The organism is Thermococcus sp., from assembly GCF_027023865.1.
Lineage (GTDB): Archaea > Methanobacteriota_B > Thermococci > Thermococcales > Thermococcaceae > Thermococcus.
On sequence record NZ_JALVUC010000014.1, the window covers coordinates 56,143 to 96,777 of the forward strand.

General features: G+C 52.5%; 51 protein-coding genes and 1 tRNA gene. 32 read left to right on the forward strand and 20 right to left on the reverse strand.

Going from position 1 to position 40,635, the window contains the following annotated elements:
• Window positions 1-4 precede the first annotated feature (4 nt).
• The 5 genes from hjc (at window position 5) to MV421_RS04410 (ending at window position 4,583) form a co-directional block, all read left to right on the forward strand.
• Window positions 5-406, forward strand: a complete 402-nt coding sequence (gene hjc, locus MV421_RS04390; RefSeq protein WP_297420410.1) for a Holliday junction resolvase Hjc — start codon at window positions 5-7, stop codon at window positions 404-406.
• The gene (locus MV421_RS04395) at window positions 396-1,958 is read left to right on the forward strand and encodes a hypothetical protein (RefSeq protein ID WP_297503840.1); all 1,563 of its coding nucleotides are present in this window, start codon (window positions 396-398) and stop codon (window positions 1,956-1,958) included. The genes hjc and MV421_RS04395 overlap by 11 nt, the downstream gene beginning before the upstream one ends.
• An 89-nt stretch (window positions 1,959-2,047) precedes the next feature.
• Window positions 2,048-3,088, forward strand: a complete 1,041-nt coding sequence (locus tag MV421_RS04400; RefSeq protein WP_297420405.1) for a M42 family metallopeptidase — start codon at window positions 2,048-2,050, stop codon at window positions 3,086-3,088.
• A 138-nt stretch (window positions 3,089-3,226) separates the two neighbouring features.
• Entirely contained in the window at window positions 3,227-3,763 is a 537-nt protein-coding gene (cyaB, locus tag MV421_RS04405; protein ID WP_297517916.1) for a class IV adenylate cyclase, read from the forward strand.
• 1 nt (window position 3,764) lies between these two features.
• A complete protein-coding gene (locus MV421_RS04410) occupies window positions 3,765-4,583 on the forward strand; it encodes a hypothetical protein (RefSeq protein WP_297517918.1) in 819 nt (272 codons plus the stop codon).
• Here MV421_RS04410 and MV421_RS04415 read toward each other — a convergent pair.
• Together MV421_RS04415 and MV421_RS04420 are read right to left on the reverse strand one after the other, a co-directional pair.
• Entirely contained in the window at window positions 4,522-5,397 is an 876-nt protein-coding gene (locus tag MV421_RS04415; RefSeq protein ID WP_297503833.1) for an energy-coupling factor ABC transporter ATP-binding protein, read from the reverse strand. The two genes, MV421_RS04410 and MV421_RS04415, sit on opposite strands and share 62 nt — an antisense overlap.
• Entirely contained in the window at window positions 5,394-6,875 is a 1,482-nt protein-coding gene (locus MV421_RS04420; RefSeq protein WP_297420391.1) for a TrkH family potassium uptake protein, read from the reverse strand. The genes MV421_RS04415 and MV421_RS04420 overlap by 4 nt, the downstream gene beginning before the upstream one ends.
• A 94-nt stretch (window positions 6,876-6,969) precedes the next feature.
• On the opposite strand from MV421_RS04420, the gene map reads away from it, so the two are divergent.
• Complete coding sequence (gene map, locus MV421_RS04425; RefSeq protein WP_297420388.1) at window positions 6,970-7,857, forward strand: type II methionyl aminopeptidase; 888 nt, start codon at window positions 6,970-6,972, stop codon at window positions 7,855-7,857.
• 103 nt (window positions 7,858-7,960) lie between these two features.
• Here the strand turns inward: map and MV421_RS04430 are convergent.
• Window positions 7,961-8,046, reverse strand: a tRNA-Ser gene (locus tag MV421_RS04430).
• 136 nt (window positions 8,047-8,182) lie between these two features.
• Here MV421_RS04430 and MV421_RS04435 point away from each other — a divergent pair.
• The gene (locus tag MV421_RS04435) at window positions 8,183-9,358 is read left to right on the forward strand and encodes a CBS domain-containing protein (protein WP_297420384.1); all 1,176 of its coding nucleotides are present in this window, start codon (window positions 8,183-8,185) and stop codon (window positions 9,356-9,358) included.
• On the opposite strand, the gene MV421_RS04440 is transcribed toward MV421_RS04435, so the two are convergent.
• The 3 genes from MV421_RS04440 to MV421_RS04450 are packed head-to-tail and all read right to left on the reverse strand — an operon-like array spanning window position 9,351 to window position 12,525.
• Window positions 9,351-10,463, reverse strand: coding sequence for a DUF835 domain-containing protein (locus MV421_RS04440; protein ID WP_297503829.1), 1,113 nt, complete (start codon window positions 10,461-10,463; stop codon window positions 9,351-9,353). The genes MV421_RS04435 and MV421_RS04440 overlap by 8 nt on opposite strands.
• Window positions 10,460-11,716, reverse strand: coding sequence for a bifunctional sugar-1-phosphate nucleotidylyltransferase/acetyltransferase (gene glmU / locus MV421_RS04445; RefSeq protein ID WP_297420365.1), 1,257 nt, complete (start codon window positions 11,714-11,716; stop codon window positions 10,460-10,462). Before glmU ends, MV421_RS04440 begins: the two co-directional genes overlap by 4 nt.
• The gene (locus MV421_RS04450; RefSeq protein WP_297503826.1) at window positions 11,713-12,525 is read right to left on the reverse strand and encodes an undecaprenyl-diphosphate phosphatase; all 813 of its coding nucleotides are present in this window, start codon (window positions 12,523-12,525) and stop codon (window positions 11,713-11,715) included. The genes glmU and MV421_RS04450 overlap by 4 nt, the downstream gene beginning before the upstream one ends.
• A gap of 55 nt (window positions 12,526-12,580) precedes the next feature.
• Here MV421_RS04450 and MV421_RS04455 point away from each other — a divergent pair, with 55 nt between their 5' ends.
• The 3 genes from MV421_RS04455 (at window position 12,581) to MV421_RS04465 (ending at window position 14,793) form a co-directional block, all read left to right on the forward strand.
• Window positions 12,581-13,387, forward strand: coding sequence for an MBL fold metallo-hydrolase (locus tag MV421_RS04455; RefSeq protein ID WP_297517940.1), 807 nt, complete (start codon window positions 12,581-12,583; stop codon window positions 13,385-13,387).
• A gap of 57 nt (window positions 13,388-13,444) precedes the next feature.
• Window positions 13,445-13,645, forward strand: a complete 201-nt coding sequence (locus MV421_RS04460; RefSeq protein ID WP_297420359.1) for a hypothetical protein — start codon at window positions 13,445-13,447, stop codon at window positions 13,643-13,645.
• 68 nt (window positions 13,646-13,713) lie between these two features.
• Window positions 13,714-14,793 (forward strand): NOG1 family protein, encoded by a 1,080-nt coding sequence (locus MV421_RS04465; protein ID WP_297420356.1) that lies wholly within the window; start codon window positions 13,714-13,716, stop codon window positions 14,791-14,793.
• A 209-nt stretch (window positions 14,794-15,002) separates the two neighbouring features.
• Here MV421_RS04465 and MV421_RS04470 read toward each other — a convergent pair whose 3' ends face one another.
• Window positions 15,003-15,395: a 30S ribosomal protein S8e gene (locus MV421_RS04470; RefSeq protein WP_297420353.1), complete on the reverse strand. Its 393-nt coding sequence runs from the start codon at window positions 15,393-15,395 to the stop codon at window positions 15,003-15,005.
• A gap of 125 nt (window positions 15,396-15,520) precedes the next feature.
• Between MV421_RS04470 and MV421_RS04475 the strand changes: the two genes are divergently transcribed.
• Complete coding sequence (locus MV421_RS04475; RefSeq protein WP_297420350.1) at window positions 15,521-16,408, forward strand: hypothetical protein; 888 nt, start codon at window positions 15,521-15,523, stop codon at window positions 16,406-16,408.
• Between the two features lie 4 nt (window positions 16,409-16,412).
• On the opposite strand, the gene pyrG is transcribed toward MV421_RS04475, so the two are convergent.
• The 3 genes from pyrG to MV421_RS04490 all read right to left on the reverse strand — a co-directional run bounded on the left by pyrG (window position 16,413) and on the right by MV421_RS04490 (window position 18,783).
• Window positions 16,413-18,014 (reverse strand): glutamine hydrolyzing CTP synthase, encoded by a 1,602-nt coding sequence (pyrG, locus tag MV421_RS04480; RefSeq protein ID WP_297420376.1) that lies wholly within the window; start codon window positions 18,012-18,014, stop codon window positions 16,413-16,415.
• A gap of 90 nt (window positions 18,015-18,104) precedes the next feature.
• A complete protein-coding gene (locus tag MV421_RS04485) occupies window positions 18,105-18,485 on the reverse strand; it encodes a DUF555 domain-containing protein (RefSeq protein ID WP_297420348.1) in 381 nt (126 codons plus the stop codon).
• Between the two features lie 10 nt (window positions 18,486-18,495).
• Window positions 18,496-18,783 carry a DUF357 domain-containing protein gene (locus MV421_RS04490; RefSeq protein ID WP_297420345.1) on the reverse strand — a complete coding sequence of 96 codons (288 nt, stop codon included), beginning with the start codon at window positions 18,781-18,783 and terminating at the stop codon, window positions 18,496-18,498.
• A gap of 232 nt (window positions 18,784-19,015) precedes the next feature.
• On the opposite strand from MV421_RS04490, the gene MV421_RS04495 reads away from it, so the two are divergent.
• The 16 genes from MV421_RS04495 to MV421_RS04570 all read left to right on the forward strand — a co-directional run bounded on the left by MV421_RS04495 (window position 19,016) and on the right by MV421_RS04570 (window position 27,790).
• Window positions 19,016-19,276, forward strand: a complete 261-nt coding sequence (locus MV421_RS04495) for a 50S ribosomal protein L37ae (RefSeq protein ID WP_297420373.1) — start codon at window positions 19,016-19,018, stop codon at window positions 19,274-19,276.
• 26 nt (window positions 19,277-19,302) lie between these two features.
• Window positions 19,303-19,452: a DNA-directed RNA polymerase subunit P gene (locus MV421_RS04500; RefSeq protein ID WP_297420343.1), complete on the forward strand. Its 150-nt coding sequence runs from the start codon at window positions 19,303-19,305 to the stop codon at window positions 19,450-19,452.
• A gap of 53 nt (window positions 19,453-19,505) precedes the next feature.
• Window positions 19,506-20,138: a ribosomal biogenesis protein gene (locus MV421_RS04505; protein WP_297420370.1), complete on the forward strand. Its 633-nt coding sequence runs from the start codon at window positions 19,506-19,508 to the stop codon at window positions 20,136-20,138.
• The gene (gene pcc1 / locus MV421_RS04510; protein WP_297420341.1) at window positions 20,090-20,359 is read left to right on the forward strand and encodes a KEOPS complex subunit Pcc1; all 270 of its coding nucleotides are present in this window, start codon (window positions 20,090-20,092) and stop codon (window positions 20,357-20,359) included. The genes MV421_RS04505 and pcc1 overlap by 49 nt, the downstream gene beginning before the upstream one ends.
• Window positions 20,360-20,426: 67 nt before the next feature.
• Window positions 20,427-20,780 (forward strand): prefoldin subunit beta, encoded by a 354-nt coding sequence (locus tag MV421_RS04515; protein ID WP_297420338.1) that lies wholly within the window; start codon window positions 20,427-20,429, stop codon window positions 20,778-20,780.
• Window positions 20,781-20,819: 39 nt separating this feature from the next.
• Window positions 20,820-21,140: a DUF3194 domain-containing protein gene (locus MV421_RS04520; RefSeq protein ID WP_297420335.1), complete on the forward strand. Its 321-nt coding sequence runs from the start codon at window positions 20,820-20,822 to the stop codon at window positions 21,138-21,140.
• Window positions 21,130-22,113: a bifunctional oligoribonuclease/PAP phosphatase NrnA gene (locus MV421_RS04525; RefSeq protein WP_297503823.1), complete on the forward strand. Its 984-nt coding sequence runs from the start codon at window positions 21,130-21,132 to the stop codon at window positions 22,111-22,113. Before MV421_RS04520 ends, MV421_RS04525 begins: the two co-directional genes overlap by 11 nt.
• Before the next feature lies 1 nt (window position 22,114).
• Window positions 22,115-22,453 carry a hypothetical protein gene (locus MV421_RS04530; protein WP_297503820.1) on the forward strand — a complete coding sequence of 113 codons (339 nt, stop codon included), beginning with the start codon at window positions 22,115-22,117 and terminating at the stop codon, window positions 22,451-22,453.
• 43 nt (window positions 22,454-22,496) lie between these two features.
• Window positions 22,497-23,681: a tetratricopeptide repeat protein gene (locus tag MV421_RS04535; protein WP_297503818.1), complete on the forward strand. Its 1,185-nt coding sequence runs from the start codon at window positions 22,497-22,499 to the stop codon at window positions 23,679-23,681.
• Window positions 23,587-24,264: a tRNA-binding protein gene (locus tag MV421_RS04540; RefSeq protein ID WP_297420324.1), complete on the forward strand. Its 678-nt coding sequence runs from the start codon at window positions 23,587-23,589 to the stop codon at window positions 24,262-24,264. Before MV421_RS04535 ends, MV421_RS04540 begins: the two co-directional genes overlap by 95 nt.
• Window positions 24,265-24,456: 192 nt before the next feature.
• A complete protein-coding gene (locus MV421_RS04545) occupies window positions 24,457-24,825 on the forward strand; it encodes a hypothetical protein (protein ID WP_297517921.1) in 369 nt (122 codons plus the stop codon).
• Window positions 24,806-25,540 (forward strand): hypothetical protein, encoded by a 735-nt coding sequence (locus MV421_RS04550; RefSeq protein WP_297517923.1) that lies wholly within the window; start codon window positions 24,806-24,808, stop codon window positions 25,538-25,540. The genes MV421_RS04545 and MV421_RS04550 overlap by 20 nt, the downstream gene beginning before the upstream one ends.
• Before the next feature lie 408 nt (window positions 25,541-25,948).
• Window positions 25,949-26,143 (forward strand): hypothetical protein, encoded by a 195-nt coding sequence (locus tag MV421_RS04555; protein ID WP_297503374.1) that lies wholly within the window; start codon window positions 25,949-25,951, stop codon window positions 26,141-26,143.
• A 99-nt stretch (window positions 26,144-26,242) separates the two neighbouring features.
• Window positions 26,243-26,590, forward strand: coding sequence for a hypothetical protein (locus MV421_RS04560; RefSeq protein ID WP_297503376.1), 348 nt, complete (start codon window positions 26,243-26,245; stop codon window positions 26,588-26,590).
• Between the two features lie 248 nt (window positions 26,591-26,838).
• Window positions 26,839-27,561 carry a hypothetical protein gene (locus MV421_RS04565; protein WP_297503378.1) on the forward strand — a complete coding sequence of 241 codons (723 nt, stop codon included), beginning with the start codon at window positions 26,839-26,841 and terminating at the stop codon, window positions 27,559-27,561.
• A gap of 40 nt (window positions 27,562-27,601) precedes the next feature.
• The gene (locus tag MV421_RS04570) at window positions 27,602-27,790 is read left to right on the forward strand and encodes a hypothetical protein (protein WP_297517927.1); all 189 of its coding nucleotides are present in this window, start codon (window positions 27,602-27,604) and stop codon (window positions 27,788-27,790) included.
• Window positions 27,791-27,830: 40 nt separating this feature from the next.
• On the opposite strand, the gene MV421_RS04575 is transcribed toward MV421_RS04570, so the two are convergent.
• Window positions 27,831-29,687 carry an aldehyde ferredoxin oxidoreductase family protein gene (locus MV421_RS04575; protein ID WP_297503730.1) on the reverse strand — a complete coding sequence of 619 codons (1,857 nt, stop codon included), beginning with the start codon at window positions 29,685-29,687 and terminating at the stop codon, window positions 27,831-27,833.
• The gene (locus tag MV421_RS04580; protein WP_297503732.1) at window positions 29,687-30,514 is read right to left on the reverse strand and encodes an aldo/keto reductase; all 828 of its coding nucleotides are present in this window, start codon (window positions 30,512-30,514) and stop codon (window positions 29,687-29,689) included. The genes MV421_RS04575 and MV421_RS04580 overlap by 1 nt, the downstream gene beginning before the upstream one ends.
• A 109-nt stretch (window positions 30,515-30,623) precedes the next feature.
• Between MV421_RS04580 and MV421_RS04585 the strand changes: the two genes are divergently transcribed.
• Window positions 30,624-31,217, forward strand: coding sequence for an adenosylcobinamide amidohydrolase (locus MV421_RS04585; protein ID WP_297503734.1), 594 nt, complete (start codon window positions 30,624-30,626; stop codon window positions 31,215-31,217).
• On the opposite strand, the gene cobT is transcribed toward MV421_RS04585, so the two are convergent.
• On the reverse strand, window positions 31,214-32,224 hold the full coding sequence (cobT, locus tag MV421_RS04590; RefSeq protein WP_297421206.1) for a nicotinate mononucleotide-dependent phosphoribosyltransferase CobT: 1,011 nt from the start codon (window positions 32,222-32,224) through the stop codon (window positions 31,214-31,216). The genes MV421_RS04585 and cobT overlap by 4 nt on opposite strands.
• 69 nt (window positions 32,225-32,293) lie before the next feature.
• On the opposite strand from cobT, the gene MV421_RS04595 reads away from it, so the two are divergent.
• Window positions 32,294-33,745 (forward strand): cobyric acid synthase, encoded by a 1,452-nt coding sequence (locus tag MV421_RS04595; RefSeq protein ID WP_297421202.1) that lies wholly within the window; start codon window positions 32,294-32,296, stop codon window positions 33,743-33,745.
• Between the two features lie 220 nt (window positions 33,746-33,965).
• Here MV421_RS04595 and MV421_RS04600 read toward each other — a convergent pair whose 3' ends face one another.
• Genes MV421_RS04600 through MV421_RS04625 form a run of 6 tightly spaced genes read right to left on the reverse strand, consistent with a single transcriptional unit; the run spans window position 33,966 to window position 36,875 of the window.
• Window positions 33,966-34,337 carry a hypothetical protein gene (locus tag MV421_RS04600; RefSeq protein ID WP_297503736.1) on the reverse strand — a complete coding sequence of 124 codons (372 nt, stop codon included), beginning with the start codon at window positions 34,335-34,337 and terminating at the stop codon, window positions 33,966-33,968.
• Window positions 34,338-34,383: 46 nt separating this feature from the next.
• The gene (locus tag MV421_RS04605) at window positions 34,384-34,596 is read right to left on the reverse strand and encodes a hypothetical protein (RefSeq protein ID WP_297503738.1); all 213 of its coding nucleotides are present in this window, start codon (window positions 34,594-34,596) and stop codon (window positions 34,384-34,386) included.
• Window positions 34,593-35,132 (reverse strand): NTP transferase domain-containing protein, encoded by a 540-nt coding sequence (locus MV421_RS04610; RefSeq protein WP_297418978.1) that lies wholly within the window; start codon window positions 35,130-35,132, stop codon window positions 34,593-34,595. The genes MV421_RS04605 and MV421_RS04610 overlap by 4 nt, the downstream gene beginning before the upstream one ends.
• The gene (cobS, locus tag MV421_RS04615) at window positions 35,129-35,824 is read right to left on the reverse strand and encodes an adenosylcobinamide-GDP ribazoletransferase (protein ID WP_297517931.1); all 696 of its coding nucleotides are present in this window, start codon (window positions 35,822-35,824) and stop codon (window positions 35,129-35,131) included. Before cobS ends, MV421_RS04610 begins: the two co-directional genes overlap by 4 nt.
• Window positions 35,821-36,237 carry an alpha-ribazole phosphatase CobZ gene (cobZ, locus tag MV421_RS04620; protein WP_297418974.1) on the reverse strand — a complete coding sequence of 139 codons (417 nt, stop codon included), beginning with the start codon at window positions 36,235-36,237 and terminating at the stop codon, window positions 35,821-35,823. The genes cobS and cobZ overlap by 4 nt, the downstream gene beginning before the upstream one ends.
• Entirely contained in the window at window positions 36,234-36,875 is a 642-nt protein-coding gene (locus MV421_RS04625) for an ATP pyrophosphatase (RefSeq protein WP_297418972.1), read from the reverse strand. The genes cobZ and MV421_RS04625 overlap by 4 nt, the downstream gene beginning before the upstream one ends.
• 74 nt (window positions 36,876-36,949) lie before the next feature.
• On the opposite strand from MV421_RS04625, the gene cbiB reads away from it, so the two are divergent.
• Window positions 36,950-37,834: an adenosylcobinamide-phosphate synthase CbiB gene (cbiB, locus tag MV421_RS04630; protein WP_297418969.1), complete on the forward strand. Its 885-nt coding sequence runs from the start codon at window positions 36,950-36,952 to the stop codon at window positions 37,832-37,834.
• Window positions 37,819-38,796 (forward strand): aminotransferase class I/II-fold pyridoxal phosphate-dependent enzyme, encoded by a 978-nt coding sequence (locus tag MV421_RS04635; protein ID WP_297418965.1) that lies wholly within the window; start codon window positions 37,819-37,821, stop codon window positions 38,794-38,796. Before cbiB ends, MV421_RS04635 begins: the two co-directional genes overlap by 16 nt.
• A 5-nt stretch (window positions 38,797-38,801) precedes the next feature.
• Here the strand turns inward: MV421_RS04635 and MV421_RS04640 are convergent, their stop codons facing one another.
• Complete coding sequence (locus MV421_RS04640) at window positions 38,802-40,040, reverse strand: 2,3-bisphosphoglycerate-independent phosphoglycerate mutase (protein ID WP_297418982.1); 1,239 nt, start codon at window positions 40,038-40,040, stop codon at window positions 38,802-38,804.
• A gap of 185 nt (window positions 40,041-40,225) precedes the next feature.
• Between MV421_RS04640 and MV421_RS04645 the strand changes: the two genes are divergently transcribed.
• On the forward strand, window positions 40,226-40,381 hold the full coding sequence (locus MV421_RS04645) for a hypothetical protein (RefSeq protein ID WP_297418962.1): 156 nt from the start codon (window positions 40,226-40,228) through the stop codon (window positions 40,379-40,381).
• Window positions 40,382-40,635: the final 254 nt, after the last annotated feature.

Sequence of the window (40,635 nt, forward strand, 5' to 3'; positions counted from 1 at the left end):
AGCAATGAGGTACAGAACCGGTGCAAGCGCGGAAAGAGAACTGATAAAGATGCTTGAGAATACCGGCTTTGCCGTCGTCCGCTCGGCTGGGAGCAAGAAGGTTGACATAATCGCAGGAAACGGGAAGGTCTTCCTCTGTATAGAGGTTAAGAGCACCCACGATGAGAGGCTGTACTTCAGCGAGGAGGACTACGAGAAGCTTGTCTCCTTCTCCAAACGCTTTGGAGGGAAGGCTGTAATAGCGGTCAAGTTCATAAACCGAGGCTGGCGCTTCTTCTACCCTGAGAGCCTCCAGAAGAGGGGCAAAAACTATAAGCTCGATGTTCAAACAAAGGATTATCTGACCTTTGATGAAATCACGGAAAAGCAGAGTTCCCTCATAGGGGTGATAAAGCGTGAAACGTAGGGTTTATCTAATACTCCTTATTACAGCGATATCCTTGCTTGCTTCAGCCGTCAGCGCTTCGGAGAATGCAGTCTTCTCCATAGAGCCCCTAAACAACAACTTCACGGCCCTCCCAGGGGATACCATAGTTGTTCCATTCAGGCTGGTTAACCTTGGGAATGAAACCCTTGAGAACATTACTGTTTACCTAACAGGTCCCGCTGGGGCTTTCCTCTATCAGAGCACCCTCGTTTCAGACCCGATTCCTCCAGGGGGTGACTACAACGGCACCCTAACCCTCAAGGTTCTGAACACTGCCCTCGGTGAGTATAAGCTCCTCCTCGTGGCCCGCCACAACAGCACTTACAGCCAGGCCCCCGTTTTTGTGAAGGTGAAGATGATAACGGACTATTCCTTATCCATAGACTGCGAGGAGCGTTACCTGATTGGGAAGCCCATCACGGTGAAGCTCGGGATAGCTTCCGAGTCGAATGGAATTCTAAGTGGTAGTGTTGGCTACTACGTTCTCGGGCCGTCTGGGACAGTTTTCAACAGAACCACGGTAACCTTTGTAAAGCCCAACCAAATCTGGACACAGCGGATCCTCTTGCGCAATCTCCCTGTTGGAGATTATGAGGTGTACCTCTGGGCCAACTTCAGCGGGGCCTATAAAGAAGCCTGGAAGACGTTTGAGGTCTACAGGCGGCACCTTGGATACAGGGTGGGCTTCAAGGACGGTGAGATAAGCGTCTTCGTATATAACAAAACCGGCTCGGGGGTGGGTGGCATCCCCGTCACCATCGGCAACACCACGCTGACAACGGGCGACGATGGGAGGCTGAACGTTCCCGTTTCGGAGCCCGGGACATACGTAGTAACCCTTGACCTCGATGGGAAGATAGTCCGCATTCCTGTTGAAGTGAGGGGGCTGAGGCTTTCCTACGAGCAGAACGGGAGCAGACTCATCATTGAAGTTCTTGATTCAGCCGGTTTTCCTGTTCCTAACGTCACAGTAGAGGCGGTTGGGGCACTCGGCAGGGACTACTCAGTTACTAACTCCTCCGGAATGGCGTTGATAAACTTGAAGAAAACCGGCTACGGTATAGTCATCCTAAACGCAGAGAACAGCAATTACCTCGGTGTATCCGCTACTGCCAAGACGATCCAACCGCCAAGCCTCTCACCGACCGAAACGAGCACTACCCCCCCAACAACCCCGTCCCCAACAATAACCCCACCCATCAACACCACGACCGTTCCGGAGGAGCCGCCAGGGGGCCATGGGACACTTGCCGTTATACTCCTCATCTCGGGGATCCTCTTCGCGGGTACATCCTACCTCGCGTTCTTCAGGCCGCTGGTTCAGGAGGAGACCATAGATCGCCACTACTTCGTCAAGGTTAAGGCACCGAGGCTTAAGGGCCTCGAGAACTTCCGCTTTGAGAGGCAGATGAGCGCCCTTGAGGTGAGGGCGACTAAAGGAGAGGCGAAGGTTGAAGACGGTGCGGTGATCTGGGAGGTGGAGCACCTCGAACCCGGTGAGGAGGCTTACCTTCAGGTTCTCCTTGGGTGATCCCCGAGCTTCCGTTTCGTTTCCATTTTCGCAAACCTTATTAAGTCAGCCAAATACATTCAGATGGAAATCTAAAGGAGGCGAAAGCCATGGTTGACATGGAGCTTTTGAGGAAGGTTGTCGAAGCGCCGGGAGTTTCCGGCTACGAGTTCTTGGGAATAAGGGACGTCGTTAAGGAGGAGCTTGAGAAGGTTGTCGATGAGGTCTACGTCGACAGGCTCGGCAACGTCATAGCCCACAAGAAGGGTTCTGGACCGAAGATCATGATAGCGGCCCACATGGACAAGATAGGCGTCATGGTGAACCACATAGACAAGGAGGGCTACCTCCATCTCGTTCCCATCGGCGGCGTTGACCCCAGAACCCTGGTTGCGCAGAAAATCCGCTTCTTCACCGAGAAGGGCGAGCGCTTTGGAGTTGTCGGCCACATACCGCCGCACCTCCAGAAGCCCGAGGACAGGAGCAAGGCCGCGAACTGGGACACCATCGTCGTTGACGTTGGTGCCGACAGCAGGGAAGAAGCTGAGGAGCTCGGCTTCCGCGTTGGAACGGTCGGCGAGTTCGCCCCTGCCTTCGTCCAGCTCAACGAGAACAGGATTGCCACCCCGTACCTCGACGACAGGGTCTGCCTCTACGCCATGATTGAGGCTGCCAAGAGGCTAGAGAACCAAGAGGCCGACATCTACTTTGTTGGTTCAGCCCAGGAGGAGGTTGGACTCCGCGGTGCTCACGTTGCCTCCTACGCAATCAACCCGGAGATAGGCATAGCGATGGACGTCACCTTCGCCAAGCAGGTCGGCGACAAGGGCAAAATCGTTCCGAGGCTCGGTGGCGGGCCGGTCATGGACGCAGTCGGGCCGAACATCAATCCGAAGGTTCGCGCCTTCGCCGATGAGGTTGCCAAGAAGTACGGCATAGAGCTTCAGGTCGAGGCCAGCCCGAGGCCGACCGGAACCGACGCAAACATCATACAGATGGCGAGGGAAGGTGTTGCAACCGCCGTTCTCAGCATACCGATACGCTACATGCACAGTCAGGTCGAGACCGCAGACCTCAGGGACATCGATAAGACAATCGAGTTCGCCAAGCACTTCCTCGAGGAGCTTGGGCCGATGAACCTTACCCCGTGAGGCCTTCTCTTTTCTCCCACCTTTTCGTTCTGCTCCATTAACTTGGAAATCCCCCAAGATCCCTCAAGGAAAAGTTTATTTTACCCCAAAAACTATTATCCCCAGTTAATACCAGCGCATTAAGACGAGGGATCAACCATGATAGAGGTGGAACTCAAAGGCTACGCTGACGAGGATGTCTTCGAAAGGGTCAGGGAGAGATTTGAACTTATAAGGCGGGAGTATCAGGAGGACAAGTACTTTGCCCATCCCTGTAGAGATTTCTCCGAGACGGATGAGGCACTGAGGATACGAAGGAGGAAGTTCGATGGCCATTTTGAGGTTTTTTTGACCTACAAAGGCCCCAAGATTGACCCTACTTCCAAGACACGCCAGGAGGTAGAAGTTCAGATTGAGAACCCCAAGGGCCACGAATGCATACTAACTTCCCTAGGTTTCAGGCCGGTTTTCACGGTCTCAAAGGTCCGCGAGAAGTACTACTACGACAGGGGGATTATCATAGCCCTCGATGAGGTGGAGAACCTCGGCAAGTTCGTTGAGATGGAAAAGTTAGTGGAGGACGGAGAGGAGGTTGAATCCACTGTTGAGGAACTTAGGGAGGTCCTAAAGTCTCTTGGAGTAGAGCGGTTTGAGAGACGCTCTTACCTAGAGCTTCTGCTCGGAGGGAAGGACTGAGATGGGCAAACTCGATGAGTTCTTCAAGCTCAAGGGCGGAGAGGAGAAAAGTAAGTCCGACCTCGAGATACTGGACGAGATAGAAGCGGCCCTGCGTGAGGGCAACCTTGAATACTCTATACTCCAACTTAAGAGCATCAAGAAGGAGCACAACCTCTTCCTTGCCCTTAGAATGATAATACGCGAGCTTACCGCCGGGGTCGAAGATCCCGAGCAGTCCAAGCTCTCTCCGTCGGAGGTCATGCTTGAGGTGAAGGAGATAACGGTCGTGGTGAACACCCTTGTGAACCCGGCCTACCGTTCTATCCTCCTTGCGGATCTGGCGGTTCTCTTTTACCTTCTTGGCGATGATATGAGTGGTGATATGACGCTGAAAGTCGCGGTTAACTTATCACTCAACAACTTCAGTGCGCTGAAGGAGATAGTACGTAACCTCCTGAGCAGGGAGCTTCTGGAGAAGGCCGGCTACGCCCTCAAGCTCATTAAGAACCCCGAGAAGCTCGACATGGTCTTCGGTCAGCTCGCCGTGGTGTTCTACCGGGAGGGTGATGTAGGCAGGGCCATGAGCGTCCTCGAGTACATAAAAAACCCCTTCCACAAGGTAATGGCCCTCTGTGATATAGCCTCCTTCGAGGCCGAGAGGGACAGGGAGGAGGCGGGGAGAATCCTCAATGTGGCCTTCAACCTGGCCGAGAAGATTGATGATCCCAACGCTCGTTTCGAGATCAATATGAAACTCTACGACCTGAAGCATTCAATCAAGGGAGACTCCCTAAGTCTGAGTGATGTTCTTTCAAAGGGGGAAACTCCTCGGGAGTGAGGGAGAGCCCTTTGACCAGGCCGCGTTTTCTAAGCTCGTGCGATACTTCTATGGACGGCGGAATCTTAACCCCGATTCTTCTCAGGGTCTCGACCTCTTCCGCGATTTCCTCAGGCTTCCCCTCGAGGGCAATCGTTCCATCTGCAACGACAAGTATCCTGTCCGCGTTCCGGAAGAGGTATCCAGTGTGGTGCTCCACGAGGATGACGGTTATCCCGTGCTCCCTGTTGAGGAGTGAAATCAATCCCAAGACTTCCCTTTTGCCCCTAGGATCGAGCTGGCTCGTGGGTTCATCCAGGACCAGTATCGACGGCCTCATCGCGAGAACTGCCGCGATTGCGAGCCTCTGCTGCTGACCCCCGCTCAGGTTCGGTGGAAACTCCTTTTCAAGCCCTCTCAACCCCGTCACCTTAAGTGCCCAGCGGACGCGCCTCAGCACCTCATTCCGCTCAATGCCAAGGCTCTCAGGTCCAAATGCAACCTCTTCCTCAACCGTCATGTTGAAGAGTTGGCTCTCGGGGTTCTGGAGGACGAGGCCGACGATGGTTGAAAGCTTTGAGACGGGCGTTTCAAGTGTGTTGAATTCCTCTCCCGTCCAAGGGTCCCTTATGAGAATCGTTCCGTTGAAGTCTCCCTTTATTGAGTTGGGGATTATACCGTTTAAAGTGAGGCAGAGGGTTGATTTTCCCCCTCCGCTTGGGCCTATCACGCCGATCATCTCCCCCTTTCTCACGGAGAAGCTAACGTCGTGGAGGGAGGGCTTCTCCGCCCGGCGGTATGTGAAGCCCAGATTTTCCACCTCGACTACGTTCATTTCCTCTTCACCGCCTTGGGTATAAGGAAGAAGGTGCTTATGATGAAGACCAGCGTTGAGAATATCTCGAGCCTTCCAATCCACATTAGGAGAATGAAAAGTATCTTGAGGTCTGGGGCCATGTGGGCGGAGGTTATACCCACGCTCAGCCCCACGTTGCCCTGTGCGGAAGCAACCTCAAAGAACGAATCCACGAGGCTTCTTCCAGTGCGGAGCATCACGTAAACGGTTCCAAAGAGTAGCAACGCCAGATAGGTCATCGTGAAGCTCATGACCTCTTGAATGTCCCCCTCGCTGAAGATGTAGTCTCCGACCTTACGTTTTATCACCGCACCCCTAGGCAGTATCGCCTGTTGTATCGTCCACTTGAGACTCTCGTACATCAACGTGACGCGGATAAGTTTTATGCCCCCTGCGGTGCTTCCGGCGCCGCCGCCTATGACCATGAGAATCCCGAGGATAAACTTTCCAAGCGCTGGATATTTGTTCAGGTTCGTTATGTCGAAGCCGGTACAGGTTATGGCAGAAACCGAGTGGAAAATAGCCTGCTTGAGGGCATCGCCGAGTCCGTCCCCCGCCTGGTAGAGGCTGTATGCAACGAGGGAAACCGCAGGAACGAGAAAGAAGAACATGTACCTAACCTGAATGTCATCGAAGAAAGGCTTGAGGTGCTTGCTTACGAAGACCCGGTAGTGGACGGTGAAATTAATCGCACCGAGTGTCATTAAGAGTATGGTCACTGCATCGATGGCCGTGCTGTGGTAGTAGCCGATGCTCGCGTCGTGGTCGCTCATACCGCCGGTTCCGAGGCCTGTCATGGCGTTTACAACCGCGTCAAAAAGGGGCATCCCGTTTATGTAGTATAGGTATATCCCAACAAGGGTTAGAACGAAGTATATCTCAAATATCACCTTGGAGGTGTTCACAAGGTTAGGGAGGATCCTCTCGCTCCTCGCCTCAGCCCGGTAGAGCCTAGCCGCGGCGACACCGGGCCTTATAAGGACGGTTAAAGCCACGAGGACTATACCGATTCCACCCAGCCACTGCATCCACGCACGCCAGAACAGGAGCATGTGGGGGTAGCTCGATAGGTGGGTCATGACGGTAAGCCCGGTTCCGGTCCAGGCGCTCATGCTCTCGAAATAGGAGTTGAGAAAGCTCATGTGTGCTATTCCCATGAATGGGACCACGCTCACGAAGGATGCCATCAGCCAGATGAAGGCCGCGGATATCATTGCCTGTCTCAGGTTGACGTCCTCAAGCTTTTCCTGATGCCTCCCGAGCCATGCCCCAAGGAGTATGCTGATGGCTCCTGGGACTGCAAAGTAGGTCACGTATTTTATCTCCTCTGGGTAAACCCATGCAAGTAGAACGGGGATGAAGTAGGCGAGTCCAACTCCTTGGAGGATTGGGCCTATTAGGTTCTTAACGACGAACAGGTCGTCCGAGACGTTTATGTGCTTTCCCAGTTCAAACATGGACCCACCGTAGGCTTAGGGACTGCCGGAAATAAAAGGTTTTCCCGTGGAAAGGTTTAAGGGTTCCCGAAACTTTCACAGAGCGGTGGTATAAGTGGACGAAAGGGAAGCCCTGATAAAGGCGGGAGAGATAGCAAGGCAGATTAAGAGGGAAGTAGTTGACATCATTAAGCCTGGTGCAAAGCTCTACGACATAGCGGAGTTCGTTGAGGGGCGAACTGTGGAACTGGGTGGAAAGCCAGCTTTTCCCTGCAACCTCTCGATAAACGAGCAGGCGGCCCATTATACACCCTACAAGGGCGATGAGAGCGTTCTCCATGAGGGGGACTACCTCAAGCTCGACCTTGGAGTTCATGTTAATGGATACATCGCCGATACGGCCCTAACTTTCCACGTTGGGATGGAGGAAGACGAGCTTATGGAAGCGGCTAGAGAAGCCCTCGAGAACGCGATAGCTACCGTTAAAGCGGGAGTCAAAATCCGTGAGATTGGAAAAGCCATTGAGGAAACCATCCGCGGGAAGGGTTTCAATCCCATAGTGAACCTCAGTGGGCACAAGATAGAGCGCTACAAGCTCCATGCCGGCGTGAGCATACCCAACATCTATCGCCAAGCCGACACCTATGAGCTTAAGGAGGGGGACGTCATAGCGATAGAGCCTTTTGCCACCACGGGGGCTGGACAGGTCATCGAGGTCCCACCAGCATTGATCTTCATGTACGTGCGCGACAGGCCCGTCAGGATGGCTCAGGCGAGAAGGTTACTCATGCACATCAAGAGGGAGTATAAAACACTCCCCTTCGCCTACCGCTGGCTCCAGGACTTCATGTCCGAGGGGCAGTTGAAGCTTGCGCTGGCTCAGCTTGACAGGGTTGGGGTGATATACAGCTATCCAATCCTGAGGGAAGTCCGTGGTGGAATGGTGGCCCAGTTTGAGCACACGATGATAGTTGAGAAGGACGGGGCGTTCGTCACGACCTGAGCTTTTCTTTTTTCGGTTTAATTCCAAAATCTACCAACGCCACTTAGATTTTTGGAAACTGAGAAGATGGGCTGTGGGGTGAAAACCCCAAAGGCTCGGCAGATGGCGCCGGGGCAGGGATTTGAACCCTGGTGCGCAGAGCGCACTGGATCTCGAGTCCAGCGCCTTCCCGAGCTAGGCTACCCCGGCGTGGTTTTGAGTTCCCGCTCCGGTTTTATAAATCTTGCGAAGGGAAAAATTTATTAAGTTTTAGTTATTAAAATCTGCCCGGTTGAAAAGGTTTAAATTATCAGGCACCCTAGTAGGTTGTGAAGGAGGTGACAGCATGGTCGGTATTCTTGTGCAGGAAGTTATGACAGACAGGTTCCAGAAAATCAACGTCGACGCCCCCCTTTCTGAGGCGATTGGAATCTTTGAGAAGGAAGACCCCGACCTGATTCTGGTCTTCGATGGAAAGCTGTACAAGGGGGTTCTGACCCAGGACCTCATCATACGCTCCCACCTCAAGTGGGACCCGACCAAGGCCAAAGTTCGGGATGTTTACAAGCCAGCCCCGGTCGTTAAAGCGACCGAGGACCTGAGCAAGGCCGCCAAGCTCATGATGGAGGTTGACCTTCGCTCAATCCCCGTTGGGGAGAGCAAGGCTGAAATCATCGGTGTCATAAGTGATATAGAACTCCTCAAGAGGGTCGCGGAGGACGACTTTGGTAAGAGGAAAGTCGATGAGTTCATGACGAAGGACGTCATAACCCTTGGACTGGACGATACCGTCGCCAAGGCATTCGCGACCATGCGTGACAACGCTATATCGAGGATTCCGATAGTTGATGGGACCAAGAAGCTTGAGGGTCTGATAACCCTCCATGACCTCATCATAAGGTTCATAAAGCCGCGCTTCAAGGCACAGACCGGCGAAGTGGCCGGAGAGAAGATACCACCCTTCAGCATGCCCCTCCGTGATGTCATGATAAGGGAGGTCATAACCATCCACCCGGGGGAGAGGGTCAAGGAAGCGGTTGCTACCCTCAGGGAGAACGATATAGATGGTCTCATAGTGATTAATGAAGACAACAAGGTTGTCGGCGTTCTTACGGTCAAGGACTTGCTCCTACCAATATCAAGGATGGTCGAGAAGGAGGCCCGCTTCTACCTCCAGCTTGGAGGAGACGCCGAGATACTTAGTGACTTCAGCAGGGAGAGGATAATCGAAGATGTAAAGCGTTTCGTTGACGGTTACGATGACTTGCTTGGCCAGGAGGGCATAATCTACCTCTACATAAGGCGCTTTAACGAGAAATTCCGTGGTGTGCACCTCTACCAGGCCAGGATGCGTGTTGTAACAGACAGGGGGACCCTCGTGGCCACCGGAGAAACATGGGGTGCAATACAGGCTGTCCACGACGCGATAAGGGCCATTGAGAGGCAGCTTCTCCAGAAAGCCGAGCTTGAGAAGGACACCCACTACTACAAGAGGTTTATGGAGAGGATGGGCTTCATCTGAAGCCCCCCTCAAACTCCCTTTCGAGTATCTTCCTCTGCTTCTCGTCCAGGGCTTCCGGGTTCACGACTAGTATCACGCTCCCCCCGGCGCTCGTTATTCTGTCCTTGACATTCAAGAGGAACTTGACCGCGTTCTCGAAGCCGTTCTCCAGCATCAGATACTCGAAGGTGTCGATGTAAACCACATGGTAGCCTTGGCTCACGGCCCTGGCTATGAGGTCCGTCAGGATGTCTATCCTAGTGGGGCTTGTGGCGTACACCGTCGGCGAATCGCTGAGCTTGCCCTCCTTGGCGCGGGTTATCCAGAACACCAAGCTCTCGGGATTGACTCTCTGGGAAAGCTCCATGATGTCCTCCCTAGTGACTATGACCGTTCCGGGCTTGGTGTAAAACTCCCCGAACTTCGAGAGCACATCTGCCTTTGAGCAAAACATGAATGCCCCCGGCTTTACATCAGGCTCTGTCTTGGAGGTGACAGGACTTACGGGGTAAAACACGAACTTGACCGCCCCTGTTGCCGCCGTGAGCCTGAAGAGCGCCCCCAAAAGAAATCCTATCGGCACAAACCAGCCTATGAACCTCGTAACCGGGTAGGTCAAGTTGAGCGCCCCGAGGAGTATTAGGCCCCATGGGAACAGTCTTTCAATCCAGTGCGACGAGACCACATAGTTCAGGAGCACCACACCGAAGTAAATTAAAGACAGCCCCAAGAAGAGCGACGGGATGGAGGAGCGGACAGAGGGGCTCTCAATCAGGTCCGTTGCAAGCAGAAAGAGCCAGACGTAGGCTGTAATAGTTATGGTGGAAATGGAAATCACATGCTTCAGCTTGCTCTCGCCGTATTTGAGGTGAACTGCACCCCAGATGAGGAGTATCGCTATGAAGAAGTTTGGAATTTTGGAGGCCACGGTGTAGGCACAGGGTTTGATTGCTATCCCAAGTGGGCCAAGGATATAGTCCTCGATGTCCATCGCGTCTATGAGAAAAGCTGTCGTGAGCAGTGCCCACCCCTTGTCTCTCGTCTGGTAGGCCTTGTAGAGCACCGCCGTGAGGAGCACCCACCTTGAGGTGAAGTTGAGGTAAGCGATTGCGGTCTCCCACGTCATCTCGGGTGGACCTCCTTCTCCTGCCGGACAACCACGAGACTACCCGGTGGAACATTTCTATCAACTACAACTCCAGGCCCGATGAAGGAGCCGCTTCCTATTTTCCTACCGGGGTAAATGCTCACGTTTATACCCGTTTTTACGTTGTGCCCTATTATGGCCCCAAGCTTGTGCCTGCCGCTGTCCTCAAGCTTTCCTTTGATTTCGACCCTGACGTTGCCCCTGTCATGTCTCAGGTTGGCGGTTATCGTTCCGGCCCCGAGGTTGGAGTTCTCACCGATTATGGAATCACCAACGTAGTTCAGATGCGGCGCGTTTGAGCTGTCCATTATGATGGAGTTCTTCACTTCGACGGCGTTGCCCACGTGGCAGTTATCGCCTATGCTCGTGTACGGCCTTATAAAACAGTTAGGGCCTATCCTCGAGTTCCGTCCTATTTTTACCGGGCCGATTATGTAGGCCCCGCTCCTTATCTCCGTCCCCTCGCCGACTTCAACCGGCGGGATGAGAATGGCACCAGGCTCCACCTCACCCTTGACGTTATGTTTGAGCTTCGTCTTTAGGAGATACTCGTTGAGTTCGAGCATGTTCCAGGGCCTTCCAATGTCGTTCCAGTAGCCATCGTAGGTCGCATAGGTTATCCTCCTTCCAGCCTCTATCATGAGGTTCAGCGTGTCGGTGATCTCATACTCCCCACGCTTGCTCACTGGAGTTCTCTCAATGAACTCAAACACCTCTGATTTGAAGGCGTAGATTCCGAGGTTCGCGTAGCCTGGAACATTACCGGGTTTCTCCAGAACGGCCCTGATGGTGTTCCCTTCCACTTCTATCTTTCCAAGATGGCTTAAATCTCCAAAGTTTTTGACAACGAGCGCTGCATCCGCATTTTCCTTCCTGAAGGCCGATATCAGGGCTTTAACTGCCTCCGCCTCGAAGTATATGTCACCGTTAACCGCTATGAACTCATCGTCAACGTGCTCCTCGGCGGAGCCTATGGCCCTAGCCGTTCCATCACCCGGCTTCTGCTCGACGTAGGTTATGGGCTTTCCATTGAATTCATCGCCCAGGGTTCCTATGAGCCTTTCCATCATGTATCTTGTCACGATTATGAATTCGTCCACAAAGGAGTCGAGGTTTTCCATAACGTACTCGATTATCGGCCTATTCGCGACTTTCAGGACGACCTTGGGTCTGTCATCGGTTAGGGGGCGCAATCTCTCACCCTTACCTGCGGCGAGTATTACTGCCTTCACGCTACCACCTCCAGCAGGTAAACGACTATCGGGACGAGACCCATCAGAGTCAGGAAAGTCCTCCTCCTGAGCTTCTCCCCAGCAAAAAGCAGGGCTTTCATGAACAGAATCGCGGTCACAAATGAGGACAGAAACGCCGTAAACGGAAGGTAAACGGGCATGACGGGCGTCCATTCCCTGAGGAGCAGGAGGCGGAGTATGAGGTATACAGGGGATATCATGAACAGGAGTTCCAGCGCCTTCCTCGGTTTTATGCCTCCCGCTGAGAGAACCAGCAGTACAAGTCCTGTGGCAGAAAGTTCGCCGAACATGGCCAGACCCTGGGCAACACCGGACGAGATTCCATCAAGCAGCGTCGGCTCGTCCTCATCACCCAGTTTCCGGTCCATACCTTCAAGCGGTGCACTCTTACCCCTCCAACACAGGATTCCAACGAGCAGAATGGCGGCACCGATGATGGCACTTACCGCATCCGAGGCCCTAGGGTTGAGGACGTTCCATCCACCCGCGGCTATGGGATAACCAATTGCAAGTGTGAAGAGCGAGGCGTATGCGAAGTACCTCGCCTCCGCACTGAAGTTCTTCCGCAGGGCTTTCTGAGTCCCAACTGCTATAAGGTCGCGGAAGTAGAAAAGAACTGCAAAGATGACCCCTAGGTACGACGGGACAACATAGTCTGTGTAATTCACTATAGCCGTCCCTATGAAGTGCGAGACGGCTGCCCCCTCCGGTCCTATGGGAAGCCATGAAGCCAAGGCTATTATGAAACCCGTAATAGCTGATGAAACGTAATCCGCGGGAACTACCATATTATCACAACAACGGTTTTAACGGCCGGAAACATAAACCTTTCGAGTGATGGCGATGAAGGTAACGGTGGTGTATGAAAACCACGCGGGCTTTAAAAAGGGACTGCTTGGAGGATATGGCTTTTCTGCGCTCGTTGAACACGGCGGGACGAGAGTTCTCGTCGATACCGGAACTGACGGGGAGGTTCTCATGAAGAACATGCGGTTTCTTGGCATTGATCTGGATTCGATAGACTACATTTTCCTGACCCATGGCCACTACGACCACACCGGGGGCCTCAAAACCTTCCTTCAGACCAGGAGCAAACCTGTTCCGGTCGTTGGACACCCCGAGATTTTCAGGCGGAGGATAGCTTTGAAGCCCTATCATCGGAACATTGGGATACCCTTCGGTAGGGACGAGCTTGAAGCACTTGGGGCTGAATTCATTCTCGATGAAAAACCATTCCAGTTTGCCCCGGGTTTCTGGAGTTCGGGCGAGATAAACAGGATAACCTGGGATAGGGCCGTTGGTTACGTCGAGGAGAATGGAGGGTTCGTGAAGGACACTGTCCCTGACGATATCTCCCTCATAGTTGACCTCGGTGACGAGGTTGCCGTAATTACAGGTTGCGGGCACTCCGGCGTTTTAAACATCGCCTGGCACGCTGAGGACCTCCTTGGAAAGCCCGTTAAAGCCCTTATCGGCGGCCTTCACCTCATCGGAGCCAATGAGAGACTGCTCGAAGACGTGGTTGATAATACCTCCGCCGCGACCCTTTACGCGGGCCACTGCACGGGCATAGAATCCTTCGCATACCTGCACGCGGTGCTCGGCGAACGAATGAGACCGCTTCACGTAGGGAAATCATTCGAAGTATAGCGATACTTTTTTATATCTCCGCACCAGTTTAGTTTAAGAAAAGAAGGAGGTGGGAGGATGAACTTCAACAAGGTTCTGAATAGATATGAGGGGCTCTTTGGCAAGCTGGGGATACTGCTCGTGGTGCTCTTCCTGTTGACGGTGGCGGCTGGATTCACGGATTCCTCTGGCTCCGGCAGGATAATGGCAGCAATACTATTCTTCTTGGTTCTACTGGCTTCCCTGATAGGTTACGAGGTGAGCAGGTCCCTCGACTGAATAGGTTTTTAAACTCCCTCTTTCTCCTTTTCTATGCGAGATTAAACGAGTTAGACTGAGGTGAGATCATGAAGAATCCATTCGAAAAGATGCCGACGGTTCTTACCGCTGATGAGCTCATCGATAAGGCATTTAGGAGGTCTGAAAAGGCCGCTTCAGCCCTCACCCCAAAGGGAGGCCCGAGGGCGAAGGCCAGGCAACGAGAGGAGCTTAGAATAAGGACCGTCTCAAATGTGGTGAGGGACAACCTGAGGAAACTCTTGGACAGAACACCGGGCGTTTCGGAGCTTCCGGAGTTCTACCGTGAGCTTGTGGACACTCTTGTTGACAGGGATCAGTTTCACCGCTCCCTCGGGAGGGTTAACTGGGCGATAAAGACGATAAGGAACCTAGAGCAGCGCTACGCTGAAAAGGTGCGCTATTCCAGAGACCCGGACGAGATTGCAAAGCTTAGGAGGGGCTTCTACGGCCGTGTCGCTGACATTATAAAGAGTATTGCCGACGATCTTGAGTACCTCAATCAGGCGAGGAACGTTCTGAAGGATTTGCCCGTGGTCGACCTTGATCTCCCAACGGTCGTCATAGCGGGCCATCCAAACGTGGGCAAGAGCACGCTTTTGAGGGCTTTAACCAACGCCAAGCCGGAGGTGGCTAGCTACCCCTTTACCACTAGGGGCATCAACGTGGGCCAGTTCGAGGAGCACCACCTAAAATACCAGGTCATAGACACCCCCGGCCTGCTCGACAGACCCTTGAGCGAGAGGAACGAGGTTGAGAGGCAGGCTATCCTGGCTTTAAAGCACCTTGGAAAGGTCATCATTTACATCTTCGACCCGAGCGAGTACTGTGGCTACCCGATAGATGAACAGATACACCTCTTTGAGGATATTCACCGTGAGTTCGGAGAGTTCCCGTTCATCGTGGTGCTCAACAAGGCGGACATAGCAGACAGGGAGAAGATAAAGGAGATTGAGGATTTCGTTCGCTCAGAGGGCCTTGAATCGCTGAGGATTTCGGTGCTCAACGGAGAGGGACTGGAGGAACTCAAGGAGCGCGTCATCGATCTGGTCAAGCCCATGGTCGAAGAGCAGGCGAGGATGATAATGGAAAAAGAACTCAGGAAGTACCGCGAGGAGCTTGAGCTTTGACCGGTTCTTTTTCTTCCGTTAACCTTCCCGTTAAGTTTATCGTTAACACCGTAAACCTCCAAAACTTTATGGTACCATTAACTTTCCTCTTAATTACTATATTAACGGTGGATAAGACACGGTGTTTTCCGCAGGAATGCAATGCACTGTTAACGCCCAAAAAAGGATTTCAAGGATTTCAAAACGGGGTAGCTAAAAGTTAGAGAAAATCAGGCGTTCTCTTCCTTGATGAGAACTGCGTTGACGACACCATCCTGGCCGGGCCTGCTGGTGACGATGGCCTTTCCGGCCTCGGTCTCGATGATGGCACCCTTAGTAACGATGTTTCTCCTGACGTACTGCCTGTTTGCCGGGTTCTCAACGACGTTGAGGACCTTGACCTTCCTGCCCTTGCCATTCTCGAAGACGTTGGCGTAGAGGGCCTCGACGAGGCGAACCTTTCTGTTGCCGCCGTAGGTCCTGATCATCTTCTTCTTTTCCCTGTCCTCACCAACCTTGGTGAAGGCCGGCTCCCTTCCAAGCTCATACTTCCTCTTTTTCCTCGCGAGGATAATCCTTCCGCCTGAGGACTTTTTGAGTGATCTTCCCTGCCATATGGCCATTCTTCTCACCCCATGAGATTGACATCAGTTTTACAACCTATCGCCACTTTCGGAGGTCCGTTTATAAGCTTTTCTGGGGAGCAAAAAGATTTTAAACTTGCCCCCTTACTCCCCTTGGTGGTGTTATGGGGGCCGTTGAAGCTTTCACGAAGGCATTCTCGATAATCCGTGAAAACAAAAAACTCTACCTTCTTGCGCTAACCCTTGCGCTCATACTCGCACCCATTGGAGCGTACACCCTGCCGGGGAAGGCTCTCCCGAAGGGCAATGTAACGACAACTCACAGTGGGAACGTGATAGTTGAGGAATACGGAAGTTCAATGGGAAACGGCAATGGACTCCTCACCGGTCTCCTTGAGAAGTTTGCCCTCTACAGTGCGATAACCCTCCTACTCGGCTCGATATTTGAGTACGGCGTTGTTAAGGGGGCACTTCTCCACATCGAGGGGCAACAGGTGAGGTTCTCTGAACTGCTTGGAAAAGGCCTCAAAAAGTCTCCTGCGGTCATTACCATAAACATCCTCTACATATTCATAGGGCTTGCAATACTCTCAGTTGGCCTCATACCCATGGGTGTCGGTATTGTAACCCTACCCAGCGGCGCGATTCTTGTGTTCGTTGGACTCGGGTTGACTCTCCTAGCCGGAACGTTCGCGGTGGCTTTATCCCTTCTCCCGGTTCCAATGTATGCCGATGAAGAAAACTTCGGCGCAGCGCTTAAGGCCATGAGTATGAGTCTGAGAAACGTTCTAACAACGGTCGGCTTTGGATTCCTCGTAATGGTGGCGGTGTTGGGAATAGCGGCCATCTCCGGACCGATAGCGTTCCTAACCACCACCTTCTTACAGGGGAAAACGGGGGAGTATGTTTCAGTACTCCTGCAGGCCCCGTTCACTGCCCTTCTCTACGAGTTTCTGTGGGTTGCCGGGGTTGCGTTCTACAGGGAACTCAAGAAAAAGAAGGAGCTTAAAAAGGTGGATGAGGAGTTGGCCGAGCTTGGGATAGACTTTTAACACCTCAGCTCCCATACTTCTTTTCCTTTGCCGCCTTTACCAAGCCCCTGAAGACCGGTGCGGGGTTCATCGGCCTGGACTTGAACTCGGGATGGAATTGGGTTGCTATGAAGTAACTGTTCTCTGGAAGCTCGAGTATCTCCATCCTCCTTTCATCGTCTCCAGCTATGCCGCTGAAAACCAGTCCTGCCTTCTCAAACCGTTCGATGTATTCGGGGTTGACCTCCCAGCGGTGTCTATGCCTCTCGTAGACTATCTCCCTGCCGTAGAGTCCCCTCGCGAGGGTGTTGGGTTTTATGCGGACGGGGTAAGCTCCGAGACGCATTGTCCCTCCGAGTCTGTCCAGATCCCTCTGCTCCGGCATCAGGTCGACAACAGGATAGGACGTGTGGGGATCTATCTCCGTTGAGTGTGCACCCTCCATACCAAGGACGTTGCGGGCAAACTCGACGACGGTGAGCTGGAATCCGAAGCAGATCCCGAGGAACGGGATGTCGTTCTCGCGGGCGTATCTAACAGCCATCATCTTGCCCTCTGTACCACGCGCGCCGAAGCCGCCCGGGACGATGACACCATCTACTCCCTCGAGAAGTTTGATACCGTGCCTTTCAAGCTCCTCCGCCTCGATCCAGCGGATCTTCACCTTAACGCCGTTGGCGACGCTGGAGTGTTTGAGGGCCTCCTTTATGCTCAGGTATGAGTCGGAGAGCTTGACGTACTTGCCGACGATTGCAATCTCAACTGTGTCCTTGAGGTTTTTGTACGCCTCGACCATCTCACTCCAAGCATTCAGTTCGGGCTTCTTCTCTGGAAGGCCGAGCCTCTTCGTAAGGTATCTCGCCAGCCCCTCCTTCTCCAGCATCAGCGGGACCTCGTATGTATCTTCGACGTCATAGGCGCTGATGACTGCTTCGTCAGGAACGTTCGTGAAAAGGCTTATCTTGAGCCTCGCCGATTCCTCAAGCGGTTCCTCCGAGCGCGCGACTATCGCGTCCGGCTGGATTCCGAGGGAGCGCAGCTCCTTAACGCTGTGCTGAGTCGGCTTGGTCTTCTGCTCGCCGACGACGCGGAGTTTTGGTACATATGTAACGTGGACGAAGGCGACGTTTTCCCTCCCCTCTTCGAGCTGCATCTGCCTCGCTGCTTCAAGGAAGGGCATGCTTTCAATGTCACCGACGGTTCCACCTATCTCGATTATGACAACGTCGTAGTCCCTCGCGATGCGCCTTATGCGCTCCTTTATCTCATTGGTGACGTGGGGAATGACTTGGACGGTGGCGCCGAGGTATTCCCCCTTTCTCTCCTTCTCAATCACTACGGAGTAAACCTTGCCCGTGGTTATGTTATGATCGAAGCTCAAGCTGGTGTCTAGGAAGCGCTCGTAGTTGCCAAGGTCGAGGTCAACCTCGCCGCCGTCGTCGAGAACGAAAACTTCTCCATGCTGATAGGGGTTCATCGTTCCAGCGTCGTAGTTGAGGTAGGGGTCGATTTTGATGTTCGTTGTTCTGAATCCGCGCACCTTCATGAGCATCCCCAGGGAAGCACTTGTTATTCCCTTCCCGAGGCCGCTGACAACACCACCCGTAACGAAGATGAACTTTGCCATGGCAAAACCCCCAAAGGTTATGTCGTCCATTGATGGGGGGGATGTTTAAAAGCTTTGTTAGGGGATTTGAGGATAGAAAAGCAAAGACCTCTACTCGTCCAGTTCGACACCCTCACCGTCTTCTTCTTCGGTTAGCTCACGGATCTCGTAGACCTTGAGGGGAACCTTCTTCAGGGCCTTTCCTATGACAGCTTTGGCGATTCTCTCGGCGTGCTCTATCGTCTGGGCGTTGTAAACTTTTATGGTCAAATACATGCCCACTAGCCCGACCGAACCTATTACAAAGGCGCTCTCAAAGTGAGCGCCGCAGACAGGGCACTGGGAGTAGCCTATTTCAACCCTCACAAAGTCAAGTTTCTCCTTGTTGAGCGCCTTTGCGACCTTGGAAACGGCGACGTTTATGGCGTCCTCGCTCGTTTCGACGTCCCTAACGATTATCGGTGCTTCCAAAACGACGACGTAATCCCCCATCTTTCTCACCTCAACCGAAGGCGAATAGCCTGTCATTCTCTCCCCTGAATACTCCGAGCCTTACACCCGCATCTATGAAGCCATGGGCGTAGTTCAGCGCCGCGAAGGCTGTGACGTAGTCCCCCTTCTCGTAGTAGTACTGTGCATCTTCAAAATAGCTCTTTGCCATCGTTAAAAAATCGCGGGCAACAACGTGCAAAAGACTTTTCTCGTGAACGGCGATTTCGAGGGTTTTAAGGGCTTCTCCGGTGATTCTAAAGTATCTCTGGAGCTTTTCCTTGGTTATCTCTCGCTCCACCGGTCTCGCCTCGGCCTTCGTTGGGATGCCCTCTTATAAACCTTATCCCACTCGGCATTCCTCATGAGGTTCAGACTTCACCCTGTTCCAGTTGGTAAATTTATAAGTGACCGCTCCATGGGGATCAGAGGTACATGCCTCCGGCTCTGCACATTCCCGGGCAAAGGTTTATAAAACGTCCCCGGGAACACTCACCAGTCGTGAAAATCGCTGATAATTAGGGGTGATGCTCATGGGAAGAACCACAAAGGTCGGTTCCGCTGGGAGATTCGGTCCCAGGTACGGTCTCAAGATAAGGAGAAGGGTCGCGGCCGTTGAGGCCAAGATGAAGCAGAAGCACGTCTGCCCGGTCTGTGGAAGGAGGGCCGTCAGGAGGATAAGCACCGGCATATGGCAGTGCCAGAAGTGCGGGGCAACCTTTGCCGGCGGTGCCTACCTGCCGACCACTCCCGCTGGAAAAGTCGCCAAGCGCGTTACGGCCTCCAAGGCCTGATCCCCTCATTCTTATGGGTGGTAACCATGGTTCTGGCCGTTTATCGCTGTGCAAAGTGTGGAAGGGAGGTCGAACTCGACCTTGAGAATACAAGGGAAGTTCGCTGCCCCTACTGCGGCAGCAAGATACTCTACAAGCCCAGGCCAAGGGTGGCCAGGCGCGTTAAGGCCATCTGATTCTTTCATTTCGAAAGCTTTTTAGCAATCAATGCGGGTTTTGAGTGAGGGCTATGATGCTGATAACGACATCCCATCGACCTACGCGGAGGACGCGGAGCTTCGGCCACGACCTGGAGAAGGTCTTTCCTGGCTCCCTTTATCTTACAAGGGGAAAGAAAACACTCCAGGATTTGCTCGTAGAAGCCTACGACAGGAACTACGAGAGGCTTTTGATAGTCAACGTCTGGAAGGGAAACCCACTCAAGATGACCTTCATAAAAGTTGACCCAGATGACTGGGGATACCTCGGCCACCTTTACCTCCACGGCATAAAGCTTCAGCGCGAGATGGGGTATCGTGACATTCGTCCCATCCGCGAAGAAATGCCCTTCGTTGTCACCACTGCCAAGCGTGTCGGACCCGACCACGTTGCCTTCGCTCAGGCCTTTGCCGAACTCACGGGTGGGATCTTCGTTCCGAGACGGGAGCGCTCCCTCTTCGGAATAGCCGAGAGGTACAACACCAATGTTCTCGGCGTTATCGAGAGACACCCGCGCGGGATGGCGGTCAACTTCTACCGCTTCGACGTTGATAGGGAGAACCAGATCGGCCCACTCATCAGCATCAAGATATGGATAATGGAGGACGGCCGGAGATGGGACTACAAGGAAACGACCGCAAAGGCTGGCCGATCAAGGGAGTGATTGAGCTTTCTTTTCCCGACGAGAGGACGGCTAGAATCGTCTACGAGAGCGTTCTCTACGAACATGAGAGTGTGCCCTACAGGAGGAGCAGAATCGAATTCCTCAGAGACGGAAGGAAGGTAATAATTCGCTTTCTCGCTCATGACAACTCCGCTTTAAGGGGAACCCTAAACTCGTACCTCCGGTGGATCAAGGTGGCCATGGATTCTCTCGAAGTCTAAGCCAGCCGAAACTATTTAAAGTCCGCCCCTTAGTCTAACCCGGCATTACGATTACGGAGGTGTTGAGATGCAAAACATTCCGCCACAGGTTCAGGCCATGCTCGGTCAGCTTGAGAGCTACCAGCAGCAGCTCCAGCTCGTTGTTCAACAGAAGCAGAAAGTTCAGCTCGAGCTTACTGAGGCAAAGAAAGCTTTGGAGGAGATTGAGAAGGTTGAGTATGGGACGACCATCTACAAGACCGTGGGGACGCTCATCGTCAAGACCGACAAGGCTAAAGCGGTCGAGGAGCTTAAAGAGAAGGTTGAAACGCTGGAGGTCCGCCTTGGTGCCCTTGAGAGGCAGGAAAAGAAGCTCAACGACAAGCTCAAGGAACTCACCGCCCAGATCCAGGGCGTCTTAAGGCCGCCCACGGCGGGCTGATTCTCTTTTCTTTAATAACACCTCGCGGAGGATGCAGCGATGAACGGGGGAAGGGGCGGGAATAGGGTTGTCCACATAGGACTGCCCGAACTGAGCGAGGATCAGCTTGTAGAACTCGGTGGGCTTGCACAGGAGACGGTCTTGAAGGAGGTCTTTGACGCCCTCAACAGGAGCGATGTTAAAGACATTGAGGTGACGACGAGGATAAACAGGGAGGACATCCTTGACCTTGAGGTTGAGGTCTATCTCGAGGTTCCGGTCTTCGTCAAGGTCGACGTTGATGAGCTCATCGAGAAGGCCGTTGAGAAGGCTTATGAGACCGTTGAGAGGAAGCTGAGGGAGATCGCAGATGCGGGGTAAAATCAAGCTCAAGCGTTTTCTCAAGGATGCGGAGGATAAGTCCTTCCTTCTCCTCTGCCACCACAACGCCGATCCCGATTCCCTCGGCTCGGCAATAGCCTTCGCCATCTACCTCAAGTCCATCGGTGTTGAGAACGTCAGGATAGGCGTTGCCCAGAGCGTCTCCTCCTACGCGAAGAGGCTTTTGACGCTCTCTCCAGTTCCAATTGAGAAGGATCCAGAGGTCAAAGAGGACGTCGTGGTGATTTTTGACACCTCTTCCATGGAACAGCTTGAACCGATTGAGATTCCTAGGGAAAAGACCCTCATATTCATTGACCACCACGTAGAGAAGGAGAACCCAATAAGGGCGGAGGTGGCGGTGGTTGACTCCTCAAGGACTTCAACGGCAGAAATCGTCTGGGAGCTTTTCAAGTACTTTGGTTTCTATGATGAGAAGGCTACTAAAGCTCTCTTAGCTGGAATCGTCACCGATACGGCCAGCTTTCGCTTCGCCAACGCGAAGACCTTTAAAGCGCTCTTTGAGATGCTTGAGCGCTTCCCGCTCCCGATGGGGGAGATTTACCAGCTGGTTGCACCGGTAAGCGATGAGAACATCGATCAGGCGAAGAGGATTGCCCTAATGAAGGCCTGCCAGAGGCTTGAAATCCAGAAGTTTAGGGGTTATGTCATAGCCGTCTCGCGGGTTTCTGCCTATGAATCCCTCGCCTGCAAGACCTTCCTCCAGCTCGGTGCCGATGTAGCGGTCGTCGGGAGCGAGAAGAAGGGTGTCAGGATTTCGGCGAGGGCCAAGGAGGGGCTGGTTAAGAAAGGCCTCCACCTCGGCAGGATCATGGAGAAGGTTGGGCCAATTATTGATGGCTCTGGTGGCGGTCACGCCGGTGCTGCCGGGGCGAACGGCAAGAAGAACCTGGATGAGGCTGTCAAGCTCATCCTGAAGGAGATTGAGATGGTTTTACGGGAGGTAGGTTAAAGTGGCAAGGTGCCCGCTCTGCGGAAAGCCCCTGGACTGGGGCGAGCTTATAGACCAGATGATAGATGCAAAAGGCCCGGAGATGCGTGAGTTGCTCTCTAATAGGGAGCACTTCATGAATGCCCTCAAAGGGTTCACCTTTAAATGCCCACACTGTGGTGAGGAGTTTTACGGCAGGAACCTTCCTGAGAAAGAGGTTGAGAAGGTGTTCGAGCTTCTCAACGAGTTCAAAGGCTCGATAAACTGGGAGAACAGAAAAGTCCGCCTCAGGCTCAACAGCCTTCTGGCACTCGACACCATGCTTGAGAAGTGGGACGAGAAGGTGAAGGGGAAGCGGTAGCCTTTTCTACTTTCGTTCCCATCCTCTTCAAGCGGTGGTTCCCGTGGAGCGGGTTGAATCCTACCTGTCAAGGGGTGACTATAAACGAGCGCTGAAGGCGGCGGATGATATAAGTGAACCCCTCCAAAGGCTCGTTGCCCTAGCAGGGGTAGTAGTGGCGTTCCCGAGGGATGAGGTTCTTTCCCGAATGTTTGAAACCTTAAACTCAATCAGAGGGAGACCGGAAAAAGCCGTAGCTTACTCTGTTATCGGCCGGGCGCTCTACTCCCTCGACCATGACAGGGAAGCGGAGGGGTACTTTGAGAGAGCGCTTGAAACGGCTCAGTCACTGGGGTCTCCGAGGGTTAAGGGAGAGGTCTTGGCGGCGATAGCAAGGAACCTTGTCCTCTCCGATAGGTATAGTGATGCCTTCGAGCTCTTCAACCGCTCGATTGAACTCCTTCAAACCTCGAGGGGGCTTTCCTCCTATGCAATGGAGGCCCTGATCAAGGTGGCGAGGCTCGTCGAGAGGAGCGCGGACGAGATACCGAACGAGCTGGCACTGGAGCTCTACAGGCTCGCACGTGACATTTACTCCTCCATCTTCTTAAACCTTCAAGCAAAGCATCTCGAAAACAAGATAAATCTCGTCGAGAATGTTCTGAAGCGCGGGAAGCCGATCGTTGAGGGGTTGATATGGACGGGAGGGGTGGGGCTCGCTATTGAAATGGCCCGTTTCCTCCCTCTGCAAGAGAGGGCGGTCGTCATGCTCGATCTTTCCTACTGGTTCCACCTCCACAAGCAACCCAATTTAGGAAGGAGGGTTTTCGACGACGCCCTTGAGATAATCTTGGTCGGGAAGTTCAAACCTAGGGACGGTGAGATAGCGGGAATAGCGAGGCGCTTCCTCCGCATTGGGGTTCTTGAGGAGCCGCTGACTTTAGCCGGTATAATAGAGGATGGACACCTCGCCTCTAAGCTTCTCGGTGATGTGGCACTTGCCTACGCCTGCAGGGGAGAAACCGGAAGGGCCCGCTCGATAGCCGAAGGAATAATGGACGAAAGCGTTAAGAACCGCGTTTTAGAGATGCTGGAGGGTGAGAGTCATGTGGGACACGAGCAAGGATTACCGCTTACTGGTGGCGGAGAAGAGCGTGGAGCTGTTCCTGAAGACGGTGGAGCACGCGAAGTTCAAAGGGAAGTGGGACAAGAAGGGGGCGCAGAGACTGGCGAAGGAGATGATTCCTGAGATACAGGCGGTGAGGTACACCTACGTTGACCCGAAGGAGCTGATTGATACTCCTCAGATGAAAGCTTTGAAGGAGAAGGCCAGAGGCATAATCGAGGCACTCGGCGGAGAAGATTGGAATCACACGTTCCTCAGCCTGGCAGACAAGAACGAGCGCGAGAAGGTCGAGGAGGCAATTGCCAAGGTTCACTTTTTCCTCAACACGATACTCGGTCTCGAGGGGCGCTTAGCCTTAGGCAAGATAAACGACCCGGTCATAGCGGTAGACATCAAGGTCGGCGAGGTTATGAGCGTCGCTAAGCACCCGAACGCCGACAGACTTCTGGTTACTAACGTTAACATCGGTGATAGAGCTATAACTGTGGTAACCAACGACCTGACGATGAAGGAGGGCAACCGCGTTGCCGTTGCACTTCTCCCGCCCGCGAACTTCCGCGGGATAGTAAGCGAGGGCATGTTCCTTGGTGCCGGCGAAGGAGTCCTCAAGGACGTCAAGGGAGAAATCGGCGGCCTGCCGAAGGGGGTTCCGCTTGAGGCCTTCAACGAGACAAGGAACTTTGTGGAGGCGTTTCTGAAGGGGTGATTTTTTTGCCTTTTTGTATAAATGTAGCTCTTGGTGCATTAAATTACTTTCCCTTCTTTTGACTCGTTCTCAGTGGAAAATCGGACTCCGAATAAAATTATACCTGAAAAAAAAAGGAAAGAAATTTTACTAATAGTACAAGGAAATACTTATATAGGATAACGTGCATTGAATTATGAAAACTCCTCGGAGGTGGAGCACCTGAAGTGGAGGTCTCTCTTGGCAGTTCTCATCGGGCTGCTGATGGTTGGAGTGACTGCTGGAAGTGCCTATGCTATGGTACAAAAGCCCATCCATCCAATTCTGCCATCCCAACCTCTAACAAAAGCTTTCACAGGTCCCAACGCACAAATTCAAGCCCGTGCTTTTCTTAAGAGACTACCGGTAACACTTACTTTAAACTTCAACACCATGAATGACATAACTTTCATCGGGGTAGCCCTGAGACCGGTAAGTAATGGAGTGTACATTCCGGCGTATTACATAGTTCAAGGGGCAAAGCCTGGGGAATATTCTCTCCTTCAGAGAAAGTTTACAGAATTTGCAGAGAGCCAATTTTAGGGCCCAAGTTTCGAACATCAAGATTGCTTCGAGTATCCAACCCAACGTAAACTGGAACTACGCGGGGAGTATTGACTGGGTAACCTCTACCGCTTCCCATCTCGGACAGGAGGGGTATCTTGAATTTAAGGGATTTTATTATTACTACATAATTGACGAAAACATCATTGAGTACTATGCCAAGAATTATGTCATGGGGGATATGTCATCTTCAGCAGTTGCAGTTAAGGATCTTGACCTCCATGTAAGCCGTGGCCACACTCATGAAGTAATAGATGACTTCCTTCCAAAGGGGCACATTGGTCCGACTACAAGTTATTATGAATCCCAAACAGTAGAATTCAGCCCAACTGAAGCTGCTAAGATCAGTGCCAGTGCAGGTTATTCCGTAAATACAAACGATGATTACTACTTTAGGGTTGATACCCACACTGCGGATCCCAACAGCTACGTGGATTTCCATGCATATGACTTCAAGAAAAAAGTTAGCTGGTGGTTTGACTCTCCTGCTTGGGGTCGTTCTTTCTACATGGAGACAGCCACTACCATGAAAACCACATCAACGGCTACCACTACGTATTTTGGGGTTTTCAAATATAATGTAAATGGAGAGTTCTATTTCAACACCCCCAGCGGTGCAGTGATAACAGAATCTCCCGAAGACATAGACATTTCGGTATTTGTCTACCCACCTCATACTGTGTTTCACAGTTGATATACTGATGTCCATATCTTTTTCTTTTTTGAAGTCAATTCCAAGTTGAAGTTTTAAAGATCAGTTCCTATATCGAAAAGGAGGGGGGCCACTAAATGAAAAGAAATCATAGAGTTGTTTTTATATTTCTTTTATCTTTTCTGTTGGTGTTAGGAATGTTGACATGGATTAGAGAGCATGCTAATAGAAGCCCTTCTCCTGATTCCCTGAGACTGGCTCCCGGCACTGCATTAGACATGCTCTACGATGCAAAGCTGGGCAATTCTCCCTTAAGCCCCAGCTCACATACTGGATCGATGGTAAAACCTGCAGGAAACTTTCTCCTGACTGCCGGGTACTGCGCGTGGAATTCATAGTGGGAGTGGGAACAGGACGTACCTGGCATTCTTTGATTTCCAGAACAAGACCTTGGATCTGGTTCCGACCAACGAAACAGCCGTTGGGGAGTACATCAAATTCTTCAACGAGCACGGCGGGAGAGTCTTTGCCTGCAACTCGACGGTAAAGTCCACGATAAAGACATCGTTCGGGGAGAACGTTACTGTGCGTGAGCTGAACGGCACGTGCGTGGTTCCTACCATCGTGGAGACTGGCAAAGAGTAAAGTATCTGACGGTCTGGGGGAATTACATTGCCGGTGAAAAAGAGGCTTTCCCTTCTAATCTTTGTCCTCATACTTCCCTCAATATGGACATTCAGGGAAGTGCATCGACCTGGGAATCAAGAGATCTCCCTTCCGTCCTACGTAGTTTTCCAGGACAAGATAGCCTCAACGGCCCTTGACTATTGCTATCAGTACAACCCGGACTGGAGGTGCACCGGCGTTACCCTCTGCGCCTGGCCCAACGATACGGCAACGGTCGTCCTATACGCCAACTATACGATTAGCTGCACCGGCCTAACGTGTCGTCCCGTTAATGGAACATATTACAAAGCTGTCATAAACACAACCGACTGGAGAGTTATAGAGTTCGAGCCCGCGAACGAGGACATCTTCCAGGAAGTCGTATCCGAATGCGAGCGGGTGTGGAATGCAACGGAAAAGAAGTAGGAGAGAGTAAATTCATGTTTCATCACGCTCCAAGTGTTTTGAAGGGTGACTTTTTGCGTGAATGTATTTATAAACATGGCAGATTACTCTTATTTCTTTTGCCCCGTTACTATTGTAAAACTAGGTTCCAAATAAACTTATACTCAAAAAAAAAGAAAGAAACTTTACTGATAGTAAAAGGAAAAGGTTATATGGGATAATGTGCATTGAGTTATGAAAACAAGACTTGAGGAGGTAGGTGATTGGTGGTGAAGAGCTTACATCTCATCTCCATTTTTCTTGCGGCTCTCCTCGTTGGAACGCTCGTTGGTTACTATGGACATCAGCCAAAGTCCAATGTTACATCCCCTGAGCTCTGCGTTCTTAAGGAGTATTCAGGGGATTTAGATGGTTTAACTCTCATAGGGGAGTTTGATGGGGTAAAAGTATACGACAGAAAAGGGACATACATCATTGACGACGGAAAATCAAAGCATCTCCTCAACGCGAGTGAAGTCTTTTTCTTCAACTGGGGCTTCGTTGCCCTCAGGAATGAGAGCGAGGTGAGAGCGGTTCCCTTTGTGAAGTTCAGCGTTGACCAGTACGGCAGAACCAACGTGAGCACCGGCAACTTGACCGCGGAGGTCCCGGTTGTTGTTCTGAGAGCCTGTGGTTACGATGGGAAACCCCTCTGGAACCTCACGTTCTCTGGCTACACCTGGGCCTACGACAGCGGGAAATATGGGGTTAAGGAGAACGGAACGGCCGTTCCGGGAATTCTGGCGACCAACACGAGCGACTACCTCTATGCCCTCGTTTATCAGGCCTCCCCAAGGCAGTTCTCGGACCTCAGGAGGTATGCACCGGACGACTACTTTTACGTTTTCGGCAAAAACGGAACCGTCAGGGAGTTTGACCTTGGCGGGGGTTACGTCCCCATCAGGAACACCTTCCTTCTTTCCAACGGTAGCTACGTCCTCATGGGGACTTGAGCAACCCCAGCTTGATGGCTCGCCTCAGTCCGGCTACGTCATGATTCTGAACGGAACAAAAGTAATTTGGAGCAGACTCTTCCAGATAAACGACCCGAGCTGTCTCTGCTACGTCATTCCCGGCTGGGGCGGGATTGACAAAAACGGCTGTGCCCTCTTCGGTCTCTACGACGGTGAGGGTCGGTACTGCAACGGAAAGTTCACGTACGTTGCGAACTTAACAGGGTAGATAACAGGGTAGAGCCCGTGTAAGGGATAAGTTTTGGGGGCTAAGCCCCCATCCTCTTTCTAACAACATCCAACGCCTTCTCGGCATCTTCCCTGAACTCAGGGAGACCGAGCTCTTCCATCGTCTCAGGCAGTGGAACACCAAGTTCTTCATCCCAGCCCCTCAGCCTGTAGAACTCCCTTCTGGCCTCAAGGAAGTCCTTGTGGTCAATGAAGGCCGCGTTACCCTCTGCCGGACCGTCGGGTTCAGGTTCCCACCAGCGCGGCGGAATAACGTCGTCAAGAGGTGGCGTAACCCAGTCGAGGACGTTGTGTATCCTCGCTATGTTCTCAACGCCCCAGGCCCTTCTCCGCAGTTCATCAACCGTCCACTCCTCGCCGGTGACAACGCTGTAGAGCCTCGCGAGGTCTTCAAGTTTGTAGGGCACAAACTTGCACGTGCCGAGCATGTCGGTGATGTAGCTCTCGTCCCTGCCCTCTATGAGCGACGGTACAAGCTCTTTCGCCGGCCCCTGGTTCGGGAGCTGGTGGGGCCTCGGCCAGCCGCGGAGGTGGGAAGCGCCAACGTCAGCTGTGGCGTAGCTCAAGGCGTATGTCCTCCTTCCGCGCGGATCCCATGCCGGTGCCTCCATTCCTTTGACGTGGACGGCTAAGTTGCATCCCCTGCTGAGCCTCTCACAGGCCCTTTTTACCCCGTCCGCCAGGATGGCCCCAAAGCCCCTCCTCTCGGCCATCAGCCTGATGAGCCTCTCCTCTGCCTCCTCATCGCCGAAGCCCTTGACTGGAAATCCTATCTCGTCTTCACCAATCAGACCGTGCTCAACCATTTCAAAGAGCCAGGCTATTGTATTCCCTGTAGCTATGCTATCTAGCCCAAGGTTGTTGACGAGCCAGTTGAAATATGCCACCACTGGGAAGTTGAAGACACCCGTTGAGGCACCGAGCATCGCTATGCTCTCATATTCGGGCTTTACTCGGATTTTTCTGCCCTTGTATTCCACCTCAACGTAGCGAGCGCACTTTATCGGGCAGCTCTTTCCATGGACGAACCATTCTGGCTCGACCTCATACTTCTTGACCTCGTCTCCACCGAGCTTTGAGGCTAATTCGTCCGGGATGTAGGGTCTTGAGAAGTTGTATGCCGGGCTCATACCAAGACTTGCTGAACTCCTGAGGGAGTCGCTAGTTCCGTAGCTCCTCGTGTGCTCGTACTTCGGGTTCGTAGCGAACTCGTCGTAGAATTCCTGCCACAGCTCCTGGAACTTCTCGGGGCTGGCTACAGGGGGCTTTTCGCCCGCCTCAACCACGACCGCTTTAACCTTTTTACTCCCGAGGACGGTTCCTAATCCACCCCTCCCGCTCGCTCTCTCCGTGTCGTAGATTACGTTCGCTATCCTGCTGAGCCTCTCGCCGGCTGGCCCAACTAAGGCGATGCTCGCCTTTGGGTGCTCCTTCCATATCTCTTTGGCAACTTCGTAGTTGCCCTTACCCCAGAGGTGCCCCGCGGGGAGAACTTCCACCTCCCCGTCGTGGATGTACAAGTAAACCGGCTCCTCGCTCTTCCCCTCGATTACCAGCGCGTCAAAGTGCCCCTTCAACTTCGGCCCGAAGGCATCTCCACCGCTGGAGTCGCTGATCAGTCCTGTCTCTGGGCTTTTGCTCACCGCGATCACCTTGCTCGAACCCGGGATAAGGCCTGTCATCCCACCTGGTGCGAAGACGAACTTGTTGGCCGGGCTGAGCGGATCCGTTCCAGGCGGAACTTCCCTGTAAATCAAGTAGTAGCCGAGGCCCTTTCCGCCTATGAACTTCCTTATGGCCTCGTCCGGTAGCTCCTCGTAGGTGATCTTCCCCTCTGTCAGGTTAACGCGCGCAATCCTGTTTTGGTATCCGAACATCAGACGCACCCCCTCGCTTTTTCCCTATCCTCAGCCGAAAGCCTCCAGCCCATCGCTCCTGCATTTTCCTCAACGTGCTCTTTTCTGCCTGCCTTTGGAATCGCCACGACGTTCTTCTCGCAGATGAGATAGTTGAGCGCGACCTGAGCTGCCGTCCTGTTGTAATCCTTCCCTATCTGCTCCAAGCACTTGTTTCTGGCGAGGGTTCCCTTCTCCAGCGGGGTATAGGCTATAAGAATCATTTTCTCCCGCTTCATATAGTCGAGAAGACCTGTTGTTTCAGGCCATCTATCTTTGAGAGAGTACTTGACCTCGTTCACCACAATCTCATACTTCCTCATCGCCCCCTGAGAGCGCTTGAGAAGCTTGAGGTCGAAGTTGCTCACGTCGATGTACCTAATGAGTCCTTCATCAATGAGTTCCTCAAGGGTGTGGAGGGTCTTTTCAATCTTCTCCCAACTGTCCCCAGGCCAGTGAAGGAGGTAGAGGTCTATGTAAGTGCCAAGTCTCTTTGCACTCGCCCTTGCGGCCTTTTTGGCCTCACCGTGGCCGAAGTGGCTTGGCCATACCTTGCTGATTATGAATATTTCCTCACGGTCAAAGCCCTCTATCGCTTTTCCAACGAGTTCCTCACTGTGGCCTGCGCCGTAAAACTCAGCCGTGTCGATGAGGTTGATCCCAAGACCAAGGCCGTAGCGGAGAACATCCACACTCTCCTTGTCCCTTGAATAGTCTGGAGTCTCATAACCACCGATTCCCCACGTGCCCATGTCGATGGAAGTAACTTTCCCATCACCTATCCTCTTCAAATCTAAAACCTTCTGCATATTCTACACCTCTTAGGGTTAGGACTTCAAACCTAATTAAAGTTTCTGTCTGAACGCTAAGATAGTTGGACAAACGTGGCCTTTTTAACATGGACCACCAACGGCCTCCATGCGGCATTTCATAATGGGGTTTGAACGCAAAATGGTTGCACTGGGCAACGCGCCCCACAGGGGTGGCTTGACTCGAGCCAACGGCTTCTTCTTTATGGGGGTTCCTAAGGACTACTCGGGGAACTACAAGGCAGACTGTTTAGCCTTTGAACGGAGGCACGGCTTGAAAAACTTCGTTGGCTTCATGACGGCCGCTGATATTGGAAAGGTTCTCTCCACTGCCAAAAACGGGAGTGTTACTGCCTACATCACCGCTGGAATAACAAACCCAGCTATAGCCGGTGAAGAGCCACCTCCCTGGAAGTCGGGGACTATAAACATAGCCCTCGTAGTCGAGGAAGGCTTAACGGTCGGCGCAATGGCCAACGCTATAATGACGGCAACCGAGGCAAAGACTTACACCCTGTTAAGGCTCGGCTACAACGTGACTGGAACAACGAGCGATGGGATAGAAGTTTTTGCCTTTGAAGGGGAGAAGGAGTGGACGGGGACGGCGACGGAACTAGGCCTAAACGTTGGTAAGGCCGTGAGGCGAGCCTTGGAGGAAAGCTTGAGAAGGTGGGAGAAGACAAGAGCTATGGAACTGTGTTAGCTTCCCGTTTTCATCCCTATTAGCTTCCTGTAAAGCTCCTCCACTTTTCCGCTCACTTCCTCAGGTGAGAAGCCGGCCTTGACCGCTAACCACGTAGCCCCCCCAGCGCCAACCCCCTCCTTAACGTAACCGCGCTCGTAGTCTCTCAGACCCTTGAACTCGCTCTCAGAGAAGTCTAGGTCAGCTGAATAAGTTATTACCCCTATCCCTTTCGCCGTCTTAAGGAATGTCGCACTTCTATCGTTAACCACCCACTTGGTAGTCGCTACCATACAACGGTCAAGACTTTCGCCGAGTGCCTTTAAAAGGGCTGAAGCCGCCAACATCTGAGTTCCACCTGCGAGGACAACACTTTTCCTGAAGCCGAGGGAAAGGCCTACCACCGTTGCCATCATAGGATCGCCGAATTGTCTCAGGGCTTCGAGCGGATTGTCCTTGAGCTGGCCCCGCTCGATTCCTGCCCTCCCAAAGGCTTCAGCTATGACTTCTTCCTTGAGGCTCTGCGGGTTGTCTGGAGAAGCCGACGAGGTTCTGGATTCATATCCGAGCGCCCAGAGGACGGCTTGGGCCGTTGTAGTTCCCCCGGGGGTTGATTCCCCTATGACGAGCTCTTTAACAGACGACTTATTCAGCTCCTCTCCGAGAAGCTTAGCGTTCTTGATTATCTCCCCGAATTCTGGTAAAGCTGGCTCCCTCCTGAAGTCCCTTCCAACGGCGCTACTTATGTGGACGTGGGGAATCAGCGGGGCAAGGTAGGTCCCCCCTCTCACAACCAGAACCGGAAAGTTCGCCAGTTCCTTCGCCGCCTTGGTGATTATAGCTGGCGTTGGGTGTCCCTCCGGCGTTACTGGAATAACGTCAATAGTTAGGGGCTTCTCATGGAAAAGGTATTCAGCATCAGCCACCGGAGTGAGCTTCGTTAGTTCGGGAGTTGCTCCTGCAACGCTTATTCCTGGAACAGTACTTATTTCGGTGTTTCCTAAGACGAGCAGGAATAGGCTCTCCATAACGACCACCGATGGAGTTTTTATCCAAGGGTTTATATGTCCTTTCCCCCAACTGGTTATGGTGGGATAATGGGAAAGGCTCTGATGGTTCAGGGGACATCCTCAGGAGCGGGCAAGTCTCTCCTGGTAACGGCGTTGTGTAGGATTTTCTCAAACCTCGGCTACGATGTCGTCCCCTTCAAGAGCCAGAACATGAGCCTGAACTCCGCTCCCAGCATAGAGGGCGGTGAGATAAGTCGCGCTCAGTATCTGCAGGCTATCGCCTGTATGAAAAAGCCCAGCGTGAAGTTCAACCCTATTCTCCTCAAGCCCGAGGGGAGAATGAGGAGCCAGATCGTCTTCATGGGGAAACCAATAGGTAGCGTCTCCGCTAAAGATTATATGCTCTCACGGAAGGAGGAGCTGTTCCAAAAGACCATGAACGTCCTCGATGGATTGAAGGCGAGACATGATCTCGTTTTAATTGAAGGCGCAGGCAGTCCGGTCGAGATAAACCTAAAGGACTATGACATAGCCAACATGCGCGTGGCAAAGCACACCAACGCGAGGGTTATTCTCGTTACGGACATAGACCGCGGTGGAAGCTTCGCCTCGATAGTAGGCACAATGGAGCTTTTGAGTGAGGAGGAGCAAAACCTAGTCCTCGGCTTCGTCTTCAACAAGTTCCGCGGCGATGCCTCCCTGCTAAAGCCGGGCTTTGATTACCTTGAGGGACGCTATGGCAAGCCGACCCTCGGCGTTATCCCATATATTGAGCACCGCCTGCCCGAGGAGGATTCTCTAGCCGAGTTCCCAAAGGTGAAGGGCGATCTGCACATCCAGATAATCAAACTCCCGCACATAAGCAACTTCACGGACTTTGAGCCCCTTCACTGGGCGAACGGCGTTGATTACATCACGAGGGCCGAGGAAATAAGGGGTGATATCATCATTGTTCCAGGGAGCAAGAACACGGTTGATGATCTGCTATGGATGCGTGAAAACGGGATTGAAGATGCCATACTACAAGCCCATCGCGAAGGAGCTTTCGTCGTCGGAATCTGCGGAGGCTTTCAGATGCTCGGAAAAGAGATTGTAGATGAAGTTGAGTCCAAGCGCGGTAAGGTTAAGGGAATCGGCCTTCTCCCGTCAAAAACTGTCTTCACAGCGAAAAAGCGGACAAACCATCTCAACACGAGGGTCCTCTGGGAACCGGCGAGGGAGATGGAGGTTGAAGGCTACGAAATAAGAATGGGACGTTCGATCTCGGACAGGCCGTTTTCAGTCATAACCTCGGTGAACGGTGCCAAAGCTCTCGAACCAGAGGGTGCTATAGGTGAGAGGGCCTTTGGAACCTACCTGCACGGCATATTCCACAACTTCGTCTTCACCGAGCGCTTTTTAAACTTCTTCAGGTTGGAGAAGGGGCTTGAACCTGTTTCGGTTAAAGGGTGGGACATAGAGGAGGAGATTGAGAGGTTCGCGCGGGTTGTTGAGGAAAACCTCGACGTGGGGAGGATTTTAGGGGAGCTTGGACTCTGAGAGTTCTTTGCTCCTTATCTTTAGAAGGTTTTTCCGCATCGTGTACACGGCTGGGGCCATTGAGATAAAGGAGATAAGAAGTGAAAATCCAACGACCGTCGATATTGGGAACACCAGAAATAATAGAACTCCCGTATACCAGAAGAAAATGTAAAGAAAAGCGCTAATGACTGGTACAAGAACGGCAACGGTCAGGAGATAGTATACGGAAATCGAAAAGTCAACAGATGTCCTGCGGGCGAAGTTCAGTGAGGCAAGGATAACTCTTGGGTGAAAGTATTGTCCTTGGGGTTATTTTCTCGCAGGACTTCTTGGACTCCAAGGTGAGCACTCTGAGAGACACTTTATTGGCGTCCTTAGCGAAGGGGAAGAGCATCCCAAGAAAGAAAATTATAGGGATCCATCCAAGGAACTTACTGTGCAAGTAGCACGCCACATCGAATATGCCAACGAGACCAGTTATACCCAAGCTTAACCCCAGTAAGGCCTTTTTAATCTCGGGGGTTCTGTATCTGGCTTTTTTCCATACTAGCCACAGGAGGGTAACGACCCCTACAACGAGTAGGTTCATAACAGGGAGCAGGACCTCCATTTTCCCTCGAGGTCTTTAAACTGTGATGGGTTAAAAGGTTTCTTAGCTAAAAATAATCCTCTGGACTCTCCAGCTCCTTTGGAGGATGCCTTTTTCTCCACCAGAGCTTCAAACGTATGTACAGGTAGAACCCGAGGAAGATGAGCAGGCCTATGAGGAGCAGAACTATTCCTACAACCAAGAAGCCGAAGAAAAACAGCAGACCTAGAACTAGAATCCCAATGAAGGCCAGCGTGCTTTTAACCTTCTCACCCCTCATCTTCCCACCAGCTCGGCTATTCCCCTCGCAAGCTTTAACTCTTCCGGTGTGTTCACGTTGAGCGCTAATAGGGGGTTGCTCATCTCAAAAAATCTCTCCCCTTCAGTCCCAACCGCGTTCAGCCCGACTACCGCGTATCCCTTGTAAACAGCCGGCTTCAAATCCTTTGGAACCCCCTCCAGCGGGAGGACGCCGGTTAGGCTGATCTTTCCGTCGAATGCCTTAGCTATGGCGGCAATATCTGATGCCCTAACAAAGGGCAGATCTGATGAAACACTGACAAAAGGGCCAAACTCTTGAAGAAGCCACCTCACGTCCTCCACGTAGCCCCTCCCCGGCGTCTCAATGAAGGGAACCCCTCCGCGGATGCACAGCTCCTTTGTTCTCGGTGTGTTCATTGAGAGGGCCACAACCGTCTCCCCCACTGCTGAAGCCTGATCGTAAACTCTCAGGAGCATTGACTCCCCCCCGACCATCAGGACGGGCTTTTCCCTCCCCATACGCGTTGACTTTCCGCCGGCTAGGATGATTATCACACACACCACCACACAAACGCCAAAACGAGCAACGTCCCCGCCCTCGTTATCTCGGCAATCGCTCCGAGGCAATCGCCGTTTATCCCACCAAAGTTTTTGAAGGAGAGCCGTATCATATAAGGGGCGAAGAGAAGGCCAACCAATCCTACGAGGGCTACTGGGTTGAAGAGGGCAACCGGAAGGTAAAGAATGGCATAGAGGAGCGTCCCGATGACTAACTGTCTTCTGCTCATCCCTTCCATGAAATATGCCCCTAATCCATGGCCGAGGGGTCTTTTTGTGCTCAACCCAAGGAGCATAGCGTATTTTGAGTTCAGCTCTGCTAGATAGATGGAATAAAACGGCACGAGAGGGAGGGAGTAAACCTGGAGGAAGAGAGCCATTGCAACAGCGAAGAGACCCGCTATACCCGTGTTTAGGTCCTTCATGGCCTTGATTTTTCGCTCGCGTTCGCCTTTGACCATTATCCCGTCCGCCCAGTCAGCAAGGCCGTCTAGGTGGAGGAGACCTATCGTTAAGTAGAGGGCCAGCACTGCAAGGATGTTTGCCAGTGGGAGCTTTAGGTAGAGCACCAGAACAGGAAGGGTTGAACTAATGGGGGCAACGAGTGGGATTGCCCACAGCTCCTTTTGGATTTTCTCAAAGTCACCATTGACTGGAATCCTCGTGAGGAACGGCAGGATGTTTCTCATTTAACATCCTCCTGGAAGAGCCTCGTCATGCAGCCAGCTATAAGTCCCCCTACTGCATCATCGAGAAATGGGGGAAGCCGCGCCAGGATTCCGGGCTTTTTGGTGTCATAGTAGAAAAAGTTGAAGAGCGCCATTTTTCCGCCAATGTACTCGGCGATGTTAATTCCAATCAGCTCGTCCGCGACCAGGTTCACAGGGTCGCCATCGACCTTAAAGCCCCCCTCAAGCAGGAGCGCTGCCATCAGGAGGGCTTGGATGTTGATATCATCAAGGTAGTGGAGCATGAGTTTTTTGAGCCTCCCCTGGACTTCCTCGGGGTTGTTACCGATGTATAACTCTATAGCAGCTTCTACCATTGCTTCAAGCGTCACGCCGTGTTCTTCGAGCCTTTGAAGAAGTTCTCCACTCTTCACGCTCTCACCAGCCCGAAGCGGATCCAGTGGTACCTCTCGCTCTCCTCGACGGACTTTACGTCAAGGTTGAAGCGCCCCTCAAAGAGGGGTGAGGCCAAAACTACCGTGTGGAACTCTCCAAACTCTCCAACCGGGTCAACGCCCGGGTAAGCCTTCAAAAAGTTCTTCAGGTCTTGTTCCGAGCTGAATGTATAAGTTAGGGCATCTCTGGAGAGCTTTTCCTTATCAACCGCTATTATCACCCACTCGAAGCCCTCTTCGAGCATCTCCTCGGCAAGCTCCAGCGTGTTCCTCCCCCAGAGCGGTTCGAGAGCTTTAATTCCTGCTTTTTCCGTAAGGCTTTCGACCCATACCTTGTGGTCGTCCAAGAGGACATCGCCTGATATGAGGTACTCGATACCGAGCGAGCCAATGAAGTCGGCCAGGGCGTCACTTCCCCTGGCCATGTCGAAGGTCAGCATTTTCCTCCCCATCTTCTTGGTGAGTGTTTCCAGCGCCCCAAAGTTCTCCCAGTGTGGTGAGAGGCCGATGGTGGTTTTGAGCGCCAGCAGGTATGGAACCTCAATTCCCATCTTCTCCGCAAGGTGAAGCGCGTAAAGCCCATCCTTGCCGCCCGAAAAGAACACCACTCCGTTCAAGCTATCGCCTCCGTCAGGGTTATAAGAGGTTGGAGCTTTTATCCATTGCGCTAGCTGCACCCGGAGGAACGACGATGAACGGACTTGTCCTATTTATCCCGGCACTTCTCTGGGACCTGCTCCTCGGTGAACCTCCGGCGTTAGTTCATCCCGTTGTATGGTTTGGGAAGCTCGCCGGTTTGCTTGATTCCCGCTATAGGAGGCGTTCTCCAGCCCTTGATTTTCTGGTCGGGATGGTTACAGCGTTGGCAGTCATCGTTTTTGCCCTCCTCCTGGCAATCTCTGCCCCCTCTGCTCCTTATCCCCTCAACTACGCCTTGGCAGTTTACCTCCTCAAGAGTTCCTTCGCGGTGAGGAGCCTCCACGAGCACATTGCGAGGACGATAACAGACAATGTTAAAGAGAAAAGAAAAGCGGTCTCGATGATCGTCAGTAGGGATGTGGGGAAGCTCGATGAGCCCCACCTGAACTCGGCCTCGATAGAGAGCCTCGCCGAGAACCTCAACGACAGCGTTGTGGCGCCGCTATTCTACTTCCTCCTCTTCGGCCTCCCCGGTGCTTTAATCTACCGCGCCGTTAACACGCTTGATGCCATGCTTGGCTATAGAAACGAGCGCTATGAATACTTCGGCAAGTTCTCCGCCCGACTGGACGACCTCCTTAACTTCATTCCGGCCCGCTTGACAGTTCTTCTCTACCTTCCTATTGGAGGGAAGAGGGTTCTCCGGTACTATCGCCTCGCTAGGTTCAAGATAAACTCGGACAAGCCCATAGCGGTGATGAGTGCCGTTTTAGGCGTCTGGCTCGAAAAACCCGGCGTTTACCGTTTTCCCGGACGGGAACCAGAGAACGGTGATATACGGCGGGCCTTGAGGATCTACCGGTTGATTGTTGGTGAATGGGTCTTTACGGTCCTCTTACTCATCGCAACGGGGGTGTGCACATGCTTGAGCCGATAGGGTTCTCGACCTACCATGGTGGTGCGAGGGAAGAAGGATTGATAGACTTCTCCGCCTCACTCAACCCGTATCCACCGGAATGGCTCGACAGGATGTTCGAGCGGGCGAAGGGGATAAGCGGTCGCTATCCCTACTACGAAAGGCTTGAGGAAGGCCTTTCAGGGCTGGTTGGGGAGGAGGTTGCCGTAACGGCCGGAATCACGGAAGCTCTTTACCTACTCGGAACCCTCGCGCTCCGCGGGAGGAGGGTGGTAATCCCACGCCACACATACGGTGAGTACGAGAGGGTTGCGCGTATTTTTGGGGCAAGAGTCCTCAAAGGCCCGAACGAACCTGCAAAGCTTGCTGAACTTGTTGAAAGGGAGTCAGTAATCTTCTTCTGCAACCCCAACAATCCGAACGGGAGGTATTACATGCCAAGGGAGCTTAAACCACTTATCGACACCGTTGAGGATAAGAATGCCCTTCTTGTCCTTGATGAAGCATTTATAGACTTCGTTAAAGGCGCTAAAAGTCCCAAAGGGGAAAACCTTTTGAAGCTCAGAACCTTCACAAAGAGCTACGGCCTGCCGGGAATAAGGGTCGGCTACGTTATAGGCTTTCCCGAGGCACTTAGGAGCGTCAGGATGCCCTGGGGAGTAGGCTCGACCGGCCTCGCTTTCCTTGAGTTTTTGCTTGAGGACGGCTTCGAGCACCTGAGGAAGACGATGCCACTAATCTGGCGCGAGAAGGAGAGGATGGAAAAGGCTTTAGGAGTCAAAAGTGACACCAATTTCTTCACTATGCAAGTTGGAGACGCTAGAGAAACCGTAGAGACCCTAAAGAAGCGCGGAATCCTTGTGAGGGACTGTACGAGCTTCGACCTTCCAGAGTATGTCCGCTTCTCGGTGAGGAAGCCCGAAGAGAACGGGAAGCTGATTGAGGCGTTAAAAGAGGCCGAAATGGAAAGGAAGAGCATGTAGGGCCGTCAAGCCCCGAACTTTTCACTCCTGTTCATGAGGTCTATCATTATCGGTACTATGTCGTGGCCCTTTATCCTGCCGAGGCCACCGCGCATGCACTCACGCTCGCCGAAAGCTTCACTGGAGTCAGGCCTTACCCCACCGCCGGAGATGAGGAGTGGAACCGGGTCGCCGCTGTGATTCATGACCTCGCAGGGCGTTGAGTGATCGCCGGTTATCGCTATCACCGTCTCCTCAAGGTCGATGTGGTCGATGATGTAGCCTATCATCCTGTCAGCCTTCTCTATCATCTCGGCCTTGAGCTTGGGGTTACCATCGTGGCCCGCTGCATCTGTCGGCTTGAAGTGAAGGAACACGAAGTCGTACTCCTTGAGTAACTCGACGGTCTTCCTCGCCTTGGCCATCTCGTCGGTGTCGTATTCCCCAGTTGCCCCTTTAGGGGTGTAAACGTCGAAGCCTATCGCCCTAGCTACGCCCTTAACGAGCGAGACCGCTATAACCGCCCCGGCCTTGACCTTCCACTGCTTCGTGAACTTCATCGGTATGTCTGGATAGGTTCCCGCACCTCTGATGAGGAGGTAGTTCGCGACAGGCTTGCCCTCCTTCCTGCGCTTCTCGTTGATGGGGTGCTTCTCAAGGACCCCGTGGGCCTGCTTAACGAACTCTTCAAGGATTTCTGCAACCTTCTTGCTCTCCTCATCTTCCCATGTGAAGCTCTTGGGTGGCTTTCCTGCCTCATGGGGATCATTTTCGCCGACTTTATAACCGAAAGCCATGCCTTTAAGAACGAGGGCGGCCCTGTGACCGGTAGCCCCTGCAAAGATGAAGTCAACCGGCAGTTTAACGTTCTCCTGTATCGTCTTCGCCAGCTCGTGGGCTTCCTCGGTGTCTATCCTACCCGCACGCCTGTCGGTTATGATATCGTTCTCGATAGTGGCGAAGTTAACACGGAAGGCCAAGTCATCCTCGCTAAGGTCCAGGCCAATGCCCATAGCCTCTAGGTAGCCCCTTCCACGGTAGACCTTGTAGGGGTCGTAGCCGAATATGCTAAGGTGAGCGGTGTCGCTTCCAGCCGGCTGGCCGGGCTTAATCGGGTCCTGTTGGCCAAGGATTCCAATCTTGGCGAGCTTATCCATGTTTGGAGTTTTTGCATACTCCAGCGGCGTCTTTCCGCCGAACTCCTTAATCGGCCTATCTCCGAGGCCGTCGAGGATTATGAGCAATCCCTTTCTCTGCTGCTTCATATCTACCACCAAGGGTGAATAGGTGCGATGGGTTAAAAGGTTTGTTGGACAATGAAATAATAAACCACAATAAATAAATTTACATCTCTTCTACTAAAGAGAGGAATATACTAATATAATAAGGAGAAATTTATAAGGATAAGTTAGTTGATATGTACTGCAGAACCACTTATGAGGTGAATCACGTGAAGTGGAAGCCATTGTTTGCAGTCCTTTTGGGGCTGTTGATGGTTGGAGTAACGGCAGGAAGCATTAGTGCTATGCCCTATGGAGCTAAGGCATCAATAAAAATAAAACAGCTCCAGTATCCTAACGGGAGGTCCAAGATATACACCACATGACAAAGAACGATGCGCCTACGCACTATAAGTCAATCCCACCATACCAACCGAAAATGTTTTTTGACAAAGATCAAGTGACATTGATCTTTGACAGAGCAGATTCTTACAGCTATCATGGGATTGTTTACATTTTTCTCTTGAAAGCCTTGTCCTTTAGGGCGGGGATGCAGTAAACCGCCCAACGGCCCTTAAAGAGGAAAGCAAATCGTTTTAAAACCTAAGAGCCATACCATACCTTGGAATGAAGCGGACAG

Coding starts and splice junctions, on each gene's coding strand:
- hjc (WP_297420410.1), top strand. CDS start 5: ATGAGGTACAGAACCGGTGCAAGCGCGGAAAGAGAACTGATAAAGATG.
- MV421_RS04400 (WP_297420405.1), top strand. CDS start 2,048: ATGGTTGACATGGAGCTTTTGAGGAAGGTTGTCGAAGCGCCGGGAGTT.
- cyaB (WP_297517916.1), top strand. CDS start 3,227: ATGATAGAGGTGGAACTCAAAGGCTACGCTGACGAGGATGTCTTCGAA.
- MV421_RS04410 (WP_297517918.1), top strand. CDS start 3,765: ATGGGCAAACTCGATGAGTTCTTCAAGCTCAAGGGCGGAGAGGAGAAA.
- MV421_RS04415 (WP_297503833.1), bottom strand. CDS start 5,397: ATGAACGTAGTCGAGGTGGAAAATCTGGGCTTCACATACCGCCGGGCG.
- MV421_RS04420 (WP_297420391.1), bottom strand. CDS start 6,875: ATGTTTGAACTGGGAAAGCACATAAACGTCTCGGACGACCTGTTCGTC.
- MV421_RS04435 (WP_297420384.1), top strand. CDS start 8,183: ATGGTCGGTATTCTTGTGCAGGAAGTTATGACAGACAGGTTCCAGAAA.
- MV421_RS04440 (WP_297503829.1), bottom strand. CDS start 10,463: ATGACGTGGGAGACCGCAATCGCTTACCTCAACTTCACCTCAAGGTGG.
- MV421_RS04450 (WP_297503826.1), bottom strand. CDS start 12,525: ATGGTAGTTCCCGCGGATTACGTTTCATCAGCTATTACGGGTTTCATA.
- MV421_RS04455 (WP_297517940.1), top strand. CDS start 12,581: ATGAAGGTAACGGTGGTGTATGAAAACCACGCGGGCTTTAAAAAGGGA.
- MV421_RS04460 (WP_297420359.1), top strand. CDS start 13,445: ATGAACTTCAACAAGGTTCTGAATAGATATGAGGGGCTCTTTGGCAAG.
- MV421_RS04465 (WP_297420356.1), top strand. CDS start 13,714: ATGAAGAATCCATTCGAAAAGATGCCGACGGTTCTTACCGCTGATGAG.
- MV421_RS04470 (WP_297420353.1), bottom strand. CDS start 15,395: ATGGCCATATGGCAGGGAAGATCACTCAAAAAGTCCTCAGGCGGAAGG.
- MV421_RS04475 (WP_297420350.1), top strand. CDS start 15,521: ATGGGGGCCGTTGAAGCTTTCACGAAGGCATTCTCGATAATCCGTGAA.
- pyrG (WP_297420376.1), bottom strand. CDS start 18,014: ATGGCAAAGTTCATCTTCGTTACGGGTGGTGTTGTCAGCGGCCTCGGG.
- MV421_RS04485 (WP_297420348.1), bottom strand. CDS start 18,485: ATGGGGGATTACGTCGTCGTTTTGGAAGCACCGATAATCGTTAGGGAC.
- MV421_RS04495 (WP_297420373.1), top strand. CDS start 19,016: ATGGGAAGAACCACAAAGGTCGGTTCCGCTGGGAGATTCGGTCCCAGG.
- MV421_RS04500 (WP_297420343.1), top strand. CDS start 19,303: ATGGTTCTGGCCGTTTATCGCTGTGCAAAGTGTGGAAGGGAGGTCGAA.
- MV421_RS04505 (WP_297420370.1), top strand. CDS start 19,506: ATGATGCTGATAACGACATCCCATCGACCTACGCGGAGGACGCGGAGC.
- pcc1 (WP_297420341.1), top strand. CDS start 20,090: ATGGGACTACAAGGAAACGACCGCAAAGGCTGGCCGATCAAGGGAGTG.
- MV421_RS04515 (WP_297420338.1), top strand. CDS start 20,427: ATGCAAAACATTCCGCCACAGGTTCAGGCCATGCTCGGTCAGCTTGAG.
- MV421_RS04520 (WP_297420335.1), top strand. CDS start 20,820: ATGAACGGGGGAAGGGGCGGGAATAGGGTTGTCCACATAGGACTGCCC.
- MV421_RS04525 (WP_297503823.1), top strand. CDS start 21,130: ATGCGGGGTAAAATCAAGCTCAAGCGTTTTCTCAAGGATGCGGAGGAT.
- MV421_RS04570 (WP_297517927.1), top strand. CDS start 27,602: ATGATTCTGAACGGAACAAAAGTAATTTGGAGCAGACTCTTCCAGATA.
- MV421_RS04575 (WP_297503730.1), bottom strand. CDS start 29,687: ATGTTCGGATACCAAAACAGGATTGCGCGCGTTAACCTGACAGAGGGG.
- MV421_RS04580 (WP_297503732.1), bottom strand. CDS start 30,514: ATGCAGAAGGTTTTAGATTTGAAGAGGATAGGTGATGGGAAAGTTACT.
- MV421_RS04585 (WP_297503734.1), top strand. CDS start 30,624: ATGCGGCATTTCATAATGGGGTTTGAACGCAAAATGGTTGCACTGGGC.
- cobT (WP_297421206.1), bottom strand. CDS start 32,224: ATGGAGAGCCTATTCCTGCTCGTCTTAGGAAACACCGAAATAAGTACT.
- MV421_RS04595 (WP_297421202.1), top strand. CDS start 32,294: ATGGGAAAGGCTCTGATGGTTCAGGGGACATCCTCAGGAGCGGGCAAG.
- MV421_RS04600 (WP_297503736.1), bottom strand. CDS start 34,337: ATGGAGGTCCTGCTCCCTGTTATGAACCTACTCGTTGTAGGGGTCGTT.
- MV421_RS04605 (WP_297503738.1), bottom strand. CDS start 34,596: ATGAGGGGTGAGAAGGTTAAAAGCACGCTGGCCTTCATTGGGATTCTA.
- cobS (WP_297517931.1), bottom strand. CDS start 35,824: ATGAGAAACATCCTGCCGTTCCTCACGAGGATTCCAGTCAATGGTGAC.
- cbiB (WP_297418969.1), top strand. CDS start 36,950: ATGAACGGACTTGTCCTATTTATCCCGGCACTTCTCTGGGACCTGCTC.
- MV421_RS04635 (WP_297418965.1), top strand. CDS start 37,819: ATGCTTGAGCCGATAGGGTTCTCGACCTACCATGGTGGTGCGAGGGAA.
- MV421_RS04640 (WP_297418982.1), bottom strand. CDS start 40,040: ATGAAGCAGCAGAGAAAGGGATTGCTCATAATCCTCGACGGCCTCGGA.